Below are 56,010 nucleotides of genomic sequence, written 5' to 3' on the forward strand. Positions count from 1 at the left end.
AGACGCCCTGCGGCCGCGCGGTCATGGACATGCGCTACGCCGCACTCGACGCGCGCCTGTGCGGCGTCGGCCTGCAGCGCGGCGCGCTGTTCTCGATCCTCGACCAGGCACGCGACGCCGACGTGCGCCTGCATGCCGGCATCACCATCGAAGGGCCGGACGACACCGACGATCGCTGGCTGTGCGATGCCGATGGCGGACGGCACGGCCCGTTCGATCTGGTGATCGCCGCCGACGGTGCCGCCTCGCGTCTGCGTGGCCGGCTCGGTGGCGTGCGGCGCGACGCGGTGTATCCCTGGGGCGCGTTGTGGTGTCTGATTGATGCCGACGACTGGCCGCATGTGAACGAGCTCCGCCAACGCTACGTCGCCGCACGCAGGATGATCGGCCTGCTGCCGGTCGGCACACGCCCGGGCGATACGACACAGCGCCTGAGCTTCTTCTGGAGCCTGCCGATCGCTGCCTTCGACGGCTGGCAGTCCGCCGCGCTCGATGACTGGCGCGACACGGTCACCGCGATCTGGCCCGAAGCCGCGCGACTGCTCAGTGCCACGACGACGCACGCACACCTCGCACGCGCGACCTATCGCGACGTCACGCTGACGCAGTGGCATCGCGGTCGCTGGGTGCTGCTCGGCGACGCCGCGCACGCGATGAGTCCGCAGCTGGGGCAGGGCGTCAACATGGCTCTGCTCGACGCCGAAGCCTTGCGTGATGCGTTGCGGGGGCAGGCATTGCCGGACGCACTGGCCACGTATGCGCGCGTCAGGCGCCGCCACGTGGCGATCTACCAGTTCTGGAGCCGCTGGTTGACGCCGGTGTTCCAGTCCGAGCGAGACGTGATCGCGAAGGCGCGCGATGTCGCGTTCCGGCCGATGGGGGATCTGCCGGGTGGGCGGGGGCACATGTTGCGGGTGCTCAGTGGCACGCAGCAGGGGGTGTTCGGGTCGATGGCGCTGGCGACGGAATTCGTGGATGCCTTGGGTGGGGTCGGGGTGCCGGGGGGTTCTTCTTCGCGCTAGTCGGGCTTGCGCCTCTTTTTTTGCTCTTGCGCAGGCCTTGCTTCGGCTTCGGTTTTTGCTTGGCCTTGGCCTTGGCTTCCAGCTCTTGATCTGAAATCGAGCCGTAAAGAGAGCCGAGCACCGGAGCCTGACGTGGCCGAAGAGCAGCCCATGTCTGAGCGCAGCGAGTTTGGGCTGCGTGCCGCGTCAGGCGAGGAGCGGAGGGGACCGATGCGGCTTCATCGCATCGGCTCGCGTCCGGCGAAGGGACCTTTTGGTTCCTTTTGGGTCCATCCAAAAGGGACTCGCACGCGCAGCGGGCGAAAGCCCTGCACTTGCTCGAGCTTCTTTGCGCGTCGCTTTGTGACTTTGATGTTCGAAGCAAAAGAATCAATCGCAGAAGCGGAGATCAAGGACAGGGCTTCCGCGCTGTCGCGCGGCTTACTTTTGTCTTGGCAAAAGTAAGCAAAACCGTCTTCGCCGGACGCGAGCCGCCGCGATACAGCCGCGGCGGTCCCCTGCGCTTCTCGGACGACGGGGCACGCAGCCCAAACTCGCTGCGCTCAGACATGGGCTGCTCTTCGACCCCGCCGCCCTGCGATGCTCGGCTCGCTTTACGGCTCAATTCAGATCAAACGCGTAAGCCAAGACCAGAGCCGAAGCCGAAGCCGAAGCCAACGCTCCAGTGCGGAGATCGAAGCCGAAAAGACAGCGATAAGCGAGTCGAAGCTCGACAATCTCAAACGGCAAGGCACAGCCGGACTGCGCAGCTGCGCGCCGCTCGAATCGGAACGACTTGACGCCACAGTTGTAACGGCGTAATTAATTAGGTAATTAGTTAACTGGATGCCGCCATGGAACGGGTCTTCGAAGCCCTCGCATCGACGCCGCGTCGCCAGATCCTGGCGTACCTCAATGCCGGCGAACTGACGGCGGGTGAGATCGGTGCGCGTTTCGAGTTCAGCAAGCCGGCACTGTCCGGGCACCTGCGGGTGCTGGAAGAGGCCGGTCTGATCGAGCGCGACAAGCGCGGCCAGTTCGTGTTCTTCCGGCTGGTGCCGGACCGGCTTGCGAACACGATTTTTGCGTGGGCGGCGGAGGTGTGTCCGGTGGGGCGTCCGCTCAAGCGGGAGCGTCGCAAGGTGGGTGCGGGTTGAATACGGTGAGCGGCGATGCGATGCGGGCGGGGTCGACTGCGCGCGCGGGCTTCACCGCAATCCGTGCGTCGTCGACGTTTCCGTCGGTGCGTCTGCCGTCGCACTGCGGTGGACTGCCGGTCGAAGTCACGCTGATCGCGCAGTTCGCGCCGGGGCAGGGGGATGTCGCAATCGGCGATGCCTTGCGTCGGCAGCAGGCCCATCCGGCTTTCGTCGATGCGTTGGACGAGCCGTCCACGCGGCTCGGTGCGATGGACCTCGCGCGTGGCGACCCCTCGTCGCTGTACACCTTCGGCGTCGGCGCGAACGGGCACCCGTTCCATCGCCACGCCGGCAACCGCATGTTCACCGCGGTGTCCGGCAGCGCCGGTGCGCATTTGCGGTTCTCGACCGCGTCGCAGGCGCAGCTCGATGCCGATCCGCGCGCGTTTCTCGATGCATTGCATGTGGTCGAAGTGCCACCGGATTGCATGTTCTCGGTACGCTTCGGCGGCGGCACCTGGCACCAGTTCATCGCCGCGCGTCCGGGCGGTCCGCATCCCACCTTGTTCGCGCTGTCCTGCCATCCCGATGAGACCGCCGGCGGTCTCGATGCCACGACACAGGCACGCGTGCTCGGCAATACGGCAGACATTCCCGCGCTGACCGAAGTGCTGCCGCCCGGCGTGCAGGCGCTGCTCGACGCGGCATGGCGCAACCCGGCATCGATCGCGACCACGGCGCTGTCGTTGCATGCACCGCCGGCGTCGATCGCCGCGCGCTTCTGTGCCGGGGTGCGCGGCGCGATGGGGCGTCTGCGGGCGGGCGTCGCGCAGCGCCGCGCCGCTGCGGGCTTCCGCGCGGACAATGGCGGCGGGCGCGATGTCGTCGCGAGTGACGTGGACGCGGATTCGCTGCTGCAATCGCAACTGCCGGGCCGTATCGCACACGAGGACCAGGTCGCGCTGCGGCTCGATGCGGCGCAGATCCACAACGCGATACCCGCACGCGTCATGGATCATCTGCTGGCCGGCTTCGTCGAGAATCCGCCCGATGGCGTGTCGCGATTGATGGCGCTGCGCAATGTGCTGGTGCGGCCCGCGGGCCTGCGCACCTCGCCACTCGGATGTCCTGCATCCTCGCTGCTGTCACCCGATGCGCCGCTGAAGTTCGCCGGCCGTCATCCGGTGGTGTCCGAGCGCCGCAGTGACGACGGGCGCCGCGTCGAAGTCATCCTCGGCGCCGACGACAGACATCTGATGTTCCGCACCTGCGTCGGCGTGCGCATCGAGGCCGATGGCGCGGTCGTCTGCACGATGGCGACGCGCGTGCGCACGCGCAATCCGTTCGGGCGTTTCTACATGGCCGCGATCAGCGGCGTGCATCGCCGCTACATCGCGCCGGCGATGTTGCGGCATGCAGCGGATCACGCGGTGCGATCACTACGCGGCGTGGACGCCGTCGACGCGGCACTGCTTATGCGGAACGGGTAGCGCGAAGCGAGGCCCGTCGAAGGGCGACTCGCGCGCAACCTCAGTCGATGAACTGCAACCGCGCCAGCTCCGCGTAGAGCCCGCCCTGCGCGAGCAGATCCGCATGCGTGCCTTGGGCGACGATGCGACCGCGGTCCATGACCACGATACGGTCGGCCTTGAGGATGGTCGCCAGCCGATGCGCGATGACCAGCGTCGTGCGGCCTTCCATCAGCCGCGCCAGCGCTTCCTGCACCGCGAACTCGCTCTGCGCATCGAGCGCGGACGTCGCTTCGTCGAGCAGCAGCACCGGCGCGTCGCGCAACAGGGCGCGGGCGATCGCGACGCGCTGTTGCTGGCCGCCGGACAGACGCGCGCCGCGCTCGCCGAGCTGGGCGTCATAACCGTCGGGCAGTTCGCGGATGAAGGCATCGGCCTCGGCTGCGCGCGCCGCCGCTTCGATGTCGGCATCGCTGGCATCGAGGCGGCCGTAGCGGATGTTCTCGCGCGCGCTCGTGGCGAAGATCGTCGGCGACTGCGGCACCAGCGCGAGATGGTCGCGCAGCGCGGCAGGATCGAGGCCGCGGATGTCGACACCGTCGATCGAGACCGCACCCTCGGCCGGATCATGGAAGCGCAGCAGCAGCGACAACACGGTGCTCTTGCCGGCGCCTGACGGCCCGACCAGCGCGACGGTTTCGCCGGGCGCGACATGCAGGCTGAAATGCTCCAGCGCTGGCGTGTCCGGGCGCGACGGGTAATTGAAGCGCACGTCGTCGAAGCGCAGCTCGCCGCGGACCGGTGCCGGCAATGTGACCGGTGCATCGGGTGCGCGGATGCCGGGATGCTCGACCAGCAGTTCGCCGATCCGGCCCATGCCGCCGGCAGCGCGTTGCAGCTCGTTCCAGACCTCCGCCAGCGCGCCGACCGAGCCTGCGCCGAACAGCGCGTAGAGCACGAACTGGCCCAGCGTGCCGGCGGTCATGCGACCTTCGATGACGTCGTGCGCGCCCGACCACAACACGACGACGACGGCGCCGAAGATCAGCGTAATCGCGACCGCGGTGATGATCGACTGCAGACCGATGCGCCGGCGCGCGGTGGCGACCGATTGTGCGACCGCATCGCCAAAGCGTCCGCGCTCCCAGGGCTCGCGCGCATGCGCCTGCACTGTGCCGATCGCGGTCAGCGTCTCGTTGGCGAGCGCATTGGCATCGGCCACGCGGTCCTGGCTCTGGCGCGAGATCTTCGCCAGCTTGCGGCCGCCCAGCACCAGCGGCAGCACGAACAGCGGAATGCCGATCAGGGTGAACGCCGCGAGCCGCGGGCTGGTGACGACCAGCATCGCGACACTGCCGATCACCATCACCGTACTGCGCAACGCGACCGACATCGTCGAGCCGACGACCGCGCGCAGCAGTTCGGTGTCCGCGCTCAGGCGCGAGACCAGATCGCCGCTGCGGGTCTGCTCGAAGAAGGTCTGGTCGAGATCGAGCAGATGGCCGTAGAGCCGGTTGCGCAGATCGGCGACGACACGCTCGCCGAGCAGCGAGACGAAGAAGAACCGCGCCGCGGTGAACACCGCCAGCGCGATCGCGACGAGCAGCAGCAGCGCGAACGCGCGGTCGATCTGGTCGCCACCGGTGAAGCCGTGGTCGATCATCTGCTTGACCGCCAGCGGCAGGCTCAGCGTCGCCGCCGACGACAGCGCGAGCGCGACCATCCAGGCCGTGAACAGACCGCGCTGGCGCATCACGAACGGCCACAGGGTCTTGAGCACGCTGATGCGTGCCTTGGGTTCGCCGGCGTCAGGCGTCGTGCGGGGGGATTGGAATGCCATCAGCCATTGTCGTCGATGCGGACCCGATCACGGGTGGCATCGCGCAGACGGCTTTTCAAGTCGTCGACGCGGTCGGCCGGCAGGTCCAGCACCACGGACACGCCGTGGGTGTCGAAGGTTTCTTCGCGTTTGACTGCGAGTGCGCCCGGCAGTGCGGCGTGCACGCTGCCGATCGCATCGAACGGCGCATGCAGCCGCAGCGTCGCCATCTCGACCAGCGCGACCCGCGGCGCGGTGCGCAGACATTCGGCTGCGCAGCCGCCATAGGCGCGGACGAGGCCGCCGGCGCCGAGCTTGATGCCGCCGTACCAGCGCACGACGACGACCGCGATGCGATCGAAGCCCAGGCCATCGATCGCGGCGAGGATCGGTCGACCGGCAGTACCGGCCGGCTCACCATCGTCGCTGGAGCGGTACTGGTCACCGATGCGCCAGGCCCAGCAGTTGTGGGTGGCATCGGCCACGTGCACCTGCTGCATGAAAGCGGCCGCGCCGTCGGCATCGTCGACCGGCGCCGCGTGCGCGATGAAGCGGCTGTGCTTGACCTCGAGCGTGTGATCGACCGGTCCGGCCAGGGTATCGAGCGGCATCAGTCCAGTAACGCGCGCAGGTCCGGCGGCAGTTCGGCCTGCGGATGCCGACGGTGGAACTCGGCCAGGCTGGCCTTGGCCTCGCCGATGCGGCCGGCATCGAGCAGTTCGCGCACGCGCGCCAGCCATGCGGCGCGCACTTCGGGTGCATCGGCCGACGCGGGCGGATCACCGTCGTCGGGACCGTCGTCGATCGAGTCGAGCATCAGCGCCTGCGACTCCGCGCGTGCCTGGCGTGCTGCGGCAGGCGCGGGCGCTGCCGGCGCCGCGCGACGCGCCGCTGACTCAGCGGGCGCCTGCATCGGTGCGGGGGCGGGCGGCGAGGGTGGGGCCGGTGGCGGTGCGCGTACAGGCGCGGGTGCTGGAGGTGCGGGCACCGCTTGGGCGGCGGCGGGGATCGCAGGCGGAGGCGGCGGTGCAGCGGCCGGATGCATCTCCGCGCCGAACGCGGTCGGTCGCTCGACCGGTGCCTGCACGTCTGCAGCTGAAGCCGAAGACGCGTTGTCCGCGGACTCGGCGGCCACCGTCTCCTTGCGTGTCGATGCAGCAGCCGGCGTTGCGTCTGCGGCCGGAGCCGCAGGCGCCGGTGCGTCGGTGACGGCTTGCGCGGGCGGCGGCGCAGGTTCGGCGAGCGGCGGTGCCGGGACCTCGCGGGACCGCATCACTTCAGGCGCTGACGCGATGTCTGCCGCGGGTGCATCCGCGGGCATCTCGGACGCAGCACGCATCCCGGTGTCAGGCACTGGACGCAACTGCCACGCGATGCCGACCGCCAGTGCCAGCGATGCGGCGATGCCGGCGGCGAATGGCCAGCGACGGCGACGCGCGGCCACCCGTCGATGCGCGACGGCGGGCTGCGCTTGCACGGGCGGTGCACCTGCGGCCTCGCGCGCGGCGCCGAGAATCGCCGCGTCCAGCGCAGCCGACGGCGACGCAGCACTGCCGTCGCGTGCCAGGCGGTCGGCCAGCATGCGTTCTTCGGGCGTCAGTGATTCGTGGTCGGGTCGGTTCATGGGTTCAGCAGCGTGCGCAGTTTGTCCATCGCGTAGCGGAGTCGCGACTTCACGGTTTCGCGGCCGACGCCGGTGATCTCGCCGATTTCCTCCAGCGTCAGCTCCTGTTCCAGCCGCAGCAGCACCACTTCGCGCTGCTCCTCGGGCAAGGACTCCAGCGCGAGCTGCAGCTGGCGACGCTGCTCGAACTCGGAGCGCTGCCGCTCGGGCGAATCGGGATCGACGATCCGAGCGGTGCGCAGGTCCGCATCCTCGGGCGGTGGCGGCCGATGTTGCGCGGCGCGCCAGTGATCGGCGAGGCGATTGTGGGCGATGCGGTAGAGCCAGGTCGTGAACATCGCGTCCGGCTTCCAGTCGTCGCGCGCGGCGATCACGCGCTGCCAGATGTCCTGGAACACCTCGTCTGCCAGCGCACCGTTGCGCAGCTGGCGGACGAGAAACCGGTAGAGCTTGTCGCGATGCCGGCGATAGAGCGTCTCGAAGGCCGCCACGTCACCCGCGACCCATGCCTGCATGAGGGCATCGTCGCCGGGTGGCTCCTGCTGGCTGGCGACTTCGGACATGGCGTCCAGCGTACGTGCTGGCGCCACGAGCGTGAAGCCTGCAGAGGCGGTGTCGTGGAACTGGCGGGCACACGCGGGCATGTATCCGGCAAACGGACAGGCGCCCGGAACGGGGTTGCACCCGGAGACCGGCGGGGATTTGGGTATGCTGCCGGCCACCCGAAACCCGCCGTGAGACACCGTGTCCGATTCCCGAGCCCGACCAGGGACGCAGCGCACGCATGCGGGCGCGGATGCGACTGCGGTCGAGATCCTGGCGACAGCGCCGCCCGGGTGTTCGGTGGGCATCGCCTGGCACTGCCCACGCCTGGGCGCAGGCGTGGCCGGGCAGGGCGCACAGGCCGCGATGCTCCAGGACCGTGTGGCAGCGGCGATCGAACGCGATCTCATCCCGGCGGACGTGTACTGCGCCCGGGTCGAAGGACGCCGCGTGGTGGTGGCGACCGACGCCGCACACGACGGGCACGCTGCCTGGGTGCGTCTGGCCGCCGACAGCCAGGCCCGCGCGCTCGCACGCCTGGCGACCGAGGCACGCGTGGACACCCTGCGGCGTTCGGAACGTCTGCAGCAGGCGCTGTACGGCATTGCCGACCTGGCAGGTTCGGCGCTCGAGATGCAGGAGATGCTGGTCCACATCCATGCGCTCGTCGGCGGGCTGATGACGGCCGAGAATTTCTACATCGTGCTGTACGACGATCTCAAGGAAACGCTGCGCTTCCTTTATTTCGTCGACGCGCTCGATCCATGGGTCGCCAATCCCGACCAGGAACTGCACGTCAGCGACATGCCCAACAGCCTCACCATCGCGCTGCTGCGCGAGGGCCAGCCGATGCTGGGGCCGTCGGCACAGTTGCGGCGCGTCCATGGTGTGGACGACCGCGACCTGCTGCACGGGCCCGACAGTGCCGACTGGCTGGGCGTGCCGCTGCGGCGCGACGGTCGCATCTGCGGCGCGATCGTCGTGCAGAGCTACGACCGGCCCGACCGCTACAGCCAGCAGGATCGCGTGCTGCTGGAATTCGTGGCCCAGCACATCCTGACCGCGCTGGACCGCAAGCGCGCGCACGCCGAACTCGAACACCGCGTGGACGCACGCACGCTGGAACTGCAGGCGGCCAATCTCGGGCTCCAGGCCCAGATCGCCGAACGCGAACGCGCCGAACGGCTGCAGCGCGCCCTGTTCCGGATCAGCGAACTGTCGGTGACCGCCGGCAGCCTGGAGCGCTTCTATGCGGACCTGCACGCGATCATCGGCGAGCTGCTGTACGCCCGGAACTTCTACATCGCGATGCTCAGCCAGGACGGCCAGCGTCTCGAGTTTCCGTATTCGGTCGACGAACGGGATGTCGCGCGGCGTCCGCGCGAGCGGGCCAACGGTCTCACCGAATACGTCATCGACAGTGGCGAGCCGCTGCTTGCGCGGCGCGAAAGCATCGTGCTGCTGGAGGCCAGCGGCGAACTGCGCAGTCGCGGCAGCCAGGCGCAGTGCTGGCTCGGGGTGCCGTTGACCCGCGACGGCCAGCCGGTCGGCGTGATCGCGGTACAGAGCTATGACCCGGATGTGGCGTTCGCGCACAGCGACCAGGCGCTGCTGACCTTCGTCGCGCATCACATCGACAGTGCGCTGGAGCGCAAACGCGCGCAGGACGCTTCGAAGGCCGCGCACGTCGAACTGGAGTTCCGGGTCGAAGCGAGGACCCGCGAGCTGGAGGAAGCCAACCGGGAACTGCGCGCACAGATCGGCGAACGCGTCCGCGCGCAGCAGCGGCTGGTCCATCAGGCCCGGCACGATCCACTGACCGGCCTGCCGAACCGGCTGCTGCTGCTCGAACACCTCGATGCCGCCCTGCGCCCCGAGGTCTACCGGCCCTTCGCGCTGCTGTTCATGGACCTGGACCGGTTCAAGCTGGTGAATGACAGCGTCGGCCACGCGGCCGGCGATGCGATGCTGGTCGAAGCCGGTCAGCGGGTGTCTTCGCTGCTCGGCGCGCGGGATCTTGTGGCGCGTCTGGGCGGCGACGAGTTCGCGGTGGTGCTGGACGGCGTGGACGATGCGGCCGTCGCCGACACGATGGCGGCCTCGCTGCTGGCGACGCTGGGGCGACCGATGTGGGTGGCCGGGCGCGAGTTGTATCCCTCGGCGAGCATCGGCATCGCGATGTCGCAGGCAGGCGTCGACAGCGACGGCCTGCTGCGTGATGCGGATGCGGCGATGTACCGCGCCAAGGCCTGCGGGCGCGATCGCAGCGAGCGGTTCGACGAAGCGATGCGCGCCGAGGCGATGCGCCTGCTGGATCTCGAAGCCGACCTGCGGCGGGCGATCCTCCAGGATGCGTTCGAACCCTATTTCCAGCCGATCGTGCGGATGTCCGACGGCGCCGTGGTCGGACATGAGGCATTGCTGCGCTGGCGCCACGAGGTGCACGGCATCCTGTCGCCCGCCGAGTTCATCGGGCTCGGTGAAGACAGCGGCCTGATCGAACAGGTCGACTGGCTGATGTACCGCCGGGTCATCGGCGCGATGGCGGACGACGCGCGGCCGGGATACGTGTCGATCAACGTCTCTCCGCGACATTTCCGCTCCGACGATTTCGTCGAACGGCTGCTGCACTTGCTCGACCGCTCGGGCGTGGATCCCGCGCGCCTGCGCATCGAGATCACCGAGGTCGCGCTGCTCGACGATGCGCCGCGTGCGTTGCGCATGCTCGACACCCTGCGTGCACGCGGGGTGTTCGCGCTGCTCGACGATTTCGGCACCGGTTTCTCGGCCCTGTCGTACCTGCACAGGTTTCCGATCCACGCGCTGAAGATCGACCAGAGCTTCGTCGCCGGCCTGGGCAGCGACATGCACGCCGAGAGCCTTGCTCTGGTGCGCGCGATCCTCGCGCTGGCTGCCACGCTGGGCATCGACACCATTGCCGAAGGCGTGGAAACACAGGCGCAGCGCGAGATGCTCGACACACTGGGGTGCCAGTACGGGCAGGGCTTTCTGTTCGGACGGCCGGCGCCGGGCTGAACGGGCCGGTACGGAGGCGATGCTAGAGTGCCGCGGTTTTCCGCAACGCGAGTCTCCGTCATGCAGCAATCCATCGCCTATCCGATCGGCACACCGGGCCAGCCCTGGGGCGACGCCGAACGTGCCGCCTGGCGGGCCCGCCAGGTACGTCAGCGCAGTCATGCCGACGACGTGGTCGCACGCGTCGATGCGTTGCGCGACCGGTTCGATGTCGAGACCTACGGCATGCTCGATTACAGCCGGCTCGAGGCCGACGGCCGCACGTACCCGCTGCTGGCGATCCGCAGCCGCGACTGGCAGCCGGATCTGCCGGTGGCGGTCGTCACCGGCGGTGTCCACGGCTACGAGACCAGCGGCATCGAAGGGGCGCTCGAGTTCGTCGAGCGGTCCGCGGCGGATTACGCGGGGCGGGTCAATCTGCTGGTCGTGCCCTGTGTCAGTCCGTGGGGCTACGAGCATATCCAGCGCTGGAACATCGACGCGATCGACCCGAACCGCTCGTTCCGCGCCGGCAGCCCGGCGCAGGAGTCAGCAGCGCTGGTCGCGTTGCTCGCGCCGCTGCGGGGCGCGGTGCTGGTGCATGTGGACCTGCACGAGACCACCGACACTGACGAATCCGAGTTTCGTCCCGCACTCGCGGCGCGTGACGGTGTGCCGTTCGAGCCGGGTGGCATCCCCGACGGTTTCTATCTGGTCGACGACAGCGTGCGCCCGCAGCCCGCATTCCAGCAGGCGGTCATCGCCGCGGTGGAACGGGTCACCCACATAGCGCCAGCCGATGCCGACGGCGAGATGATCGGTTCGCCCGTCGTCGCGCACGGCGTGATCGAGTACCCAGTCGAAGAACTTGGCCTGTGCGCCGGCATCACCGGCGCGCAGTACGTGACCACGACCGAGGTCTATCCCGACAGCCCGCGTACGACGCCGACCGAATGCAATGCAGCACAGGTGGCGTCGATCGTCTCCGCGCTGGATTACGCGCTGGCGCATCGCTGACCGCGCTCGTTTCTCGGAGTGAAAGAAAAGGCCACCGCAAGCGGTGGCCTTTTCCATGTTGCGCGAGCAGCCGGACTCAGAAGTCCGCGCGCAGCCCGAGCGAGATGCGGCGGCCCGACAGTTCGTACATCGTCGGGAACGACGGATCCATGGTGTAGCCGGTCGTCGCCTCGTCGGTCATGTTGATGCCCTTGAGGCTCAGCTTGAGGTTGTCGGCCAGGCGCAGGCCGATCGACACGTCGAGCTGGCCGTAGCCGTCGCGGTAGATCGGATACATGTTGTAGCCGATTGACTCCACGTACTCGCTCTTGTGGTTGTAGGACACGCGGGCATCGAAGCGCGCGTTCTCGTAGTACGCGGTGAGGTTCCAGGTCTTCTCGGCCAGGCCGGGCATCGGCGTCTGGATGCCGAGATCCGACTCGCCGGCCAGCGAGCTGTCGAGCATCGTGTAGTTGGCGTTGATGCCGAAACCCTCGAGCGCCGGGTGCAGCATCGTCAGCGGCAGCTGCGCGATGAGCTCGATGCCGTCGACCTCGTAGGCGCCTGCGGCGTTGACCGGCTGGTAGACGTCGAAATCGAAGATGCCGTTGAGCGTGCCGTTGGCGTTGTAGACCGGCACATCCTCGACCACACCCGTCAGCGCATTGATCACCACGCCGTCGATCTTCTTGCGGAAATAGGACGCGGCGAGCAGGCCGCCGTTGTCGAGATACTGCTCCAGGCCCACTTCCCACTGGTCGGCATAGGTCGGCTTCAGTGCCGGGTTGCCGTCGGTGAAGCGGTAGGAACTCCAGCTCGCCGTGCGCTTGTAGGCGATGTCGGTCATCGCCGGGCGGATGAGCGTCTGCGACGCAGCGGCGCGTAGCAGCAGCCCGTCGCGCAGCTCGGCGGTGAGGTTGAGGCTGGGCAGCACGTCGCTGTAGTCGCCGTCCATCGACACGGGCGTGTCGGTATAGCCGGTGCTGCCGTCCGGATTCTGCACCGGGTGATAGCCGAACGAAGTCACCGAGGTGTCGACCCAGCGCACGCCGGCGTTGATGTCGACCGGCACGCGGCCCATATCGAACGCCACGTCCGCCATCGCGTACAGCGCCGTCGCCTGTTCGTCAACGCGGTAGTACTGGGCGTCGTCGAACGGGGTGGAGAAGCGTGCGTAGCGGAAGGTGTCGCGTGCGTAGTCGTTGCCGACCATCTGCCAGTCGAGATCGCGCGCGGTGTAGGCGCCGCCGGGCACGATGCTGCCGATCGGCTGCAACTGGCTGTCGGCCAGCGTGCGCGTGTTGACCCAGCTGTTGTTCCCGGCCGAGGGGCCACCGATCTTGGCTTCGCCGTACTGGCGTTCCTTGGACTTGTCGGTGTGGCGCGCACCGAAGCGGATGCTGCGCAGCGCCGGCAGGAACGCGAGGTCCAGCGTCTTGCCCACGTTGACCTGCGCAGCGTACTTGTCGTCGCTGATGTGCTCGAGCGTCGTCTCGTACGCTTCGAACAGGTAGCGCTCCGGCGAGTCGTACATGTCGAAGCCGTTCGACGACGCGCTTGGAATCGTCTCGCCGCCGCGATCGGTCCAACGCGTGCGCGAAGGCGCATAGGCCACGTGCTTGAGGTTGGCGTAGTCGAGTGTCTTTTTCGCGCCCGAGTAGCCGAGCAGGGCATCGACGGTCCAGGTGTCGCCGCGCCAGTCGAGCGCCGCGCTGTACTGGCGGAAGTCGGTTTCGTTGCGGCGTTCCTTGCTCAGGAACTCGTGCTGCGTGGCGGTGTAGGACACGTCGCGCAGCACCAGGATGCCGTGCTCGGCCAGTGTGGTGTCGTCGTAGGCGTGGATGGTTTCGAGGGTGCTGCGGCTCGATGCGGAGTACGCAGCGGCGTCGTACTCGTCTTCGGTCGAGTCGTAGCCGCCGACCAGCGCGTCGAAGGTGAGGCTGAAGTCATTGCTGGGCTTGAACTGCAGCGACGCGGTCGCGCCCCACTTGTCCTGTTCGTTGAGGAACACGCGGTCGCCGACCTTGTCCTGGAACACGATCAGGTTCGATTCGGCGGTGTTGGCGCGGTTGCCGATCTGGCGACCGGTATCACGCTCGATCACGGCTTCGGCCTGCGACCCGCGCACGCCGGACGCGCCGAGGAAGCGCGACATCGGACGGAAGTTGATGCCCGACGTGCCGTCGGTGCGGTTGGTGCGCTTCGCCTTGGAAAACGACACCAGCGCGCCCCAGTCGCCCCAGGTGTCGGACGCGAGGAAAGACACCTTCGGATCGGTCTCTTCGGAAATCGAGTTATGTGCGCCTTCGACCGAGCCGACCAGCTGGCGCGTGCTGTAGTCGAACGGGCGCGCGGTGGAGATCTTCACCGAGCCGGCGATGCCGCCTTCCTCGTCCGCCGCGGTCGGCGACTTCTGGACCGTGACCTGCTGGATGATCTCCGACGCGAAGATGTCGAATTCGACTTCGCGACCGCCGCTGCCCGAGGCCGTTGCGAGATCGTTGATCGACACGTGCGTGTAGTCCGACGGCAGGCCGCGCACGTTGACGCGCGAGCCCAGGCCCTTGTTGCGTTCGATGGTGACACCGGGCATGCGCTGCAGCGCCTCGGCGAGGTTCTGCTCGGGAAAATCGGCCACGTCGGTGGCGACGATCGAATCGGAGAAGCCCACGTTGTCGCGCTTCAGATCGACGGCCTGCTCGAGGCTGCGACTGTAGCTGCCGGTGACCGAGACGGCGTCCAATGCCTGGATGTCGTCGGCTGCCGGCGCATCCTGCGCGAGGGCGAGCGTCGGCATGGCGACCATGCCGCCGACGAGAAGGAAATGGATGCTGCGACTCAGACAGCGCGGGCGTGGCCCGGACGCGCGGCGCGCCGGGTGGTAGGACTTCATGCCAGGTGTTCCCCTTGGAGACGGATGGACGAGCGCGCCGTGCGCTTGCACGCGACGCGATGGGCCGACGTGCGACCGGGGCCGGAGGCTAACGACGATGTATTGAAGTTTTGTTGCGGTGCAGCGCGGCGTTGCGGCGGCCGCACGCCGGACGTCACGCGCGGCGATTACCATCGAGGCCCGATCCGCCGCAGGAGCACGTCATGGCCACACCGCCGAAGCAGACCGCACGCGATTTCGATCCGGATGTCCTCGCGTTGTTCGACGACTACGTGCACGGCGCGATCGATCGCCGCGGCTTCCTGACGCGCGCGGGCCGCATCGCAGGCGCCGCGGGCGCGGTGGGGTTGCTGGCCGCACTGAGCCCGCAGTTCGCGAGCGCGCAGCAGATCGCGCCGGACGATGCGCGCCTGCAGACGCGCCATGTGGAATTCGATTCGCCCAAGGGCAATGGCCGCGGCCGCGGCTATCTCGCGCGGCCGGCCGACGCGAGCGGTCCGTTGCCGCTGGTGCTGGTGGTGCACGAGAACCGCGGCCTCAACCCGCACATCGAGGATGTCACGCGGCGCATCGCGCTCGAAGGCTACATCGCGTTCGCGCCGGATGCGCTGTTCCCGAAGGGCGGTTACCCGGGCGAGGAAGACGCCGCGCGTGCGCTGTTCGCCACGCTGGACCAGGACAAGGCGCGGCAGGACTTCGTCGCCGCGGCGGACTGGTTGCAGGCCATCGAAGGGGGCAACGGTCATTTCGGCGTCGTCGGCTTCTGCTACGGCGGCGGCATGGCCAACTGGCTGGCGACGCAGCTGCCGACGCTGCGCGCCGCGGTGCCGTTTTATGGGCCGGCCGCGCCACTGGAGGACGTGCCGAAGATCACCGCGGAACTGCTGGTGGTGCTCGCGTCAAACGATGCGCGCGTCAATGCGCAGTGGCCCGACTACGAAGCCGCGTTGAAGGCGGCCGGCAAGACGTTCGCGCTGTATCAGCCGGCGGATACCGAGCACGGCTTCAACAACGACACCACACCGCGTTACGACGAAGCGGCTGCCAAGGAAGCCTGGTCAAAGATGCTGGCGCTCTTCGCACGCACGCTGAAAATCCCGGCCTGACCGTGCTGCGCGGCCTCCACCATGTCGCGGTGATCTGCGGCGACTACGCGGTGTCGAAAGCGTTCTACGTCGAGACGCTGGGCCTGCGCGTGCTGGACGAGCATTACCGCGAAGAACGGCAGTCCTGGAAGCTCGATCTCGCCCTGCCGGACGGCGGGCAGATCGAGCTGTTTTCGTTCCCGGATGCACCGCCGCGACCGTCGCGGCCGGAAGCACGCGGCCTGCGCCATCTCGCGTTCGCCGTCGATGACATCGACACGGCCTGCGCGCGCCTGACCGCGCGTGGCATTGCGCTGGAACCGGTGCGTGTCGATCCCTACACCGGTCAGCGCCTCGTGTTCTTCGCCGATCCCGACGGCCTGCCGCTGGAACTCTACGAGGTCGCCGCAGCGGGCTGAGCCTTCACATGGCCCGTCGCGACGCGGGCGCAGCATCCGGGCGTCGAATCCCAGGGAGCCGGTCATGCACGTCGAACTGCGATGCCGCTGCGGACAGTTGCGCGGCGAAGTGGACAACGCCCACGCCTACGGCCATGCGCGCTGCTACTGCCACAACTGTCGCGCCTATGCACGTTATCTGGGCGCCGACGATGTGCTCGATGCGCAGGGCGGCACTGCGATCGTCGCCGTGCCGCCGGACGCGATCCGCTTCACCGCGGGCGAGGCGCGACTGGCCTGTCTGTCGTTGTCGGACACGGGTGTACTGCGCTGGTACGCCGACTGCTGCCAGGCGCCCATCGCCAACACGGCGCGGGATGCGCGTGTCGCCTACGTCGGGGTGATTGCCGACGCGCTGGAACCCCAGGATCGCGATGCGGCGTTCGGCCCGCCGCGTTTCGTACTCAACCAGACGTCGGCCGAAGGACATGTGCCGGGCACGCCCCTCGCGACCGCGATCGGCGGCGGTCGCATCTTCCTGCGCCTGATCGCGGCGAGACTGCGCGGCCTGCAGAACCGGGCGTTCTTCGACGCTGACGGTGCGCCCTTGCGCACACCGCAGGTCGTCGACGCGCCGCGCGGCGCCTGACTCAGAACGCGGCCGGAAACACCGATTCCGGGCCCACCGGCACGATGCCGGTCGGATTGATCTGGCGATGGCTCTGGTAGTAGTGGCGACGGATGTGGTCGAAGTTCACCGTCGGCGCGACCGCCGGCTCGGCGTAGAGCCGCTGCGTATAGGCCGACAGCACCGGATAGTCCTTGAGCTGCCGCAGATTGCACTTGAAGTGCCCGTGGTAGACCGCGTCGAAGCGGAGCAGGGTGGTGAACAACCGCCAGTCGGCTTCGGTCTGCACGTCGCCGCACAGCCAGGTCCGTCCGGACAGATGCGTTTCCAGCCAGTCGAGCGTCTCGAACACGCCGCGCACGGCCTCGTCGTAGGCCGACTGGCTGGTCGCGAAGCCGGCCTTGTACACACCGTTGTTGAGGCCGTCGTAGATTCGGTCGTTGAGCGCATCGATCTCGCCGAGCAGCGCTGCCGGCGCGTAGTCGCCCGGCGTCGCGCCGACGCCGTCGAATGCGCTGTTGAACATGCGGATGATGTCGGCCGATTCGTTGCTGACGATGGTCTCGCGCTGCGTGTCCCACAGCACCGGCACGGTGACGCGTCCGGTATAGCGCGGATCGGCGCGCACGTAGAGTTGCCAGACAGTTTCGGCGCCATGCAACGGATCCGCAATCACGCCGGGGCCGGTGGCGAAGGTCCAGCCGTCGTCGGCCATCAGCCAGTGGGTGACCGACAACCCTATCATCGCCTGCAGGCCCTTGAGTTCGCGGAACAGCGTCGCGCGATGCGCCCAGGGACAGGCCCGCGCCACGTAGAGGTGATAGCGGCCGGGCTCGGCGGCGAATCCACCTTCGCCGGTCGGACCGGGCGCGCCATCGGGCGTGATCCAGTTGCGGAAGGCCGAGTCGGGCCGTTTCAGCGCGCCGTCCTCGCTGACGAGTTTGTCGTCGTCGGATTCCCAGCGGCCTTCGATCAGCATGCCCATGCGTTCGGTGTCCTGTGCGGTTGCGGCGCGGTGCGCGATGGCTGCAAGCCTCGCCGATGCCGGGTCAAGGGGATGTCCCCGTGCGGCCCGGGACCGGATGGCAGCGTGACCGTGTGGTCACGCCCGCGACGCCATGCTGCGGGGCAAGCAGTCCCGCCGTTCCCCAGTCGAGGTGTCATGCGCAGTCCCCCGCAGAATCCGCACGATCTGAGCCGCCATGATCTGCAGAATGTGCTCAAGACGATCCATGCGGAGGTCCGCGAACGCTTCGATGCGCAGAAGGGCAAGGTCGCCGACTACATCCCCGCGCTCGCGTCCGTGCCGCCCGACACCTTCGGCATGGCGGTGGCCACGCTCGACGGCGATGTCTACACGGTGGGCGAGGCGCACGCGCCGTTTTCGATCCAGAGTATTTCCAAGGTGCACACCCTGACGCTGGCGCTCGACAAGGCCGGCGACGATCTGTGGAAGCGCGTCGGCCGCGAGCCCTCGGGCGATCCGTTCAATTCGCTGATCCAGCTCGAGCACGAGGCCGGTATTCCGCGCAATCCCTTCATCAACGCCGGCGCGATCGTCGTCGCCGACGTGATCCTCTCGCACTACGACGATCCCGAAGCCGCGTTGCTGCAGTTCATGCGCGACCGGTCCGGCAATGCAGAGATTGGCCGCGATGACGAGATCTGGGAGTCGGAGCGCAAGAGCGGCTACCGGAACGTGGCGCTGGCCAACTTCATCCGCAGCTTCGGCAACATCAAGAACGACTTGCAGGCAGTGCTGGATTTCTATTACTTCCAGTGCGCGCTCAAGATGAACTGCATCGACCTCGCGCGCAGCCTGCAGTTTCTCGCCGATCGAGGCAAATGCCCGTCGTCGGGCGAACAGGTGACCAGCATCGAGCGCGCCAAGCGCATCAACGCGGTGATGATGACCTGCGGTACCTACGATGCCGCAGGCGAGTTCGCGTTCCATGTCGGCCTGCCGGCCAAGAGTGGGGTTGGTGGCGGCATCGTCGCGGTGGTGCCGCACGTGCTGAACCTGTGCGTCTGGTCGCCCGCGCTGGACGAGAAGGGCAACTCGCTGCTCGGCGGTTACGCCCTGCACCGCTTCACGCGAATGACCGGCCTGTCGGTGTTCTGAAGCACCTGCGGACAGCAGACACCCACAATGCCGCGTCTGCGACATCGTGGGTGGGCTGCAGCGCGCACTTACGGTGCGGTATCGACCAGCACCAGCTCCGCGTCTTCCAGCGCAGTCACGCGGATCACCGCTTCGTCGCGGATCGCCGCGCCATCGCGTGCTTCGATGCGCGTGCCGTTGATTTCGACCGCGCCCGACGCCGGCACCAGATAGCCGAGACGGCCATCGGCGAACGTGTACTCCGCGGTGTCGCCCGCTTTGAGCGTCGCACCGAGCACGCGGGCCGCGGCGCGGATCGGCAGCGCGTCGTCGTCGCCGTCGAAGCCGCTGGCGAGCGCGATGAAGTCGCCGCTGCGCCCGTCCTTGGGAAACGGCTTGGTACCCCAGGCCGGCGCGCCGCCACGTGCATCGGGGATGATCCAGATCTGGAAAATCCGGGTCTGCTCGCCTTCCATGTTGTATTCGGCGTGCTGGATGCCGGTGCCCGCGCTCATCACCTGGACGTCGCCGGCGGTGGTGCGGCCGGCGTTGCCGAGATTGTCCTTGTGGCTGATCGCGCCTTCGCGGACGTAGGTGATGATCTCCATGTCGGCATGCGAATGCGGCGGAAAGCCGGTGCGCGGCGCAATCAGGTCGTCGTTCCAGACCCGCAACGCGCCCCAGCCCATGCGCGCCGGCTCGTTGTAGCTAGCGAACGAGAAGTGGTGGTGCGCGTCGAGCCAGCCGTGATTGGCGGCGCCGAGGGTGTCGAATGGGCGGCGTTCGATCATGTCGTTCTCCAGTGCGTGTCGGGAATGGCGCTACGTTACGCCTTGCGCCCCATGCGGGGAACGGAAAGAATGGAAAAACATCCATTCCATTTATGACGCCATGAAGCTTCCCGATCTCGAAGCCTGGGCCATCTTCGCGCGCGTTGCGGAGCTCGGCTCCTTCGCCTCGACTGCCGAAGCGCTGGGCATCACCCAGCCGACGGTGTCGAAAGCCATCGCGCGGCTGGAGAAACGCATCGGCACGCCGCTGCTGCATCGCACCTCGCGCCGGATGACCTTGACCGCGGCCGGAGAGGATGCAGTCGAGCGTGCGAGCCGCCTGCTGGCCGAGGGCGAAGCGGTCGAGGCGTCCGTGACCGCGCAGGCGGTGAGTCCGCGTGGCCACGTGCGCATGGCCGCACCGATGTCGTTCGGCGTCGCCCACGTCGCGCCGCTGCTGCCGGCCTTCATGGCGAAGTTTCCGGACGTCACGCTCGAACTCGCGCTCAGCGACGAGACCGTTGACATCGTCGGCGGCGGCTTCGATCTCGCGCTGCGCATCGGCACGCTGGAGGATTCCAGCCTCGTCGCGCGCCGGCTGTGCGGCGTACGTATCCTGCTGGTCGGCGCGCCGGCGTACTTCGAACGCGTCGGTCGACCGAAACATCCGCGCGATCTGGGCACGCATCGTGGCCTCACCTACGCCTATGCGCGCTCGGGCGCCGCGTGGCGCTTCCACCACGCGCGGCACGGCGACTATTCGGTGGGCGTGCCATCGGTGCTGCGCGCGAACAACGCCGAAGCTCTGACGCCGGCGCTGCTTGCTGGCGCCGGACTCGCCTTGCAGCCGGAGTTTCTGGTCTGGCGCGAGTTGCGCCGCGGCGCGCTCGAGGTCGCATTGCCCGGTTGGCAGCCGCCGGAGATCGCGGTGCATGTGGTCATGCCACCGGGGCGCGGTCGACCTGCGCGGGTGCAGGCGCTGGTCGACCATCTGGCCCGCAAGCTCGCGCAGGCGCCGTGGGCCTCGGGCGAATGACGCTGCGGCGTCAGCGGCCTGCGCTGTGGTCGTGCACGTGGTCGCCGCGCAGCGCGAGCGCGCGATAGGCGGTCCGTTCCGCATCACCGAACACGGCGGCCTCGCCACGTGGACGGTCGGGACCTGAGGCGGTGTCGAGCACCAGCGTCGCGCCCAGACCCGCGTAGAGATAGCGATCGCCATAGGCGCGCTGCAGGGCCGCGAATGTCGCTTCGCCGGTGCAGTGGCCCGGCGCGATGAAGTCGATGTCGTACGGCGCCAGCGCCTCGACGACGCCGGCGATCGCCGCGTCATCGGCGTTGACGTAATGGAAGCCGCCGATGACGAGGTGGATGTCCGGATCGAGCTTCGCCGCTTCGGCGACGATCACCGGCAGCCCCGGATGCGAGCAGCCGACCACCAGCAGCAGGCCTTCGGGGGTGCGCACGGCCAGCGACAGCTCGCGCAGTTCGCGCGTGCCCGGTAAATCGGACACCGTCGCGATCACCCAGACGCCCGGCGCGATTTCCGTGGTCTGCGCCACGGGTTGCAGCTTGGCGCCAGACCAGGCGCTGCCGAACTGCAGCGTCTCCGGCGGCGCGCCATCGAAGTAGCGCATGCGCGCGGGCAGGGCGGCGTCCTTGCGGTAGAAGCTCGACGGCAGCGAGGAGCCGTAGATGCCGAAACCTTCCTGCGGCGCGTGGATCACGACGTCGGGATTCGCTTCCAGCACGACCGACAGGCCGGCCATGTGGTCGGCGTGGCGATGCGACATCACCACCATATCGAGATCGGCCAGATCCACGCCCTTCGCCGCGACGTTGCGGCGGAACGTCTCCGCATCGTTGCCGGTGTCGAACAGGATGCGCTGGCCGTCGACTTCGATCAGCGCGGCGAATCCCCAGTCCTTCTCGAGCGCGGGGTCGTCGCCGAAGGCGTCATAGAGCACGGTGATCTTCGGCGCGTCGTCCTTCGCGAAGGCGGGCAGGGCGATGGACAGCAACAGGCTCAACAGCAGCAGAGGGCGCAGTGTCATGGCGGTGGCTCGACGGGACCGGACCTGCAGCCTAGATCGTGCGGAGGCCACGCGACGCGTCGATTCCGGCACACGGTGTTGCCGCATCCGCGATGCTGGCCGAGCGGCGTGCGTTACCCTGCGCCGGTTTCCCACGAGCCCTGCCATGCACCGTGCCGTCCGCCTGCTGCTGCCCTGTCTGATCGCCGCGCTCGCCGGCTGCGCTGCAGGCCGGCCGAACACCACGCTTCCGAAGACCGATGCCATGACCGAAACCGCAGTTCTCACCGAAACCCGTTTCACCGCGCCCGCGCGCTACGCCGACGAAGTCACCGCTGCCGGCGCGCCGGTTGCAGCAACGGCTGCGCCCGATGTGGACGGTGTGCGGATCGGCAGCTTCGCCGGCTATCCGGCGGTGCTGGTCGAAACGGCCGAAGCGAGCGCGGCGATCGCACTGCATGGCGGCCATCTGCTGTCGTACGTGCCGACCGGGGGCGAAGACCTGCTGTGGCTGTCGCCGCGCCTGGCGGATGCGCCGGCGGCGATCCGTGGTGGCGTGCCGGTGGTGTGGCCGTTTTTCGGTCGTCAGGGCCAGAGCAACGACGTGCCGTCGCACGGCTTCGTGCGCACGGTGCGCTGGCAACTCGTTGACGCCTCCCGTGACGCCGATGGCAGCGTGGCGCTGACGCTGGCGCCGCCGCGTTACGCCGATCTCGGTCTGGAGTTGCGCATGCATCTGCGTATCGGCGCCACGCTTGAACAGACGCTAGAGACCATCAACACCGGTGACGCGCCCGTCGCGTTCACCCAGGCGCTGCACAGTTACTTCCACGTGTCGGATGTGGCCGACGTGCGCGTGGAAGGCCTCGATGGCCTGCGCTTCTTCGACAAGAACGATGATTACGCCGCGCACGCGCAGACCGGCGACTGGGTGCTGGACGATGCGCGCGACCCCGGTCGCAGCGATTACATCTACGCAGATGCCGGCGGCCGATATCGCCTCGACGATCCCGGTCTCGACCGGCGCATCGAACTCGTGACCTCGGGCAGCCGGTCCCTTGTGGTGTGGAATCCGGGCGAAGCATCGGCCGAGCGCAGCCGCGAGATGAACGACGGCGCGTGGCGCGGTTTCCTGTGCCTGGAAGCCGCGAATGCGGGTCCGGACATCGTCCGTCTCGCACCGGGACAGACGCACGTCCTGACGCAGCGCGTGCGCGTGCTCGCGCGCGACTGAACCCGTGCAGCGGAGACGTACCCTCCCGACCGCAACGCGGCGATGAGGCACGCGGGACATCCCGCGGCGTGACGCGTTGCATCCGCATCCGCTTTGCCGGATGTGGCCGGACACCGCGCATCACCGCTGCCGTGCGCCCGAATCGCGCGCCCTTGCGCACGATGACCGCTCGCGCGACACGCTGAAAACCGCTGGATTTCCCGCGCGAACCGCGCTGCATGCGGGATCGCCGCAGCCGCGAGTGCCATTGGTTGGGTGCGCGGTGGAGCGATGCATACATCCGGGCCGGTATGCTGGGCGACCGGTTTCGCGTGAAACTGCGACACCGGCCTGACACGACATTCCGGAGATCGACTTTGAAGAAGACCCTGCTGTCCGCGGCCACGGCCGTCGCGCTGACGATGGCGGCCTCGTCCGCCGTTGCCCACGACCATGACCACGCCTGTCTCGATGACCTGTGCCAGCTGCAGACGCTGTTCCAGGCCGAGTCCGGCACCAGCGGCGGCAGCGCCGACGCCCCGATCGCCGCACAGCGCATGGGCAGCTGGGGCATCGACACCGCCGGCATGGACACCAGCGTCCGCCCGGGCGAGGACTTCTTCCGCTATGTCAGCGGCACCTGGGCCGACACCACCGAGATCCCGTCGGACAAGTCGAGCTACGGCGCGTTCCTGATCCTGCGCGACCTGTCGGAGGCGCGCGTGCGCCAGCTGGTCGAAAGCTATGACGCTGCCGACACCGCGCACACGGACCGCGCCAAGGTCGCGACGCTGCACGCGGGCTTCATGGACCAGGCCGCGATCGAAGCGCTCGGCGCGCAGCCGCTGGCACCGAAGCTTGCCGCGATCCGCGCAGCTGGTGACCATGCCGCACTGGCGACGCTGATGGGCGAAAGCCACGGCGGATTCGGCCGCAGCTTCTTCAGCGTCGGCGTCTCCGACGACCAGCGCGATCCCGACCGCTACACGCTGTACATGAGCCAGTCCGGCCTCGGCCTCGGCGATCGCGAGATGTACCTGCGCGAGAACTTCGCGCCGCAGCGCGAGCGTTACCAGGCCTACATCGCGCAGATCCTCGAGCTGTCCGGCTGGGACAACCCGCAGCAGAACGCCGAAGCCATCCTTGCGATGGAAACGAAGATCGCCGATGCGCACTGGACGCGCGCCGAAAGCCGCGACCGTGACAAGACCTACAACCCGGTTGAACTGTCCGCATTCGAGACCACCGCGCCGGGCTTCCCGTGGGCCACGTTCTTCGAGGCCGCCGGCGTGACCCAGGCGCCGCGCGCCGTCGTCCGCCAAGACACCGCGATCCCGAAGATGGCGGCGATCTTCGCCGACACCGATGTCGCCACGCTGCAGGCCTGGCAGGCGTTCCACACCGCCGACAACGCAGCGCCGCTGCTGTCGAAGGCGTTCGAGGACGCGAACTTCGAGTTCCGCAACAAGTTCCTGTCCGGCCAGCCGGAGCAGCGTGAGCGCTGGAAGCGCAGCATTTCGTTCGCCGAGAACGCGATGGGCGAGGCGATCGGCCGCGACTACGTCGAGCTGTATTTCCCGGCCGACGCCAAGACCAAGATGGACGAGCTGGTCGCCAACGTGAAGGTTGCAATGGGCGCGCGTCTGGACCAGCTGGACTGGATGGGCGACGACACCAAGCGCGAAGCCCACGCCAAGCTGGAAAACTTCGGCCTGAAGATCGGTCATCCGGACGAGTGGCGCGACTACAGCGGCCTCGACGTGCAGGCCGGCGATGTGTTCGGCAATGCCGAGCGTTCGATGGCGTTCGAGTGGGACTTCCGCCGCGCGCGCATCGGGCAGCAGGTCGACAAGGCCGAGTGGGGCATGACCCCGCAGACCGTCAACGCCTACTACTCGCCGGTCAAGAACGAGATCGTGTTCCCGGCCGCGATCCTGCAGCCGCCGTTCTTCGATCCCGATGCGGATCCCGCGGTCAACTACGGCGCCATCGGCGGCGTGATCGGCCACGAAATCATCCACGGCTTCGACGACCAGGGCCGCAAGTCCGACGGCAAGGGTCTGCTGCGTGACTGGTGGACGGCCGACGATGCGGCGAAGTTCGAAGCGCAGGCCGCGAAGCTCGGCGCCCAGTACGAGGCCTACGAGTTCCCGCAGCTGCCGGGCATGCACATCAACGGCCGCGTGGCGATGGGCGAGAACATCGGCGACCTCGGTGGCCTGACGATCGCGCTCGAGGCCTACCGTCGTTCGCTCGACGGCAAGCCGGCCCCGGAGATCGACGGTTTCAGCGGCGAGCAGCGCCTGTTCATGGGCTGGGGCCAGGTGTGGCGCACCCTGTGGCGCGACGACGCGCTGCGCCAGCAGCTGGTCAACGGCACGCACTCGCCGGGCCATATCCGCGCGTTCGCACCGCTGCGCAACATCGATGCCTGGTACGACGCGTTCGGCGTGACCGAGCAGGATGCGTTGTGGGTGGCACCGGAAGACCGCGTGCGGATCTGGTGATCCCAGCGCGTCGTTGATCGACGGAAAGGGCCGGGATTTCCCGGCCCTTTTCTGTTGTGGGCGTTGAAGCGCATCGACATGCGCGGATGCGGTTTCAACCGGTCAGCGCGCTCGCGATCCGCACCTCGCCGGTCAGCAGCTTGTGGATCGGGCAGGCATTGGCGATCTGCAGCAGGCGCTCGCGCTGGTCGGCATCGAGCGTACCGCGCAGGGTGATCGTGCGCACGATGTCGGTGCCGGCTGCAGGCTTGCCGTCGGGATCGAGTGCAAGCTCGACCTCGACCCCTTCCAGCGGCCACTGCTTGCGCGCGGCGTACATGCGCAGCGTGATCGCGGTGCAGGCGCCGAGGGACGAGAGCAGCAGATGGTCGGGCGTCGGGCCGGCATCGCCGCCGCCCAGTGACGCGGGCTCGTCGGCCGACCAGTGATGGCCGGCCTGATCATCGAACAGGACGTGGAAGTCGGCACCGTCGGTGCGGGCCTCGAGTCGGGCGCGTGCGGTCATCGTCAGGGTCTCCGGTGCCGGCGGCCACAGTGGCCGCCGTTCCGTCAGCCTGCCATGCGGTCCTTCAGGCCGTCGGCAGCGTGCGGTGCTCAGCCCGGCGTGTAATAGGTCGGCGCACCCGGTCCGACCGGCAGCCCCAGTGCGAACACCCAGACGAAGAACAGCAGCGTCCAGCCGACGAAGAACACGATCGAGTAGGGCAGCATCATCGCGATCAGCGTGCCCACGCCGAGGTCGCGTTTGTAGCGCGCGGCAAAGGCCATGATCAGCCCGAAGTAACTCATCATCGGCGTGATCACATTGGTCACCGAATCGCCGATGCGGTACGCCGCCTGGATCACTTCCGGGCTGTAGCCGATCAGCATCAGCATCGGCACGAAGATCGGCGCGGTCACCGCCCATTGCGCCGACGCCGAGCCCAGCGAAAGATTGATGATCGCGCAGATCACTATGAAGGCCAGGAACACCAGCGGCCCGGTGAGTCCGATCGTCTGCAGCAGGTTCGAGCCCAGCACCGCCATCACCTGGCCCAGCTGGCTCCAGTTGAAGAACGCGACGAACTGCGCGGCGAAAAACACCAGCACGATGTACAGGCCCATCGTCGACATCGATTTCGCCATCGCATCGATGACGTCGCGGTCGGTGCGCATGGTGCCGACGATGCGGCCGTAGATGATGCCGGGAATCGCGAAGAACACCGCGACCAGCACCACGATGCCGGTCAGGAACGGCCGCAGGCTGCCCAGCGTGTCGTCGATGCCGGGCATGCGCAGCGGACCGCCGCTGGGGATGACCAGCGCTGCGATCACCGCAGCGACGAGCAGCGCGCTCAGGCCGGCCCAGCCCAGTGCACGGCGCTCGAGCGCATTCAGCGGCGCCATGCTGACCGGCGCTGCATCGGGATCGAGCTGATCTGGATCGTAGGGCCCGAGCTTGGGCTCGACGATGCGCGCGGTGACCCACCAGCCCAGGCCCGTCACCAGAAAGGTGCTGACGGCCATGAAGTACCAGTTGACCGCCGCGTGTACCTCGTACGTGGGGTCGAGCAGCTGCGCGGCTTCCTGGGTGATGCCGGCCAGCAGCGGGTCGACCGTGCCGATCAGCAGGTTCGCGCTGTAGCCGCCGGACACGCCGGCGAATGCCGCTGCCAGCCCTGCGAGTGGATGCCGGCCCAGCGCGTGGAAGATTGCCGCGGCCAGCGGAATCACCACGACGTAGCCCATTTCGGACGCGGTATTCGACATCACCGCCGCGAACACGATGACCACGGTCACCAGGTTCTTCGGTGCGCCCAGCACGAGCTGCTTGATCGCCGCCGTCAGCAGGCCCGAGCGTTCGGCGATGCCGACGCCGAGCATCGCGACCAGCACCGTGCCCAGCGGCACGAAGCCGGTGAAGTTGGTCACCAGTCCGGTGACGATGCGGCGCAGCCCCTCGGCATCGAGCAGGCTGATGACGTGGATGATGCCGTCAGCGGAGCGGCCGGCCGTGCCTTCGGGCCGTGGATCCGGCACGGAGACACCGTAGTACCCCAGCACACCCGACAGCAGCAGGATCAGCCCCGACAGCAATGCGAACAGCGTCACCGGATGCGGCAGCAGATTGCCGAGCCATTCGACGACGTTGAGCAGACGCGTGACCGCGCTGCGCGGAGGAGGGGATGAGGGACCTGCCGCCTTCGATGGGGTCATCGTGCCTGCCGTTGCGAGTGGCCGGGCAGTCTAGCAATGCCATCCCGACCTCGCCCGACGGTTGCCGCCCGGGGCACGCGAGCGGCAATGACGCCGCGATCGTACTTTCAGCGACCTGGAGCGCTAGTCCGGAACGTGTCCTCGAAGATCTGCCGGCCTTCGGCGGTGATGTCAGCCCACTCCGCGTCGCTGAATGCGTCCGATGAAGAGCGGGACGGGCCGTTCCTGAGCAACGATTGGAACCTGTCCTCGCGTGACGCGCCGCCTTGCGCGACGCGGAGTCTGTCCAGCCTTGCCTGGACAGCGTCGCCCACCCGATCGGAGGCTTTCGGCTGATGCGAAACGAGTTGTTGCACGTATCCGTAGACCTGAGCGGCCCGGCGGTCCTCCGGGTACAGGGGGCCTCGACCATATTGGGCACCCAAGTAAAGATCGAGCGCCCGAGAATCGCCCGCCCGGACGGCCTCTTCGAGGTATTCACGTGCGAGCGCCTGCCGCCGTCGCGCTTCCATCGGGTCGCGGATGATGCCCTCGCGTGTCTCGAACTCGAGCATCGCCAGTGACGGGTAATCCTTGCGGGCATCCAGGTGGCCCGCCGCTGCCGCCTGCTCCAGCCACCCGACTGATCGTGCGATCAGCCCCGGCGCGAGCGCGTTGCAATCCGAATACGCCTCGACCCGTCTGGCGGATCTTTGCTCGAGTTGCTGACGCAACATTTCGTATCCCGGCGAGCCCTCGCGCTGCTGCAGTTCGAGCGTGTCTTCGCGTTGGCGGGACAACATGGCCTCGGGCGTGTCTTCGCGCAGGATCCGGTGACATTCGGCCAGGCTTCGACCAGCGATGTAGGCCGAGGCCGGATCCCCGGCGTCTGCCGACGCTGCGAATCGGGCGGCAACCTCTTGACGGGTCTTGCGCTGGATCGAGGGGATGCCGGCGCCTGGGCTGTTCGCTTCCAGTGATTGCTGCAGTTCAGACAACGTGGTCGAGCCGGCCCCGCGCGTGACTTCGGAGGGTGCAGCCGTAGTGGGGGACACGTCGGTTCCAGCAGGCGTCATCTCCGTAGCAGGCGGCACCCCCGTCTCCCGGTCCGCGCAGGCCGACAGCAGCGCGATCGGCAGGGCCGCCGCCAGCAGGCACCGCATCAGAGATTCAGTTCGCATCTGTTCGCTCCCTTGAAACATCCATGAGCCGGGCAGCGCGTGTCTCCGCCTGCTCCCGTTGCGACGCGGTGACCATCGCCTCCAGTTCCGCCGTCCGGTCACTGGCGAGGCTTTCGGGAATGCGCATGAAATCGTCGCTTGCCGTGTAGGCAAGCCAATAGGCCAAAGCCTGCTCGGGATCACGGGCAAGCCAACCGTCCGCAGCGTAAGCGCGTGACGCGGCGAGCAGCGCTTCGGGTTCGCCCGCGCGAACGGCGGCCAGCAGGTAGGCGCGTGCACGTTCGCGGCGCCTGTCGACTTCTTCGGCGTTGTCGATCAGTTCGATCGGCGATCGGAATTCGAGGAAGGCCACATCCGGATACAGGGCGCCTGCTCGGGGATGGCCAGCCTGGGCTGCCTGCGCGATGTAATGGTAGGCGTCGAGCGTCGGTGGGCTGGCGCGCAGGCTGCCGGTGTCGGCGCACATCCGGCGGGCTTCCTGCTGCGCAAACAGGACCGTGTCGATGCTGCGCTCATCCCCGAGCGGACGGCCGCCGATCCGGATGCTCGTGCCTGCCTGTGTGATCAGTTCCGCCATCATCTGTGCTGCCCGGCCACTGGCGACAGGGTTGTAGTCGAGACAATGCGCAATCGCCTGGCCCAGCCGGAACGCGGCATGTGGGTCGCCATTGGCCGCTGCGGCTTCGAGCTGTACGCGTTGCGCGTCGAACGGCCCATCCGGAATGGCCGGGCGCTTTGCCCCTAGCGGGGATTCGCCTGCGTCGTGGGCGACCTCGCGCGCAGGTGAAGGTGGGACGACGTCCGTATCCGCACCGGTAGGCCTGGCGAAGAACGCGCCAACCAGCAGGCCTGCGGCGACGATGCAGCCGGCTGCGATCCAGCGCCGGCGCATCAGGTCCTCGCCTGCGCGATGAAGTCGTCCACCTCCCGCTCCAGCAGCTCCAGCGGCACCACGCCGGTCAGCAGCACGCGGTTGTGGAAGGCGCGCGGGTCGAAGCGGTCGCCTAGTGCATCGCGCGCCTTGTCACGCAGGCGCACGAGTTCGAGCTGGCCGATCATGTAGGACGTCGCCTGTCCGGGCATGACCACATAGCGGTCGACTTCGGATGCGGGAATGCCGTAGTCGATCGTCTGCTGGCGCGTCCAGCGCATCGCGTGCAGGCCGGTGTCGGCGACCAGACGACGCGCGCGGAACAGTTCGGCGTCGAGCTGGCCGAGGCGGCCTTCGGGATCGCCTTCGTACCAGCCTTCCTCGGCGGCGAGACGTTCGGCGTACAGCGCCCAGCCTTCACTGAAGGCGGAGATGCCACCGAGCGCACGCGTCTGGCGGAACTTCGGCAACGCGGCGTTCTCGACCGACAGCGCGACCTGGAAATGATGGCCCGGCACGGTCTCGTGATAGACCAGCGTGCGCAGGCCGAAACGCGTCAGGCGGTCCTTGCGCAACGGCATCTGGTAGACGCCCGGTCGCGAGCCGTCGAGCGGCGGCGCGGTGTAGCTGGCGGCGGCGCTGTCCCAGCGGTATTCGGGGTAGGGCTGGGCGATCACCGCCGAGCGCGGACGGATGTCGAACAGCGCATCGCTGCGACGCTCGGCGTCGCGCATCATCGTGTCGATGTCGGCCATGATCGCGGCGCGGCCGGCGTCGTCATCCGGGTAGGCGAGATCCGTGCGGAGTTGCTTGAGGCGCGCTTCGACGCTGCCGTCGCTACGGCCGATCGAACGCAAGATGGTGTCCATCTCGGCTTCGATGCGCGCGACTTCCCGCAGGCCGATCGCGTGGATATCCTCGGCGCTCAACGCCGTGGAGGTGAAACGTCGCAGCTGGAACGCGTAGGCCTGCGCGCCGTCGGGGAAGCGCCACAGACCGGCATCGTCGGTCGTGCGCGGCAGCTGGCGTTCGAGTTCGGCGATCGCGCGCGACCATGCGGGATAGACGCCGCTTTCGACCAGTTGCGTCGCCCTGTCGACGAGCGCAGCACGGGCGGACGCAGCGATGGCGTCGACGGTCTGCAGGCGTGTGTCGAAGGTCGCCACCAGCGGATTGCGCGCGGGCGCATCGGCGACGAAGCGACGCATCTGCGCGATGGTCGCCTCGACGATGAAACGTGGCGGCAGCACGTCGCGCGCGGCGAGCTCGGATGCACGCGCGGTGGACTCGTCCATGCGGGCTTCGAATTGCGACAGACGCGCGAGATAGCTGTCGGCATCCGCGGCCGTGCGCAGCGGATGCACGACGGTCATCAGGTTCGGGAGCCCGACGTTGGTGCCGCTGAACTGCTGCAGCGGAAACCCGTAGTCATCAAAGCGGTCGCCTTCGATGAGGCTGCGCAGCTGCCAGTCCATCAGCTCGGCGGACACGCGGTCGGTGTCACCCATCGACGCGCGGTCGAGCGCGGACAGTTCGGTCAGTCCGCGCTGCGCGAGCGCGATGGTCTCTGCGCGGAATGCCTGCGTCTGCGGTGTGAGTTCACGATCCATGCGCGCCTGCTCGGCGTTGCCGAAGTATCGGCTCGCGGTGGAGGACGACGGCTGCCGCCGCATCCATTCGTCGGTGAAGCGCTCGAAGAAGATCGAGGCCTGCGTCGGTGATGCGACGCTGGCGCGCGCGTCAGCCGTTTCGCCGCGTGGCACGGGCGCGCATGCGGTGAGCAGGCAGGCACCGGCGAGCGCAAGCGCGAGAGACGCGGGACGGATCGGCAGGCGCATCGGAACTCCAGACGAAAGAAGGCCCTGCAATTCTACGCAGGGCCTGCCGATGACCGGAATGCGCGGCGGGGATCAGCCGTGGACGCGGAACCGGATCGCGTCGTCGATGAAGGTCTTCTCGCCGAAACCGGCTTCGTGCGAGCCGAACGGCATCTGTGCTCGCAGGCGCCACGTCGACGGGAGATCCCACTCGGCCGCGACCGCGGCGTCGGGCAGCGGGTTGTAGTGCTGCAGGCTCGCGCCGATGTCCGCTTCGGCCAGCGCAGTCCACACAGCGTACTGCGCGATGCCGCTCGCATGCTCGGACCACACCGGGAAGTTGTCGGCATACAGCGGAAACTTCTCCTGCAGCGCCTGCACCGTCGCGGTGTCCTCGTAGAACAGCACCGTGCCGGCGCCAGCTGCGAAGCTGTCGAGCTTGGCCTTGGTGTCGGCGAAGCCATCGGCCGGCACGATCTTGCGCAGCGCGTCCTCGACAAAGCCCCAGAACTTCAGGCTCTGGTCGCCGAACAGGATCACGGCGCGCGAGCTCTGCGAGTTGAACGAGGAGGGCGCCTGGCGCACGGCTTCCTGGATCAATGCGGTGGCGTCGGCCTGCGACAGCGGCAGCGACTTGCCGAGGGCATACTGGCTGCGGCGGCGGGTGGCAGCGGCAATGAAGGTGTTGGACATGGTCGGGACTCGTGATGGATGGATCGATGCCGCGTGCTGCGGCCTGTTCACAAGTCTGGCGATGCATCACCAATAGAACGACCCGGCAGATCGGGAAGGATCGTTGCATCAGGATCAACGATCCTATGGTGCTCGGCTCAGCCCCGCGCGGTATCCGGCGTGTCCCGGTGCATCAGATACAGCCGCAGATCGAACTCCAGCTGGTGGTAGTCCGGCGACATGTGGGTGCACAGGTTGTAGAAGGCGCGGTTGTGGTCGCTCTCCTTCAAATGCGCCAGCTCGTGCACGACGATCATCTCGAGGAATGCGGCAGGCGCATCGCGGAACACGCTGGCGATGCGGATCTCGCGATTGGCCTTCAGCCGCCCGCCCTGCACGCGGGAGATGGTCGTATGCGTGCCCAGCGCGTGCTTGAGCACCTGCAGCTTGCCGTCGTAGATCGCCTTGTGCAGCGGCGTGGACTGGCGCAGATGCCGGTCCTTGAGCGCCTGCACGTAGTCGTAGAGCTGGCGATCGTTGCGGATCGCATGCGGGTCGGGATAGCGCCGGGCGAGATAGTCGCCGAGACGGCCGTCGTCGCGCAGTGCGCGCACGCGCATCTGGACATCGGCCGGATAACCGGCGAGATAGGGCAGTGGATCCATCGCGGCACGATAGCGCCGGAGCGGATATCACGCAGCCGGTATCATCGACGTCCGAACACCGTGGACGATGTGGCATGCGCAATCCGCTGCAGGAACAGCTGTTGAAGGCCGGCCTGGTCAAGAAGGGCAAGGTCGCCGAAATCGCGCGTGAGCAGACAAAGGCGCGGCACGGCAAACAGCCCACGGCCAAGACCGATTCCCAGCGCGAGGCCGAGCGCCTGCGTCAGGAGAAGGCCGAGCGCGATCGCGCGCTCGCGCAGGCCCGCAACGAGGAAGCCCGCGAACGCGAGCGTCGTGGCCAGGCGCGGCAATTGATCGCCGACAACCAGGTGAAGTCGTCCGGAGAGCGCGCGTATCGCTTCGATGTCGACGGCGGCATCCGCAGCGTCGTCGTCGACGACGCGCAGGCGCGCCAGCTGGCCAGCGGTGCGCTGGTGATCGCGCGGCTCGACAGCAGCTTCGTGCTGTTGCCGCGCGCGGTGGTGGCGCGCGTGCGCGAACGCGATCCGCAGGCCATCGTGCTCGATCACGGCAGCGACGCGCCGGCACAGGGCGGCGATGACGATTACGACGATCCGAAGTACGCCGTGCCCGACGACCTGGTCTGGTGACACCCGCCCACACGCGAACGGGCCGGCACATGGCCGACCCGTCCGGGTGATCGAATTGTCGGAACAGGCGTCCCGGAATCAGCGACGCACGCGCTCGCAATGGGTCTCGACCACGCGGTTGCCGTTCGCTTCCTGACGGTTGCCCTGCACGTTGCGACCGATCGCGCCACCTGCGACGGCGCCGCCGACCGTGGCCAGCTTGCGACCGTTGCCGCCACCGATCTGGTTGCCCACCAGGCCGCCGATCACGGCGCCCGCTGCGGTCCCGCCGACGCGGTTCGGATCGGTGCTGTTGCGACGGACTTCGACGTCGTTGCAGACCACGCGGCTGCCGTCGTTGAAGCGGCGTCCTTCGTCCTGCGGGCCATAGGTCTGTGCGTGGACGAGCGTCGTGCCAGCCAGCGACAGCAGGCCAAGAGCGACAAGGGTGCGGATCGGCTTCATGGGTGTTCTCCGAGCGGATGACAGGCTTGCATGCTTGCAAGCGCCCGGGCAATCGCAGGTGAAAACAGCGGGTGCCCACGTTTGCGGTTCAGCGCACGGGGTGCAGCGTGATGCCCGCGTCAGGCGTACAGCATCTTCCGCGTCATGCCGCCATCGACGACGAGATTCTGGCCGGTGATGAACGCGGCAGCGTGGGAGAGCAGATGCACGGCCAGCGCACCGATGTCGTCCGGCATGCCGGCGCGTCCCACAGGGTGCTGGCTGTGATCGCGCTTCGACAGCTTCGGTGTCCGACGCGCGGAAGGCTTGCGCCAGTCATCGGTCACGATCCAGCCCGGACTGATCGCGTTGACCCGCACCTGCGGGCCTTCGCTGATCGCCAGCGCGTGGGTGAATCCGACGATGCCGCCCTTGGCCGAGGCATAGGCTTCGGTGTGCGGCTCGGACTGCAGCACCCGGCTGGACGCGATGTTGACGATCGCGCCGTGAGCCTCGCGCAATGCGGGCAGGGCATGTTTGCTGCACAGGAAGGTGCCGGTCAGATGGCCGTCGATGAAACGGCGCCACTCGACCAGCGACAGCGTCGAGACGTCATCGATGACCGGGTCTGCGGGGCCTGCATTGTTGACGAGGCCATCGATGCGCCCACAGGCCACGTGGGCCTTGTCGACGAATGCGCGGACCGAGGCTTCGCGCGAGACGTTGAGCGGCAGGAAACGGGCGCGCTCACCGACATTCCATTCCGCAATGCAGGCCTTGCCGGCATCGCGATCGAGATCGCCGATCACCACGCGTCCACCCGCGCCCAGCACCGCCTGGGCAATCCCACGGCCGATGCCCTGCGCGCCGCCGGTGACCAGCACCACGCGATCGAGCAGGGGAGTGGCATCCAATGAGCGGATCGGTGGTGTCAGCGACATGTGGGCGGTACCTGGACAGGACAGGCCCACACGTTAGGGACAGGCGGATCGACGCGCCGTCGTCGGGACGACGGCGCGGGGTTCAGCTCGCGCGGCGCTTGCGCGGCGCGGCTTCGACAGGCGGTGCCTCGACCGGCGCATCGATGCGGGTCAGGGTGCGCGTGTTTCCGAGGACTTCGATCTTGCCGCCCGACTTGCGGAACGAGGCCAGATCATCGGCGATGCGGTCGCTGGTCAGCGACGCGCCGCGCTCGTTCGGCTTGCGGCCGCCTGCGAACAGGTGGCGGGTGTCGGACTGCGGGGGACTCGGGGTTTTGGTACGGGACATCCGGTGGACTCCGTCAATACATCGCCAGCGGGATGCCACGATTGCCGCGGTCGATGTAGTCGGCACGGATATCGCGGCAGTAGGGACCATCCATGACGAATCGGCGGCACACGTCGGGACGGCTTTCATAGATCGAACAACACATGCGGGCGCTGTCGATGGCGACGCACCAGCCTTCCTCGTCACGCGCCATGACCGGCAGTCCGGCGGCGGTGACGTCGGTAAAACGTTCCGGGACGACATCACCCGGCTGCAGCACCACCGTCAGGCGGCAACACACGGCATCGCAACGGTCGCAGTCGGCACGTTCGCTCACTGCAGACGTCCCATGCCACGGCGGTAAAACAGCACCCGACCGCGAGGCAATGCATCCGCCTCGTTGTCGATACCCGCGCGCGACTCGTGTAGCGAGAAGCCCTGCGCGTCGAGCAGCCGGCTCAACGCCGCGCTGTTGCCGCGACCGGGATCGCTGATCACGATCTCCGCATTCGGCTGCGCGTAGCGCTCGACCACATCGGCCAGCTGCGCCGCGTGCGCGCGCTCGTACAGCACGTCGGACGCGATGATCATGTCGAACCGCCCGAGCGTGGTGAGTTCGACATCCCAGCGCATCTGCCGGTAATGCACCGCATCCAACGCGTTGAGCGCCGCGTTGTAGGCGAGAAATCCTTCGGCTAGCGGGTGCATGTCCGATGCGACCACGATCGCGCCGCGACGCTGCAGCACCAGACTCGACAGGCCGATGCCGCAGCCGGTCTCGAGAATGCGCTTGCCGGCCACATCCGCGCGCTCCATCGTCTGCGCAAGCAGGCGGCCCGAAGGCCACAGCTGGCCGAACAGCGACCACTGCGCGGACGAAATTCCCAGGTCCGCACCGTGGCCATCGGGATCGGCGTACTGCTGCAGATCGCCGAGCACGCGCAGGCGGTAGGCATGGCCACCGACCTGTGCGGTCACGATACGTGTGGAGTAACCGGGCACGAAGCTTCCTGAGAGCGGAGCCCCGTATGGGGCGGTCACGCGGGAGAGAAAGCGAGGCGGGCGACGGCTCAGGTCGCGCGGAGCGCACGGATCGGGCGCGGCCCGAGGATCGAGCATAGCACCCGGGGGCCCGGGGCCGGCCCGGCGGCCTCCGGACGGTTCAGGCGCGGTGGTTGGTGTAGCTGGCGTTGCCCAGGCCGGTGCCGATGGTCAGCACCCCCCAGCGCTCGACCGCGGTCATGCGTGGGCGCTCGCTGAGGCCCTGTACCACGGCATCGTTGTGCAGAAGGACCTGCGGCGCGCGCTTGCCGATGCGGTCCAGGCGTCCTTGGAGCGCGGCAGCCAGGCTGAAATCCTCGGCCTCCCAGTTGCCCGGCAGGTTCTGCGCGCCATGCAGGATGCGGCCGTCGACGGCGATCTGGCCCGGGCAGGCAATGCCGACGAAGGGCGCCAGCCGCAGACCCAGGGTACGGGCGTGGGCGATCAGGCCATTGAGCATCGCCGCCATCCGCGCCACGGCTTCCTCGCGATCGGGGGATTCGGTGGCATGGCGCCACTGGCTGCGCTCGAGCACGCGGGCGCGGCTGCCGTCATCACGCTGGTCGAGTTGCGGCGCGACGATGCCGCAGCGGATGTTGGTGCCGCCGATATCGACCGCCAGAAACGCGTTGTGGCGGTGCGTCACCGCCGGTGCCAGCGGCACCCAGCCGAGCAGACCGGCGTCGTCGCCATCGTGGCGCAGCAGCGACAGATCCACGCCACTGCGCGCCAGCTTGAGCAGGCGCGCGGCGCGGCGGACCGACAGGCTGCCGACGCGGCTGCCCGGAAAGCCACCACCGATGACGATGCGGCGCACGCCGCGCCACTCGTCCGTGGCCAGGAATCCGCGCACCACGCCGGCCAGCTGATGCGCGTGATCCTCGACCGCGGCATGCACCAGATGCGCCGCATCGGCATCGCCGCCCACCAGAACCAGATCGATCTCGCTCTTGGGAATGGCATGTGTCGCGGTGCGGCCGAAGGGATCGCGCTTTCCGGTGAAGTGGTGCCGGCGTCGCGCATCCAGAAACCGCCGGAACGCCGTCTGGCTTGCGCGGTCGCCGAGGAAGCCGTCACCGTCAAGGTCCCGCAGAGGCAGGTTGCAGCTGTCGATGCGCAGGTCGGGCAGGCGGATCGCGGCGTGGCGGTTGCGGGTATCGCGCGGCATCGGAGCACGGGATTGCGGAGTGGACCGCATCGTCGCGGGCGGGCGGCTAGCGGAACGTGACGGCTCGGGTAGCATGCGTCGCGAATTTCCGACACCTGTTTCCGATGTCCGCATCCATCAACCCTGCGCGGCGCCCGGCACTCCGCCACGCGCACCGCATCGCCGCCGTGAGCCTCGCGTTGTTCGTCATCGCGGCGATCGCGCTGCACCTGCGCCGCCCCGAACTCGATCCGGTGGCCAGCCAGATGAGCCTGTATCTGATCGGCGACTGGGGCGCGCTGCTGCAGGCCGCGTATGTCGCACTCGGTGCCGGCATGGTCGCGCTGGGCTGGGCACTGCGCGAAACGCATGCCCCCAGGATCCGCAGCGCAGCGGCCCTGTTGCTGTTCGCGCTCGCTGCCACGTCGCTGTCGATCACCGCGTACGCGTGGATGGACATTCCGGGTCTGGACCGTTCGCTGGAAGGCCTGATCCATGGAATCTCCGCACAGGGTGCGTTCCTGTTCGCGACGACCGGCATGGTGGTGCAGGCGCTCGGTTTCCTGCGCGATCCCGACTGGCGCCGTACGGCACGCTGGGCGCTGCCCTTGGCGCTGCTGTGTTTTGCGTCGATATGGGTGCTGGCGATCTGGCGGGAGGCGCCGCGCGGACTTGCGCAGAAATCGGTGATCGTCCTGATCCTTGTCTGGATGGTGTGCGTGCTGGGTGCACTCGCGCGGCGCATCCGTTGATCGCCCATGTTTCACGCGTTCAGCACCATGTGCGGCGGAGACTTGCTGTCACTGGCGGCGCGCGGTTGCGCCGCCCCGAAGGAGTCGACGTCATGATCAAGTGGGCCATCATTTTCGCCGTCATCGGTCTCGTGGCCGGTGTGCTGGGTTTCAGCGGTATCGCAGGCGGCTCGTTCGCCATCGCGAAGTTCCTGTTCTGGGCTGCGATCATCATCGCGGTCGTGCTGTTCGTGCTGGGCCTGACGGTCGCGAAGAAAGTCGTCAGTTAGTCCGTACGCCGCTGCAGTACATACGAACCGCCCGCATGCCGGGCGGTTCGCGTTTCCGGCGTCCGGAACACCACACCCGCCTGAAGTGACGTTGACGCAGGCCACGTTAGGCTCGATGCACGACCAACCTGGAGTGCATCGTGGAATCGACCGTCCATCCGTTCTCAGAACTCTTCGCCCAGCTGGGCCTGCCCAACGACGAGGCCTCGATCCGCGGTTTCATCGCCGAACATGGTCCGCTGCCCGATGACGTGCGCCTGGAAGAAGCGCCGTTCTGGACAGACTCGCAGGCGCAGCTGCTGCGTGAGGAACGCATCGAGGACGCCGACTGGATCGTCGTGATCGACCAGCTCAACGTCGCGCTGCACGCGCGTCCGTCCACATGAGGTGGTGGCACGGGCTCGCGGCCACGAGCCTGCTGCTGGCAGGCGCCGTGCAGGCGCAGACGACCGCGGATGCCGGCGCCGCCGGCACGTTCGCATTCGTCGATGTCGACGTGCTGCCGATGGACCGCGACGTACGTCTGTCCTCTCAGACCGTCGTCGTCCGCGATGGCCACATCACCGCCATCGGCCCGCGCGACGACATCGAAGTGCCGGACGATGCGACGCGCATCGACGGCGCAGGGCGCGTGCTGATGCCGGGCCTAGCCGAGTTCCACGGCCACGTGCCGGGCGGCGATGATCCGGTCTACGTGCAGGACACGCTGGATCTGTATCTGGCAAACGGCGTCACGCTGGTGCGCAACATGTCGGGCGACGTCTCGCATCCGGAGCTGCGGGCGCGCATCGAACGCGGGGAGGTCAACGGTCCGACGATGGTCGTCGCCAGCCCGTGGCTGCGCAGCAAGGATGCCGACGAAGCCGAACGCGAAGTGCGCGCGCATCACGCCGCCGGTTTCGATCTGGTCAAGATCGGCAGCATTCCGGCCGATGCGTATCCGCGCATGGCCGGGACCGCACACGCGGTCGGTATTCCGTTTGCCGGCCATATTCCTGAAGGCGTTCCGCTCGACGTAGCGCTCGATGCGAAGCAGGCCTCGATCGATCACTTCGACCGCTATGTCGAGTTCCTCGTGCCGCCGGGCACCGATACCGGCGAGCGCGAAGCGGGCTGGTTCGGCAGTGGCTGGGTGCAGTGGGCCGATCGCGGCCGTATCGAGGAGGCTGTCTCGCGCACGCGTGCGGCGGGCACCTGGAATGTGCCGACGCTGACCCTGGTCGAGCACATGGCGTCGCCCGAAACCCCCGAGGCGATGCTGCAGTGGCCGGAGATGCGCTACATGCCGGCGTCCGAGCGCGAGCGCTGGCGCCGGGCGAAGCACGAATACGCGGCGCGCGACACCTTCCAGCTCGACGCCGCGCAGGCACTCGTCCAACTGCGCCGCGAACTGCTCAAAGCGCTGCACGACGGCGACGCGCCGATCGTGCTCGGCTCCGATGCGCCGCAGTTCTTCAACGTGCCCGGCTTCTCGATCCATCGCGAGATGGCGATGATGCAGGCGTCCGGCCTGACGCCGTACGAAGTCCTGGTCACCGGCACGCGCAATGCGGCGTTGGCGTTGGGCACGCCCGATGCGTTCGGGACCGTCGAGGTCGGCCGCCGCGCGGATCTGGTGTTGCTGGCCGGCGATCCGCGCGAAGACCTGTCGCATGCGCAGGCGCCGCTGGGCGTCATGGCACGCGGCCGCTGGTGGCCGCGCGAAGCGCTCGATGCGCGACTGGCGGAGATCGCCGAGCGTCACGCGGAGTGAATCAGGACCCGCCGCGCGTCATGCGCGCGGCGGGCTCTGCAGCTGCGATCAGAGCAGCAGGAACACCAGACCGATGATCGCGCCGGATGCGAACAGCAGCATCAGGCAGTAGCCCATGATGTCCTTGATCTTGAGCCCGGCGATCGCGAGCAGCGGCAGGGCGAAGAACGGCTGCAGCATGCTGGTCCAGGCATCGCCCCAGGCCACCGCCATCGCCACGCGCGGCAGATCGGCGCCCAGCGCCTGCGCGGCCGGAATCATCACGGGCGCCTGCACCGCCCACTGGCCGCCACCCGACGGGACGAACATGTTGATCAGGCCGGCCGAGAGGAAGGTCCAGAACGGCAGGCTGCCGGCCGTGGCGAAGGACACGAACCACTCCGACATTGTCGTCGCCAGGCCCGAGCCGACGAGGATCGCCATGATGCCGGCGTAGAACGGAAACTGGATCACGATTCCCGCGCCGCCCTTGATCGCTTCCTGCAGCGCGGCCAGCAGCCGGGCCGGCGTGCGATGCAGCACGATGCCGAGCATCAGGAAGCCATAGTTGACGATGTTGAGGTTGAGTCCGCCCCCGGCAATGAAGTGATCGGCAAGAAACACCAGACCCGCGACACCGACAGCGACCGACAGGATCCAGCCGTGCTCGAGACGCTCGGCTGGGCTCGAATCCTGCGCGAGCACCGGTGGTTCGGGATCTTCGGGCGGCGTGAACAACACGGCGTCCTTGTCGGACGGCGTCATCGCGCGATTGATCAGCGGAATCGCGATCACCAGCAGCGCAACGATCAGCAGATTGAACGGCGCGAAGATCGTCTCCGATGTCGGAATCAGACCGATCGCCTCCTGCATGAAGTGGCCTTCGGTCGCGATGGTCAGCGGAATCGATCCCGACAGACCGCCATGCCAGATGATGAAACCCGAGTACGCGCTCGCGACGAGCAGGCGGTAGTCGACTTTGACGAAGCGTGCGACTTCACGCGCGAACAGCGCGCCGATCACCAGACCGAAGCCCCAGTTGATCCAGTTCGCGGCCATCGCGACCAGGGTCACGACGACGATCGCGTTCTTCGGCGTGCGACAGCGCGAGGCCATCCAGGTCAGGCCGCGTTTGACCGGCGGGGTCTTGGCGAGAATGAAGCCGGTCACCAGCACCAGCAGCATCTGCATCGAGAAGCCGAGCAGCTCCCAGAAACCGGTGCCCCAGTAGCGGACGAGTTCGAGCGGCGGAGTCTGTTCGATCGCGAAGGCGGCGATGAAGGCCAGCGCGGTGAAGATCAGGACGAAGACGTAGGCGTCGGGCAGGAACCGTTCGACGAGTCGGACGGACAGGCGCGTGGCGCGCTGGAACATGGTGGATACCGTCGTGGGGAACGACCGCCCAGCTTAGCCGCCCGGGCATGACATGCCTGCTGGACGATGGTCTACCTGCGTAACGACGGCACACCGGGACGTGCAGGCGCTGCGCGCCGGCTGGGCTTCCCGGGAACATGAGCCATGCACTGCATGTGGATCGCGTGCGCGCGCAGAAACGCGCGCACGCGGATCTTCAGACCGGCGCTGCGGCGTCGCCGGTACAGGTGCGGTCGGGATGGTCGGGGCGGCTCAGCAGCGCGTCGCTCGCGCCGCGGGTCCACAGCACGACGCCGGCCTCGTCGACGTACTTGGCACCGGATGCGGCTTCCCCGGTGCGCAGCACATACGTGGTGCCGTCGACGGCAACGCTGACCTGGCCCCGACCATCGAAGGTCGCATCGACCGGCGTGCCCTCGCAGTCGTAATGCATCACCTGTGGCAGCGGCGCTGCATCGGTGCTCGGCGTTTCGGGATCGGGCGGTGTCTCTTCCGTGCTGCCGGTCGGCGGCGTCGCCGCATCGTCGACGGGGGGTGCGTCCGCCGGCGAACACGCCGCCAGCGACAGGCCGATGGCCACAGTGAACACGGGGGTGAACCAGCGCATGGTCGTCTCCTTGCCTTGGGTGGATCGGATCGACGCGTGGGGCGGGAGGGGAGGTCACCGAGCATATCGCCTCCGGTCGACGGAGGCGATGAACGGGTCGACGCGTCAGTAGACGCGCGCGCAGTTGCGCTCGTGCTGGCCCTGAAGTGTGAGACGGGCCTCGTCGGTGCCATGGCTCCAGAAGACGTTGCCATCCGCGTCGGCGAAGCGATCGCCCTGCGCGGTTTCGGCACGTGGCAGATCCAGCGTCACGCCATCGACCACGAACTGCACCCGGGCCTCGTCGCCTTCGCCTTCCTGCGCGAGGGTGATGCGTGTGCCTTCGCAGTCGTAGTTGATCGTGTTCGACGGTGCCGTTTCCGCTTCGCGTGCAGCCAGCGAGCCGGTCGGTGGGGCTTCCTCCGCTGCTGCAGGCGGTGGTGGGGGCGGCGTGGCGTCCGCAGCCGGCGATGCCGGGGTCGATTCGCCCCCGCAGGCGGTCAGGGCGAGCGTGAGCAGGAGAGCGGTGGCGGATGCTGCGCGCATGCGGAATCCTCTTGTTCGATATAGGCGTCGGCGTGCGTCACCGACAGAAGCTGCAGGCTAGGCACGACGGCGTGAACGGAGAGTGGCGCATTGTTCCGGCCGGACCCTGTCGTGCGCCGGGCGGCAGGTGCCACGTCTGCGTTCGAGGCGCGCGATGTCGGGTCGCGTCGCACGTCGATGTGCCGGTCTGCGCGACAGTGCCGCGCAGACCGGACGATCCATATGCCTTGCGTGGCCGGTCTCAGCCTCGAAAGACGCCCTCGTCAGGCCGCAAGGCCGCGCATCGCATACCGGTGCTGGTCGGCACCGCTGCCGGCGGTCTCGACCGCTTCGAGGAAATCGCGGCCCCAGCGTTCGACGTCGTAGTAACGGACGATGTCGAACAGCTGTCGCTGCCGGCCGACGGCTTCGTGCTCGGGCATCGACAGGGCCTGTCGCAACCCGGCGACGAGATCGGTCAGATCGTGCGGATTGGTGAGCACCGCGCCCTTGAGTTCCGCGGCGGCGCCGGCGAACTCCGACAGCACCAGCGTGCCCGACGAGCCTTCGATGCCGTGCGCGGCCACGAATTCCTTGGCAACCAGATTCAGGCCATCACGCAGCGGCGTGATCCACATGACGTCGGCAGCCGCGTAGTGCGCCAGCACTTCCTCGAACGGCAGACCTCGCGCGAAGAAGCGCACTGGCGTCCAGTCGAGCATCGCGTAACGACCATTGATGCGACCGACCGCCTGTTCGATCTGCGTCTGCAGCTCCTGGTAGACGGTCATCTCCTTCGCCGCAGGCACACAGACCATCAGCAGGTTGACCTTGCCGCGCAGGTCCGGCTGTTCGCCGAGCAGGCGTTCGAACGCGAGCAGTTTCTCCAGCGTGCCCTTCGTGTAATCGAGGCGTTCCACCGACAGCACCAGCTTGCGGCCCGAGAACTCACGGCGGATCTGCTCCAGACGCACACGCACGCGTGGGTGCGCCAGGCCGGTCTCGATACGCTTGATGTCGGTACCGACCGGATGTGCGCCCAGGCCGACGACGCGGTCGCCGACGCGGATGCGCGTCGTGGTCTCGTCGAGTCCGACCGCGCATCCGTAGGTCAGGAAGCGCGGCGCGCAGCCTTCACGGGCCAGCGTTTCAGTAGGCATCGCACCGCGGACCACGTCGACGAAATTCTCGACCTGGCGCGGGATGTGGAAGCCGATGTAATCGCATTGCAGCAGACTGCCGAGGATCTCGCGGCGCCACGGCACCACGTTGAACACGTCGGCCGACGGAAAATACGTGTGGTGGAAGAACGCGATGCGCACGTCCGGGCGCAGTTCGCGAAGATACGCCGGCACCATCCACAGGTTGTAGTCGTGCAGCCACACGGTCGCACCGGGCGCGGCTTCGGCGGCGGTGGCCTCGGCGAACTTGCGGTTCACGCGCAGGTAGATGTTCCAGTCGTCCTCGTTGAAGCGTGCGCGCTCCCAGAACGTGTGCAGCATCGGCCAGAAGGCTTCCTTCGAGAACCGCTTGTAGAACGCATCGACCTCGGTCTGGGTCAGCGGCACGCGCGCGACGGTGAGATCGGGATACGCATCGGGATCGACCGGCGTGCGCGTCTCGAACTTGCCGAGCTTGGGATCGTCGACGCTCCACGCGACCCACGAGCCTTTCTGGCCGCTGCCGAAGAAGCCGAGCAGGCTCGGAATGATGCCGTTGGGCGAGGTCGGGCGGCGGCGCTTGCGCTGGCCATCCTCCACGTACTCCTCGTACGGCAGGCGGTGATAGACCATCACCAGATCCGACTGGCCGGTGGTGCGCTCGATCGTCTGGCGCAGATAGGGGTCATCGGATTCGAGCAGATCGAAATGCGTGATCGCCTCGAGAATGCCGCCGCAGCCCGGCGCCTGCGCCTGGAACACATTCGACAGCTGGTCGGTGGCCTTGACGAGTGCGGGCTCGGATTCGCCCACGCACACGCCCTGGAACCCGGAGGTGTACATCGACAGATCGTTGAGCGTGTCGCCGGCGACGAGCACGCGGTCGCGCGGCAGTTCCAGATGGTCGGCGAGGGCGGCCAGCGTGCGGCCCTTGTCGGTGTCGGGCGGCAGGATGTCGAGATAGCGGTCGGCCGAATACAGCACCGAGCAGCCGAGCTTGCGTGCGGTGGCCTCGATGTCGCCGCGGATACCGGCCAGCGCTTCGGGTTCGCAGAAATAGGAACAGCGGCGCTCCTGCGGCACGTCCTGGCGCACGAGGCCGGTGAAACCGGCCATCGCATCGGCCACCGCGCGCTCACCCGGCCAGCGACGGTCGATGCGCGTCTGCAAGGGCTGGATCGGCTGCAGGGTGTGGCCATCGACGACGGTGCCGCCGACATCGCAGATCACGTAGTCGGGACGCGGCAGGCTGGGGTCGGACAGCAGCGGCATGACGGCTTCGAGGCCGCGGCCGGTGACGAAGGTGAGGCGGATCTCGGGATGGCGGTCGACCAGGCGGTAGAGCTGCTGGCGATGCGCGGGCGATCCGGCGAGGAAGGTGCCGTCGAGGTCGGTCGCGAGCATCAGTCGCGGTACGAACGGGGTATTGGCGGGGGTGAGGTCGGTGGTGGTGGTTTCCTGAGTCAACGTGGGTCCTTGTGGTGTGGATCGGAAAGGTCGGGGCCCTCGGGTGCGGGGCCGGTTTCGGGCAGCAATTCGAGCGCGGACGGGGTGGTACGCAGCATCGGATGGAAGACGGACGGATGGTCGCGGTCGCGCTGACGGATCAGGCGACGGCCGGCGGCGATGATCGCCAGCGCGCCGAGCACGATCGCGAACGAGGCGGGCAGGGCGGATGGCCCGAAGCGCACCATCGCTGCACCTGCGAGCGCCGGGCCGATCGCCGAGCCGACACCGTTGAGCAGCAGCAGGCTCGAGCAGCCCGACAGCGTGTCCTCGACCGGCAGATGGTCGAGCAGATGCGCGACGCACAGCGGATAGATCGCGAAGGCCACGCCGCCGAACAGGAAGAACAGGCCGAACAGCGCGAAATGCGACCGGTCGGCGGCGAACATCATTGCCACGCCGATCACCGCCGCGATCGCGCAGATGATCGCCAGCGTCGTGCGCCGATCGCCGCGATCCGACGCGCGGCCGATCGGCCATTGCAGCAGCGCGCCGCCGAGAATCGTCGCGCTCATCAACGCGGCGATGCCTTGCAGATCGAGGCCGAGCCCGGTCGCGTACACCGCGCCCATGCCCCAGAAGCCGCCCATCGCCAGGCCCGCCAGCAACGAACCTGTAGCCGCGGCTGGTGCCGCGCGCCACAGCGCCGCGAGTGCAAGCCGCGGTACCGCAGGCAGCGTCGGCTGCACCATGCGGCTGGCGACGACCGGCAACGCCGCGACGCAGATGAAGATCGCAACGACGCTGAACAGCACGAAGGTCGACGGATCCATGAAGCTGATGAACCACTGGCCGGCGGCCAGCGCCAGTAGATTCACCGCCATGTAGACCGCGAACACCTGGCTGCGCTTGTCCGGCGGCGCCTGCACGTTGAGCCAGCTTTCGATCACCGTGTACAGGCCGACGAGCCCGACGCCGGTCAGCACGCGCAGCGCGCCCCAGGCCCAGGGGTTCACGAACACCGGATGCAGCAGGATCGCCGCGGCGACCAGCGCCGAGTAGAACGCGAAGGCGCGGATGTGGCCGATCCGCTGGATCAGGCCTGGCGCCAGATAGGTGCCGAGAAAGAAGCCGACGAAGTAACCCGACATGATCAGGCCCATCGTCTGGTCGTCGAAGTTCTCGATCCGGCCGCGCACCGCCAGCAGGGTGCCGAGCAGACCGCTGCCCATCAGCAGCAGGGCGACGCCGGCGAACAGCGCGGCGAGATTACGGACGACTGGAATGGCGGACCTCCGGCAATATCAGCGAAGGTCCGGAAGTATAACATATTGAAAATGCTGGATATTTTCACCCGGAATCGACACCGCGCGACGATGCTGCGCTGCAGCGAAAACCGCAACGCAATCATGCGCTTGCGTCGGTTTCCGGACCGAATGACCAAAAATGAACACGAGTCCGGCGATGCTGTCGCGACGCCGTTCCGAGGACACCGTGCAATGCGAATCCACCCGGTCCATCTGCTGCTGCCTGCCGCATTGCTGCTGGCCGCCTGCCAACCCGACGGTGCGCCCGGCAGCGCCACCGCGCCTGCGACGCCAGCACCGGATGCGGCTGCGCCGGCCGCGAGCAGCGACGACGACGTGGTCGTGTCGACGAACGAACCGTTCTGGCAGGCCACTGTCGAGGGCGACACGGTAATCCTGCGCGGCATCGACACGACGGAACGCCGCCTCACTGGCGCACGCGCTTCGATGACCGCCGACGGGCGGCGTATCGACGCATCGGATGCGGAAGGCTCGGTGGTATTGATCGTGCGCCGGATGCGCTGCGAGGACGACATGTCCGGCGCGCGCTTCCCGATGACCGGCCTGCTGACCATCGATGGCCGCGGCCCGTTCCGCGGCTGCGCGCGGCCTGCATCAATGCCGATTCCGACGCCGCCGGGCGAGCTGGTCGACGAAGAGGCGTCGACGACACTTCCCGATCGCTTCCTCGGCCGCTGGGATGCGGATGCCGAAGCCTGCAAGTCAGGCGGTAGCGATATGGCGCTGCGTGTCGAACCGGGCGCGCTGCGCTTCCACGAAAGCATCGCCACGCCGACATCGGTGCTGGCACTCGACGATGACGCGGTGCGTGTGGCTGCGGATTACGAAGGCGAAGGCCAGACCTGGGCGGCCGAGCGGCTCCTGCGTCTGGACGGCCCGGACACCCTGTTCGTCGGCGACGATGCCGGCGAAGGCGTCACTCGCGTGCGCTGCGAGGATTGAGGGCAGGGCGGTGGCGACGCGCCAACGCACGCGCGGCGCCACCGTGATCGATGCGACTCAGGCCGTGCGGAGCTGCTCGATGTCGCGCACATCCCCCACCCAAACGTAATGCGGCGTCGCCCGCTGCGCGAGATCGTCGAGCCGCAAGCGTGCGTTGTGGCCTTCGTCGCCATCGCTGTTGCGGAAGATTTCCAGCGTCGGCCGGGCAGAGACCGTGCCCTCGACGACGCTGCCGTCGTCGAGCGTGACGCGTACCCGGGCCTCGTCATCGAGCAGCACGATGCGCTGTTCGATCGCGTCGACATCCTCGCGGCTGGTGAAGATGCGTGCGGGCGTCTGACTCATGGAAAACTCCTTCGGGGGAATGCACCCATGCTCGCGCGGCCCGCGCAACAGGCCGTGACGAAGTGGTCTTGCGACGCAGACGCCGGCGCGAACGCCGGCGACACTCAGCCTTCGAGCGCGGGGCGCAGCAGCCGGTCGTACTCGGTCCGCACCACGCCGTAGCACTCGCAGGAGCGTGCCACCAGACATTCGCGGTCCAGCACCTGGATCACGCCGCGGCTGTAGCGGATGCAGCCGTCTTCCTGCAGGCGGCGCGCGGCCTCGGTGATGCCTTCGCGACGCACGCCCAGCAGATGCGCGATCTGCTCCTGGGTCATCTTGATCTCTACCGAGCCCACGCGATCGTTGACCAGCAGCAGCCAGCGCGACAACTGCTTGTCGACCGTATGGTGGCGATTGCAGACGCCGGTCATCGCGGTCTGGGTGACCAGCGCCTGGAAGTAGCGCAGCAGGATTTCCTGGAACGCGCCGCCACGCTGGAACTCGCGGATCGCGAACTCGCCACGCAGGGCCAATGCTTCGCCGCCCACCTTGACCACGGCGCGCGTCGGCACGCTGCGTGCGCCGGTCAACAGACCGATGCCGACCACACCTTCGTTGCCGACCATCGCGAACTCGCTGGTATCGCCACTCTCCAGCGCATACATCAGCGACACGATGCCTTCGCGCGGGAAGTAGATCGTCGACTGGGCCACGTTGGCTTCGTGCAGCACCTTGCCGGCCGGCATGTCGACCAGCTGGACTTCGTCGCCGACGCGGTCACAGACGTCGTCGGGCAGGTCCTGCAGCAATCCATTGAGCGGCGCCCAGGGCGCTTTCTTCTTCATGCGCAGCGAAAGGTCCATCTGATGAACGAATATGGATTTTCCCGACTGAATGCGGTGTCGTATGTACGGCAGCGCGCATACAGCTGACTGAACTACGTGCGTTACCGAACAGACCCTGACTGCGCAGCATTCACATGCTGTCGACGCAATGCGGCGCGCGCCGGTGCCGCTTCCGCCCTCAGACAAGGAAACCGACGTGGACGCCGAAGACGTCGAGTTGTGCAGGATCTATGGACAGATGTCCCGGGAATACCTGGGAAGCCGGACGTGGGACGAGTGCGAGGACCAGCTCCGCGAGGGTTGGATCCGGCTGCGGCGCGATCCGGAGATGAGCTGGGACGATGCCGCACCGCTGGTCCGCACATTCTGGGAACTCGCACCGGATACTCCTTATCCGCCTGAGAACGTCGAGGCCTGACGCGCGATCAGTCCTCGCGACCGGCATCGAGCCGGATGCCATCGTCATCGACGGCCAGATGCATTTCAATGGGTCGGCAGCAGACCGGGCAATCCTCGACGTAATCCGCATCGCCGACACTGGCATCGACCAGCGTCTCGAAGCGTTCTCCGCACCACGGGCAGCGCAATTTCGCGACATCCTGCATGGCTCGATGATGCATGCGTCTCCGTTTGCAGGCTGTGAGACGGATATTCACGTCATCGGCGCTGTCGCTGCGAGACGGTAGGGCGCTACGTCACAGCCGGAGTCCGCCATGACCGAATCGCATCCAACCTTCACCCGCTACGAGGCGCCAGCGGGGGGCTGGGGGTCGGTCCGGTCACTGCTTCGCTACGGAACCGGAGATGGTGCGCAGACGATCGAGGGCACACGGCAGCTGCGTCGCCAGAACAAGATCGACGGTTTCGCCTGCGTCAGCTGCTCATGGGCCAAACCGGCCGAGCCGCACACGTTCGAGTTCTGCGAGAACGGCGCCAAGGCAACGATGTGGGAACTGGACACGCGGCGTGCAGATGCGGCGTTCTTCGCGCAGCACACCGTGACCGAGTTGTTGACCTGGGCCGATCACGATCTCGAAGCGGCCGGCAGGCTGGTCGAACCGATGCGCTACGACGCCGCAAGCGACCGCTACGTGCCGGTGTCCTGGCACGATGCGTTCGCCATCGCCGGTGACGTCATGCGCGACATGGCCCCCGAACGCGCGGTGTTCTACGCATCCGGCCGCGCGTCGCTGGAAACGTCCTACATGTACGGCCTGTTGGCGCGCATGTACGGCAACAACAATCTGCCCGACAGCTCCAACATGTGTCACGAGAGCACATCGGTCGGCCTGCCGCGCAGCATCGGCGTCCCGGTCGGCACCGTGCTGCTGGAAGATTTCGAACACACCGACTGCATCATTTCGTTCGGACAGAACGTCGGCGTCAACAGCCCGCGCATGCTGCATCCGCTGCAGGAAGCCGCGCGTCGCGGGGCGGAGATCATCACCTTCAATCCGCTGTACGAACGCGGCTGGGAGCGCTTCACCAATCCGCAGGAACCGCTGGCGATGGCCACCGGCGCGTCGACGCGGATCAGCAACGCCTACTTTCCGGTGCGTGCCGGCGGCGACATCGCGCTGATGCAGGGCCTGGCGCGCGCGTTGCTGGATCTCGACGACGCGGCGCAGGCGCAAAGCCGCGCCCGCGTGCTCGATGTCGGTTTCATCGAGACCCACACCAACGGCTTCGAAGCATTCGAGGCCTGGGTACGCGCGGCGGACTGGACGGATATCGAACGCGAGAGCGGATTGTCACGTGCCGACATCGAAGGCGTGGCCGGCGTCTATGCGCAGGCCGAGTCGGCGATCCTGATCTACGGCATGGGCCTGACCCAGCATCGCCACGGCGTCGACAACGTGCGCATGGTCTGCAATCTCGCGCTGATGCGCGGCAACGTCGGCCGTCCGGGCGCTGGCATCTGCCCGGTACGCGGGCATTCGAACGTGCAGGGACAGCGCACCGTCGGCATTTCCGAGAAGCCCGAGCTCGTGCCACTCGACAAGCTCGCCGCGCAGTACGGCTTCGAGCCGCCGCGCGAAAAGGGGCTCGATACCGTCGGCACGGTGGAAGGCATCCTCGACGGCAGCGTCGAAGCCTTTATCGGACTCGGTGGCAACTTCTCCCGCGCCGCGCCGGATACCGGACGACTGGAACCCGCGTGGCAGGGACTCGCGCTGAGCCTGCAGGTCGCCACGCATCTCAACCGCAACCATCTGCTGTGCGGACGCGAGACGTTGCTGCTGCCGTGCCTGGGCCGCATCGAGGAAGACGTGCAGGACGGCGTGGCGCAACGCGTCAGCATCGAGGACAGCACGACCTGCATCCATGCCTCGTTCGGCAACAGTCCGCCAGCCGGTCCGATGCTGCGCTCCGAACCCGCGATCGTCGCTGCGCTTGCGCAGGCGATCCTGTCGCCGGAACGCGCCGCGTGCGCACCGTGGCAGTCGTGGGTCAGCGACTACGCACGCGTCCGCGATGCGATCGAAGAGACGTATCCCGAGCAGTTCCGCGATTTCAATGCGCGTCTGTACACGCCCGGCGGTTTTCCGCGACCGGTCGCGGCGCGCGAACGTCGCTGGTCGACAGAAAGCGGCAAGGCCGAGTTCCACGTGCCCGACGTGATCTGCGCGACCGGCTTTGCCGACAAGGCGGGGCGCTATCGATTGCTGACCGTGCGCAGCAACGACCAGTTCAACACCACGGTCTACGGTTATCACGACCGCTTCCGCGGCATCGATGGCACGCGCCGCGTTGTGCTGATGAACGCCGACGATATCGCCGAGCTGGGCCTGGACGACGGCGAACAGATCACCCTGGCGGCGGATTTCGACGACGATCCGGAGATCCGAGAAGTCGGCGGCCTGCGCGCGATTCCCTACCGCATTCCGCGCGGCTGCATCGCGGCCTACTACCCGGAATGCAATCCGCTGATCCCGGTTTCGCACCATGCGATCGACAGTCATGTGCCCGCGGGCAAGTCTGTGCCGGTGCGCGTGGTTCGCGGTGGAAATGCGCCGGTTCCGGCGGGGCCGGCGCCGGACTGAGAGACCTGCGCGCCGGTCGTGTAGGCATGAGAGCGACCGTGACACACCGATCCATCCAGTTTACTGGCCTGCGTGACCCGGCAGGCCGATACTGACCGCCCACGTCGCTGTACCCGTCCCCGATGTCCGTCACTTCGCCGGCGCCACTGCGCCCCGGCCGTATCCGTCTTGCGTTGTTCCTCGCCGGCTTCGCCACGTTCTCGCTGCTGTACGGCGTGCAGCCGCTGCTGCCCGAATTCGCGCGCGAGTTCGGTGTGGGGCCGGCGGCGAGTTCGCTGCCGCTGTCGCTTGCGACGCTGGGCCTGGCGCTGTCGATCTTCTGCGCCGGCGCGGTCTCGGAAAATCTCGGACGCCGCGGCTTGATGTTCGTGTCGATGGCCGTCGCCGCCATGCTGACGATGCTCGCCGCGATGCTGTCGCACTGGCCGAGCCTGGTGATCGTACGCGCGCTTGCCGGCGTCGCGCTGGGCGGTGTGCCGGCGGTGGCGATGGTCTATCTCGCCGAGGAATTTCCGGCGCAGCGGCTGGGGTCGGCAGTCGGGCTGTACGTCGCCGGCAATGCGTTTGGCGGGATGATGGGACGGCTGTCGGTGAGCTTCCTGACCGACTGGTTCGACTGGCGCACCGCGCTGGCGCTGCTCGGTGGATTCGATCTGCTGGTCGCGATCGCCTTCGTCTGGCTGCTGCCGAAATCGCGTCACTTCGTGCGCCAGCGCGGGATCAACCTGCGCTTCCATCTGCGCGCCTGGGGCGGACATTTGCGCGATCCGCTGCTGCCCTGGCTGTTCGCGATTCCGTTCCTGGTGATGGGCGTGTTCGTCAGCGTCTACAACTATCTCGGATTCCGGCTCGGCGCTGCGCCGTTCAATCTGGGGCAGGCCGAGATCGGCTGGATCTTCAGCGCGTATGTGTTCGGCATCGTCAGTTCGACGGTGGCCGGCGGCCTGTCGGATCGCTTCGGTCGCGGCCCCGTCGTCGTCGCCGGTGTATTGCTGGCCGCGGCCGGCGTGCTGCTGACGCTCGCGCCGACGCTGTGGATGATCGTGCCGGGACTGGTACTGCTGACGATCGGCTTCTTCATCGCACACGCCGCGGCGAGTGCATGGGTCGGCCGGCTCGGCCGCACGCATCGCAGCCATGCGGCGTCGCTGTATCTGCTGTCGTACTACATGGGCTCGAGCCTGATCGGCGCGACCAGCGGCTGGCTGTGGGCGCACGGCGGCTGGCCGGTGCTGGCCGGCGGCGCGCTCCTGATGCTGGCGCTCGCGTTCGTCGCGGCCCGGCACCTGCAGCGTCACGCACCGGACACGCCGTCGCCCCCGCATCCGTCCACTGCCTCGACCGGAGACTGATCCCCATGCACATCGACGCCCTCGACCATCTGGTGCTGACAGTCGCCGATATCGACGCGACCTGCGCGTTCTACGGCCGCGTGTTCGGCATGCAGGTCGTGACGTTCGGCGAAGGCCGGCGCGCGCTCGCATTCGGCGTGCAGAAGATCAATCTGCACCAGGCCGGTCACGAGTTCGAACCGAAGGCGTTGCGGCCGACCCCCGGATCGGCGGACCTGTGTCTGCTGACGACAACGCCGCTGGACCAGGTGCAGGCAGAACTGCGCACCGCAGGCGTCCACATCGAAGACGGGCCGGTGCCCCCGTACGGGAGCGACTGGCCCGATTCTGTCCGTCTATGTACGCGATCCGGATGGCAACCTCATCGAGATCGCCAACCGGACCTGACGCGGTACGCGCCGCTTACAGCATCGCCAATTCGACGTTGCTGAGCGTCTTGCCGTAATGCTTGCGCAGGCGCAGCTTGCGCTCGAGGTCATCGAGAATGCGGCCCGAGAAATCGAGACCGGTCAGTTCCTCGAGCATGTTGATGCCGCCGGGCGTGTCGACGTTCACTTCCATCAGCTTGTCGCCGACGATGTCGAGGCCGACGAAGTACATGCCGTCGCGGATCAGCTTCGGCGCGACCAGTTCGGCCAGACGCAGCGCATCGGCATCGGGCTTGGCCATTTCGTACTTGCCGCCGGCGCTGATGTTGCTGCGCGCATCGCCGCTGTCGTTGTAGCGGCGGATACAGGCATAGGTGCCATCGACTTCGAGCGGACGGCCGTTGAGCATCAGCAAACGCAGGTCGCCATCCTTCGCTTTGGGCAGATATTCCTGCGCGATCGCATAGCCGTCGCGCAGCACGGCGTCGATCATCTGGTTGAGGTTGCCGGCGCTTTCAGGCGTGACCACGAAGACGCTCTGGCCACCGGAGCCCTGCAGCGGCTTGATGACGCCGTAGCCTTCGCGCGCTTCGATGAAGGCCTTGATCTCGTCGATGTTGCAGCTGATGCAGGTGACAGGCCGGACTTCCTCGGGGAAATGCTGGAAGTAGGTCTTGTTCGAGGCATCGGTCAGGTGCGTGGGATCGTTGACCACCAGCGCGTGCTTCAGCGCGCTGAGCTGCGCGAACAGCAGGCCGCTGCCCGGCGCCCAGGGGCGCTCGACCATTTCGTCGGCGGGATCGCTGCGCAGCATCAGCACGTCGAGATCGTCGACGGAAATGCGCTCGGTCGGACACTCGTCGGACTGCAGATCGGCGAGCAGCGCCGCGTCGTCGGCGTAGTCCTTGCCGCAGGGCATGTGCGCGCAGGCACGCACGGTGCCGTCTGCGTCGTAGGTGAAATCGGCGAGACCGATCAGGGCGATCTCATGGCCGCGCGACAGGGCGCGGCGGGCTAGACGGATCGTCGTGTAGTTGTCCTGCTCGGTGTCGACGTCGTTGACGACAAAGCCGAAACGCAGGGGGTGTCCGTCTGTCATGCAGCATGCTCCGGGGTGCGGTGTGTGTGGAAGAGGCGCTCGACCGGCGTGCGCCGGCAGGCGTCGAGGCGGCTGCGGAAATCCTCGTGAGTGGTGTAGCGGGGCAGCAGGACCGGCGGCACGATCCAGCCGTCGTCGACCAGCGCGTCCAGCAGTTCCAGCTGCGGCAATGCGAACTTGCCGAGGAACAGGGCGTCGAATTCGCCACCGGCTTCCAGATAGGCGAGCAGATCGCGCAGGCCGCGCAGATACACGGCGTCCTTGGTCAGGCCGCCGCCACGCCGCGCACGCACGGCGACATCGAAGGCGTCGTCGGTCGGCATGTCGTGGCTTTCGTGCAGGCAGGCGAAGATCGCCGGCAGCTGTTCGCCGTTCGCGGCCATCGAGGTTGCGACCACGCGCGCGGCGAGGATGCGCAGGCGCTCCCCGGGCAGATATCCGGCAAGGAATTCGCCGAGCACGCCGAGGCCTTCCTGCATCGGGTCGTAGTGCGCCAGACCGACTTCGAGCTGGCGCAGGGCCTGCTGGCGGCCGTTGTGACGGGTGACCACATGCGTGCCGATCTCGTGCTGGATCAGCGGCTGCACGCGTGCGCGCGGCAGGCGGATGTTGCCGTCGATGTAGAACGTGCCGTGCGAGACCATCAGCATCGAACTGATGTCGGTATCGACGACGACATCGATGTGGAAGTCGGGCGCGTGCGCGCGGTACCAGGCGATCTCGGCGTCGACCTGGCTGCGCACTTCATCGATCCCGCAATCGGCGGACAGCGGCTCACCAGTGCCGACACTGGCGAGGATGCGTTCGGCGAGCGCCAGCAGTTCCGGTTCCACCGCGCCGAACAGCGCAACGCTGGCATCGACGAAGCCGGCCTGGTCGCGCTGCTCGACCAGATCGATCATGCGGCCCAGTTCGCCCTGCTTCTCGGCGAGCAGCGCCTGCAGTGCCGGCGATTCGATCTCGCCGACGGGCAGGGCATCGAGCGCCTGGCGTGTCTCGATCAGATCGGTGTCGAGATCGACATAGCGCAGCGTGGGTTCCAGCGTGCGGCCGGAGGTTTCGAAGGCGTTCCACAGGCCGACGCCATCGAGCGGCGACAGGGCCAGCAGCCAGTCGAGCCGTGCATCGAGCGCGGCGAGCGCGTCGTCCACACGCGCGGCCACCGGCGGCAATGGTCGAGCGACCGGCCGCCGGACAACGCCCGCGCTCACTTGAGGAACTCCGGACGCACCGCGTCGACCGCATGCGACAGGCCATCGCGCAGGGCGTACAGCGCGGGGATATCCGCCTGCCCGCTCCATTCGTCCATGAAGATCTTCTTGTACTCGGGCGAGATCGTGCAGACGCGATCGCCCCAGTTCTCATAGACCCATTCGGGGAAATGGCCGCCGGTCGGGAAGCGCACATTGCAGCGCACGTCCGGCAGCGCGCCGCGTACCGGATGCCGGCGCAGCACGTTGGCGAAGCGCTTCGCGGTCTCGCCCCAGCGCTTGGGGTCGAGCGTCGTGATGCCCAGTTCGATATCCGGATTGGCGTCCTGCGACGCAGGCGCGGCGTCGGGTCCATCGCGGCGGTGGTTGTAGCTGTGGATGTCGATCAGCAGCGCGCTGCCCCAGCGGGCCACGGTGCGGTCGATGAGCTCACCGATCATGTCGTAGAAGCGATCGTGCAGCGCCAGCGAGGTTTCGCGTTCGACCGCGTCAAGCGGCGTGGTCCAGACATCGAGACCCCAGCAGGCCTCGGGACCGGTGTAGACGGCCTCGGCCCGCGGGCGATTGA

The 56,010-nt window shown here is 67.7% G+C and carries 54 protein-coding genes and 1 pseudogene (2 of these 55 cut by a window edge); 23 read left to right on the forward strand and 32 right to left on the reverse strand.

Annotation, left to right across the window (positions count from 1 at the left end; genetic code table 11):
- From AC3A4E_RS08915 to AC3A4E_RS08930, 4 genes are all read left to right on the forward strand, one after another.
- A protein-coding gene (locus tag AC3A4E_RS08915) for an FAD-dependent oxidoreductase (protein ID WP_487631130.1) crosses the window boundary here: on the forward strand, positions 1-1,022 show its 3' portion. It extends 229 nt beyond the left edge of the window; only the last 1,022 of its 1,251 coding nucleotides appear in the window; its start codon lies off the left edge, out of view; its stop codon occupies positions 1,020-1,022.
- Between the two features lie 132 nt (positions 1,023-1,154).
- Positions 1,155-1,466: a hypothetical protein gene (locus AC3A4E_RS08920; RefSeq protein ID WP_487631131.1), complete on the forward strand. Its 312-nt coding sequence runs from the start codon at positions 1,155-1,157 to the stop codon at positions 1,464-1,466.
- A gap of 389 nt (positions 1,467-1,855) precedes the next feature.
- A complete protein-coding gene (locus AC3A4E_RS08925; protein WP_487631132.1) occupies positions 1,856-2,158 on the forward strand; it encodes a metalloregulator ArsR/SmtB family transcription factor in 303 nt (100 codons plus the stop codon).
- A 5-nt stretch (positions 2,159-2,163) separates the two neighbouring features.
- The gene (locus AC3A4E_RS08930) at positions 2,164-3,630 is read left to right on the forward strand and encodes a DUF2867 domain-containing protein (protein ID WP_487632044.1); all 1,467 of its coding nucleotides are present in this window, start codon (positions 2,164-2,166) and stop codon (positions 3,628-3,630) included.
- Positions 3,631-3,670: 40 nt separating this feature from the next.
- Here the strand turns inward: AC3A4E_RS08930 and AC3A4E_RS08935 are convergent, their stop codons facing one another.
- From AC3A4E_RS08935 to AC3A4E_RS08950, 4 genes are read right to left on the reverse strand one after another with little or no spacing between them, the layout of a single operon-like run.
- Positions 3,671-5,449, reverse strand: a complete 1,779-nt coding sequence (locus AC3A4E_RS08935; RefSeq protein WP_487631133.1) for an ABC transporter transmembrane domain-containing protein — start codon at positions 5,447-5,449, stop codon at positions 3,671-3,673.
- Positions 5,449-6,039, reverse strand: coding sequence for an IMPACT family protein (locus AC3A4E_RS08940; RefSeq protein ID WP_487631134.1), 591 nt, complete (start codon positions 6,037-6,039; stop codon positions 5,449-5,451). The genes AC3A4E_RS08935 and AC3A4E_RS08940 overlap by 1 nt, the downstream gene beginning before the upstream one ends.
- The gene (locus AC3A4E_RS08945) at positions 6,039-7,052 is read right to left on the reverse strand and encodes a hypothetical protein (protein WP_487631135.1); all 1,014 of its coding nucleotides are present in this window, start codon (positions 7,050-7,052) and stop codon (positions 6,039-6,041) included. The genes AC3A4E_RS08940 and AC3A4E_RS08945 overlap by 1 nt, the downstream gene beginning before the upstream one ends.
- Entirely contained in the window at positions 7,049-7,615 is a 567-nt protein-coding gene (locus AC3A4E_RS08950) for an RNA polymerase sigma factor (protein ID WP_487631136.1), read from the reverse strand. The genes AC3A4E_RS08945 and AC3A4E_RS08950 overlap by 4 nt, the downstream gene beginning before the upstream one ends.
- Before the next feature lie 181 nt (positions 7,616-7,796).
- Here AC3A4E_RS08950 and AC3A4E_RS08955 point away from each other — a divergent pair, with 181 nt between their 5' ends.
- A complete protein-coding gene (locus AC3A4E_RS08955) occupies positions 7,797-10,631 on the forward strand; it encodes an EAL domain-containing protein (protein WP_487631137.1) in 2,835 nt (944 codons plus the stop codon).
- Positions 10,632-10,691: 60 nt separating this feature from the next.
- The gene (locus AC3A4E_RS08960; protein WP_487631138.1) at positions 10,692-11,627 is read left to right on the forward strand and encodes a M14 family metallopeptidase; all 936 of its coding nucleotides are present in this window, start codon (positions 10,692-10,694) and stop codon (positions 11,625-11,627) included.
- Positions 11,628-11,703: 76 nt separating this feature from the next.
- On the opposite strand, the gene AC3A4E_RS08965 is transcribed toward AC3A4E_RS08960, so the two are convergent.
- Positions 11,704-14,499 carry a TonB-dependent receptor gene (locus tag AC3A4E_RS08965; RefSeq protein ID WP_487631139.1) on the reverse strand — a complete coding sequence of 932 codons (2,796 nt, stop codon included), beginning with the start codon at positions 14,497-14,499 and terminating at the stop codon, positions 11,704-11,706.
- 203 nt (positions 14,500-14,702) lie between these two features.
- Between AC3A4E_RS08965 and AC3A4E_RS08970 the strand changes: the two genes are divergently transcribed.
- The 3 genes from AC3A4E_RS08970 (at position 14,703) to AC3A4E_RS08980 (ending at position 16,631) form a co-directional block, all read left to right on the forward strand.
- Positions 14,703-15,605 (forward strand): dienelactone hydrolase family protein, encoded by a 903-nt coding sequence (locus tag AC3A4E_RS08970; RefSeq protein ID WP_487631140.1) that lies wholly within the window; start codon positions 14,703-14,705, stop codon positions 15,603-15,605.
- Between the two features lie 2 nt (positions 15,606-15,607).
- Positions 15,608-16,003 (forward strand): SMU1112c/YaeR family gloxylase I-like metalloprotein, encoded by a 396-nt coding sequence (gene gloA2, locus AC3A4E_RS08975; RefSeq protein WP_487631141.1) that lies wholly within the window; start codon positions 15,608-15,610, stop codon positions 16,001-16,003.
- 64 nt (positions 16,004-16,067) lie between these two features.
- Positions 16,068-16,631, forward strand: a complete 564-nt coding sequence (locus AC3A4E_RS08980) for a DUF6151 family protein (protein ID WP_487631142.1) — start codon at positions 16,068-16,070, stop codon at positions 16,629-16,631.
- A gap of 1 nt (position 16,632) precedes the next feature.
- Here AC3A4E_RS08980 and AC3A4E_RS08985 read toward each other — a convergent pair whose 3' ends face one another.
- Positions 16,633-17,595, reverse strand: a complete 963-nt coding sequence (locus tag AC3A4E_RS08985) for a glutathione S-transferase family protein (RefSeq protein ID WP_487631143.1) — start codon at positions 17,593-17,595, stop codon at positions 16,633-16,635.
- A gap of 177 nt (positions 17,596-17,772) precedes the next feature.
- On the opposite strand from AC3A4E_RS08985, the gene AC3A4E_RS08990 reads away from it, so the two are divergent.
- Positions 17,773-18,732 (forward strand): glutaminase, encoded by a 960-nt coding sequence (locus tag AC3A4E_RS08990; protein ID WP_487631144.1) that lies wholly within the window; start codon positions 17,773-17,775, stop codon positions 18,730-18,732.
- A gap of 68 nt (positions 18,733-18,800) precedes the next feature.
- Here the strand turns inward: AC3A4E_RS08990 and AC3A4E_RS08995 are convergent, their stop codons facing one another.
- On the reverse strand, positions 18,801-19,502 hold the full coding sequence (locus AC3A4E_RS08995) for a pirin family protein (RefSeq protein ID WP_487631145.1): 702 nt from the start codon (positions 19,500-19,502) through the stop codon (positions 18,801-18,803).
- A gap of 100 nt (positions 19,503-19,602) precedes the next feature.
- Between AC3A4E_RS08995 and AC3A4E_RS09000 the strand changes: the two genes are divergently transcribed.
- Entirely contained in the window at positions 19,603-20,517 is a 915-nt protein-coding gene (locus AC3A4E_RS09000) for a LysR family transcriptional regulator (RefSeq protein ID WP_487631146.1), read from the forward strand.
- Positions 20,518-20,527: 10 nt separating this feature from the next.
- Here AC3A4E_RS09000 and AC3A4E_RS09005 read toward each other — a convergent pair whose 3' ends face one another.
- Positions 20,528-21,532, reverse strand: coding sequence for an MBL fold metallo-hydrolase (locus AC3A4E_RS09005; RefSeq protein WP_487631147.1), 1,005 nt, complete (start codon positions 21,530-21,532; stop codon positions 20,528-20,530).
- Positions 21,533-21,677: 145 nt separating this feature from the next.
- Here AC3A4E_RS09005 and AC3A4E_RS09010 point away from each other — a divergent pair, with 145 nt between their 5' ends.
- Both AC3A4E_RS09010 and AC3A4E_RS09015 read left to right on the forward strand, forming a co-directional pair.
- A complete protein-coding gene (locus AC3A4E_RS09010) occupies positions 21,678-22,745 on the forward strand; it encodes a D-hexose-6-phosphate mutarotase (RefSeq protein ID WP_487631148.1) in 1,068 nt (355 codons plus the stop codon).
- 356 nt (positions 22,746-23,101) lie between these two features.
- Complete coding sequence (locus AC3A4E_RS09015; protein WP_487631149.1) at positions 23,102-25,231, forward strand: M13 family metallopeptidase; 2,130 nt, start codon at positions 23,102-23,104, stop codon at positions 25,229-25,231.
- 94 nt (positions 25,232-25,325) lie between these two features.
- On the opposite strand, the gene AC3A4E_RS09020 is transcribed toward AC3A4E_RS09015, so the two are convergent.
- From AC3A4E_RS09020 to AC3A4E_RS09050, 7 genes are all read right to left on the reverse strand, one after another.
- On the reverse strand, positions 25,326-25,736 hold the full coding sequence (locus AC3A4E_RS09020) for an OsmC family protein (protein WP_487631150.1): 411 nt from the start codon (positions 25,734-25,736) through the stop codon (positions 25,326-25,328).
- Between the two features lie 89 nt (positions 25,737-25,825).
- Positions 25,826-27,427, reverse strand: a complete 1,602-nt coding sequence (locus AC3A4E_RS09025; RefSeq protein WP_487631151.1) for an AbgT family transporter — start codon at positions 27,425-27,427, stop codon at positions 25,826-25,828.
- Between the two features lie 107 nt (positions 27,428-27,534).
- Positions 27,535-28,587 carry a hypothetical protein gene (locus AC3A4E_RS09030; RefSeq protein ID WP_487631152.1) on the reverse strand — a complete coding sequence of 351 codons (1,053 nt, stop codon included), beginning with the start codon at positions 28,585-28,587 and terminating at the stop codon, positions 27,535-27,537.
- The gene (locus tag AC3A4E_RS09035; RefSeq protein ID WP_487631153.1) at positions 28,577-29,479 is read right to left on the reverse strand and encodes a hypothetical protein; all 903 of its coding nucleotides are present in this window, start codon (positions 29,477-29,479) and stop codon (positions 28,577-28,579) included. Before AC3A4E_RS09035 ends, AC3A4E_RS09030 begins: the two co-directional genes overlap by 11 nt.
- Positions 29,479-31,296, reverse strand: coding sequence for a DUF885 domain-containing protein (locus AC3A4E_RS09040; RefSeq protein ID WP_487631154.1), 1,818 nt, complete (start codon positions 31,294-31,296; stop codon positions 29,479-29,481). Before AC3A4E_RS09040 ends, AC3A4E_RS09035 begins: the two co-directional genes overlap by 1 nt.
- A 72-nt stretch (positions 31,297-31,368) precedes the next feature.
- Positions 31,369-31,968: a nitroreductase family protein gene (locus AC3A4E_RS09045; protein ID WP_487631155.1), complete on the reverse strand. Its 600-nt coding sequence runs from the start codon at positions 31,966-31,968 to the stop codon at positions 31,369-31,371.
- A 137-nt stretch (positions 31,969-32,105) separates the two neighbouring features.
- On the reverse strand, positions 32,106-32,612 hold the full coding sequence (locus AC3A4E_RS09050) for a M48 metallopeptidase family protein (protein ID WP_487631156.1): 507 nt from the start codon (positions 32,610-32,612) through the stop codon (positions 32,106-32,108).
- Between the two features lie 74 nt (positions 32,613-32,686).
- On the opposite strand from AC3A4E_RS09050, the gene AC3A4E_RS09055 reads away from it, so the two are divergent.
- Positions 32,687-33,223 carry a DUF2058 domain-containing protein gene (locus AC3A4E_RS09055; RefSeq protein ID WP_487631157.1) on the forward strand — a complete coding sequence of 179 codons (537 nt, stop codon included), beginning with the start codon at positions 32,687-32,689 and terminating at the stop codon, positions 33,221-33,223.
- A 78-nt stretch (positions 33,224-33,301) separates the two neighbouring features.
- Here the strand turns inward: AC3A4E_RS09055 and AC3A4E_RS09060 are convergent, their stop codons facing one another.
- The 6 genes from AC3A4E_RS09060 to AC3A4E_RS09085 all read right to left on the reverse strand — a co-directional run bounded on the left by AC3A4E_RS09060 (position 33,302) and on the right by AC3A4E_RS09085 (position 37,103).
- Entirely contained in the window at positions 33,302-33,667 is a 366-nt protein-coding gene (locus AC3A4E_RS09060; protein WP_487631158.1) for a glycine zipper 2TM domain-containing protein, read from the reverse strand.
- A 119-nt stretch (positions 33,668-33,786) separates the two neighbouring features.
- Entirely contained in the window at positions 33,787-34,587 is an 801-nt protein-coding gene (locus AC3A4E_RS09065; RefSeq protein WP_487631159.1) for an SDR family oxidoreductase, read from the reverse strand.
- Positions 34,588-34,669: 82 nt separating this feature from the next.
- On the reverse strand, positions 34,670-34,915 hold the full coding sequence (locus AC3A4E_RS09070; protein WP_487631160.1) for a hypothetical protein: 246 nt from the start codon (positions 34,913-34,915) through the stop codon (positions 34,670-34,672).
- A 13-nt stretch (positions 34,916-34,928) separates the two neighbouring features.
- The gene (locus AC3A4E_RS09075) at positions 34,929-35,231 is read right to left on the reverse strand and encodes a YkgJ family cysteine cluster protein (RefSeq protein WP_487631161.1); all 303 of its coding nucleotides are present in this window, start codon (positions 35,229-35,231) and stop codon (positions 34,929-34,931) included.
- On the reverse strand, positions 35,228-35,896 hold the full coding sequence (locus AC3A4E_RS09080) for a class I SAM-dependent methyltransferase (protein WP_487631162.1): 669 nt from the start codon (positions 35,894-35,896) through the stop codon (positions 35,228-35,230). Before AC3A4E_RS09080 ends, AC3A4E_RS09075 begins: the two co-directional genes overlap by 4 nt.
- A 160-nt stretch (positions 35,897-36,056) precedes the next feature.
- On the reverse strand, positions 36,057-37,103 hold the full coding sequence (locus tag AC3A4E_RS09085) for an ROK family protein (protein ID WP_487631163.1): 1,047 nt from the start codon (positions 37,101-37,103) through the stop codon (positions 36,057-36,059).
- A 104-nt stretch (positions 37,104-37,207) separates the two neighbouring features.
- On the opposite strand from AC3A4E_RS09085, the gene AC3A4E_RS09090 reads away from it, so the two are divergent.
- From AC3A4E_RS09090 to AC3A4E_RS09105, 4 genes are all read left to right on the forward strand, one after another.
- Positions 37,208-37,834 carry a DUF998 domain-containing protein gene (locus tag AC3A4E_RS09090; RefSeq protein WP_487631164.1) on the forward strand — a complete coding sequence of 209 codons (627 nt, stop codon included), beginning with the start codon at positions 37,208-37,210 and terminating at the stop codon, positions 37,832-37,834.
- A gap of 92 nt (positions 37,835-37,926) precedes the next feature.
- Positions 37,927-38,103, forward strand: coding sequence for a DUF1328 domain-containing protein (locus AC3A4E_RS09095; protein ID WP_487631165.1), 177 nt, complete (start codon positions 37,927-37,929; stop codon positions 38,101-38,103).
- A 140-nt stretch (positions 38,104-38,243) separates the two neighbouring features.
- Positions 38,244-38,489: a DUF2789 domain-containing protein gene (locus AC3A4E_RS09100; protein WP_487631166.1), complete on the forward strand. Its 246-nt coding sequence runs from the start codon at positions 38,244-38,246 to the stop codon at positions 38,487-38,489.
- The gene (locus AC3A4E_RS09105; protein ID WP_487631167.1) at positions 38,486-39,856 is read left to right on the forward strand and encodes an amidohydrolase family protein; all 1,371 of its coding nucleotides are present in this window, start codon (positions 38,486-38,488) and stop codon (positions 39,854-39,856) included. The genes AC3A4E_RS09100 and AC3A4E_RS09105 overlap by 4 nt, the downstream gene beginning before the upstream one ends.
- A 48-nt stretch (positions 39,857-39,904) precedes the next feature.
- Here the strand turns inward: AC3A4E_RS09105 and AC3A4E_RS09110 are convergent, their stop codons facing one another.
- The 5 genes from AC3A4E_RS09110 to AC3A4E_RS09130 form a co-directional block, all read right to left on the reverse strand.
- On the reverse strand, positions 39,905-41,209 hold the full coding sequence (locus tag AC3A4E_RS09110) for a short-chain fatty acid transporter (protein ID WP_487631168.1): 1,305 nt from the start codon (positions 41,207-41,209) through the stop codon (positions 39,905-39,907).
- Between the two features lie 196 nt (positions 41,210-41,405).
- Positions 41,406-41,816, reverse strand: a complete 411-nt coding sequence (locus AC3A4E_RS09115) for an MliC family protein (RefSeq protein WP_487631169.1) — start codon at positions 41,814-41,816, stop codon at positions 41,406-41,408.
- Between the two features lie 105 nt (positions 41,817-41,921).
- Positions 41,922-42,341 (reverse strand): MliC family protein, encoded by a 420-nt coding sequence (locus tag AC3A4E_RS09120; protein ID WP_487631170.1) that lies wholly within the window; start codon positions 42,339-42,341, stop codon positions 41,922-41,924.
- Between the two features lie 263 nt (positions 42,342-42,604).
- Entirely contained in the window at positions 42,605-44,947 is a 2,343-nt protein-coding gene (gene ggpS / locus AC3A4E_RS09125) for a glucosylglycerol-phosphate synthase (protein ID WP_487631171.1), read from the reverse strand.
- Positions 44,944-46,125 (reverse strand): MFS transporter, encoded by a 1,182-nt coding sequence (locus AC3A4E_RS09130; protein ID WP_487632045.1) that lies wholly within the window; start codon positions 46,123-46,125, stop codon positions 44,944-44,946. The genes ggpS and AC3A4E_RS09130 overlap by 4 nt, the downstream gene beginning before the upstream one ends.
- On the opposite strand from AC3A4E_RS09130, the gene AC3A4E_RS09135 reads away from it, so the two are divergent.
- Positions 46,006-47,196, forward strand: a complete 1,191-nt coding sequence (locus AC3A4E_RS09135; protein ID WP_487632083.1) for a hypothetical protein — start codon at positions 46,006-46,008, stop codon at positions 47,194-47,196. The genes AC3A4E_RS09130 and AC3A4E_RS09135 overlap by 120 nt on opposite strands.
- A gap of 57 nt (positions 47,197-47,253) precedes the next feature.
- Here the strand turns inward: AC3A4E_RS09135 and AC3A4E_RS09140 are convergent, their stop codons facing one another.
- Both AC3A4E_RS09140 and AC3A4E_RS09145 read right to left on the reverse strand, forming a co-directional pair.
- Positions 47,254-47,541 (reverse strand): DUF3247 family protein, encoded by a 288-nt coding sequence (locus AC3A4E_RS09140; protein WP_487631172.1) that lies wholly within the window; start codon positions 47,539-47,541, stop codon positions 47,254-47,256.
- A gap of 104 nt (positions 47,542-47,645) precedes the next feature.
- Entirely contained in the window at positions 47,646-48,386 is a 741-nt protein-coding gene (locus AC3A4E_RS09145) for a Crp/Fnr family transcriptional regulator (protein ID WP_487631173.1), read from the reverse strand.
- Positions 48,387-48,564: 178 nt separating this feature from the next.
- On the opposite strand from AC3A4E_RS09145, the gene AC3A4E_RS09150 reads away from it, so the two are divergent.
- A complete protein-coding gene (locus tag AC3A4E_RS09150; RefSeq protein WP_487631174.1) occupies positions 48,565-48,786 on the forward strand; it encodes a hypothetical protein in 222 nt (73 codons plus the stop codon).
- A gap of 7 nt (positions 48,787-48,793) precedes the next feature.
- On the opposite strand, the gene AC3A4E_RS09155 is transcribed toward AC3A4E_RS09150, so the two are convergent.
- Entirely contained in the window at positions 48,794-48,988 is a 195-nt protein-coding gene (locus tag AC3A4E_RS09155; protein WP_487631175.1) for a CPXCG motif-containing cysteine-rich protein, read from the reverse strand.
- Between the two features lie 93 nt (positions 48,989-49,081).
- Here AC3A4E_RS09155 and AC3A4E_RS09160 point away from each other — a divergent pair, with 93 nt between their 5' ends.
- The 3 genes and pseudogenes from AC3A4E_RS09160 to AC3A4E_RS09170 all read left to right on the forward strand — a co-directional run bounded on the left by AC3A4E_RS09160 (position 49,082) and on the right by AC3A4E_RS09170 (position 53,151).
- Positions 49,082-51,412 carry an FdhF/YdeP family oxidoreductase gene (locus tag AC3A4E_RS09160; RefSeq protein WP_487631176.1) on the forward strand — a complete coding sequence of 777 codons (2,331 nt, stop codon included), beginning with the start codon at positions 49,082-49,084 and terminating at the stop codon, positions 51,410-51,412.
- A gap of 122 nt (positions 51,413-51,534) precedes the next feature.
- Positions 51,535-52,764: an MFS transporter gene (locus AC3A4E_RS09165; protein ID WP_487631177.1), complete on the forward strand. Its 1,230-nt coding sequence runs from the start codon at positions 51,535-51,537 to the stop codon at positions 52,762-52,764.
- Positions 52,765-52,769: 5 nt separating this feature from the next.
- Positions 52,770-53,151, forward strand: a pseudogene (locus tag AC3A4E_RS09170) (VOC family protein).
- Between the two features lie 15 nt (positions 53,152-53,166).
- Here AC3A4E_RS09170 and AC3A4E_RS09175 read toward each other — a convergent pair.
- The 3 genes in view from AC3A4E_RS09175 to AC3A4E_RS09185 are tightly spaced (at most 44 nt apart) and all read right to left on the reverse strand, a layout consistent with a single transcriptional unit that may run on beyond the window.
- Positions 53,167-54,231 (reverse strand): ATP-grasp domain-containing protein, encoded by a 1,065-nt coding sequence (locus tag AC3A4E_RS09175; protein ID WP_487631178.1) that lies wholly within the window; start codon positions 54,229-54,231, stop codon positions 53,167-53,169.
- Positions 54,228-55,394 (reverse strand): peptidase MATCAP family protein, encoded by a 1,167-nt coding sequence (locus AC3A4E_RS09180; protein WP_487631179.1) that lies wholly within the window; start codon positions 55,392-55,394, stop codon positions 54,228-54,230. Before AC3A4E_RS09180 ends, AC3A4E_RS09175 begins: the two co-directional genes overlap by 4 nt.
- Positions 55,395-55,438: 44 nt before the next feature.
- Positions 55,439-56,010, reverse strand: partial view of an N-formylglutamate amidohydrolase gene (locus AC3A4E_RS09185; protein WP_487631180.1) — the 3' portion only. Its footprint extends 277 nt past the window's final position; the window shows 572 of its 849 coding nt (coding positions 278-849); its start codon lies off the right edge, out of view — the gene reads right to left on this strand; the stop codon is at positions 55,439-55,441.

It is taken from the genome of Luteimonas sp. Soil_N_1, assembly GCF_057656255.1.

Bases quoted from the DNA above. Each gene is read 5' to 3' on its own strand.
- AC3A4E_RS08960 (WP_487631138.1), top strand. From the start codon at position 10,692: ATGCAGCAATCCATCGCCTATCCGATCGGCACACCGGGCCAGCCCTGG.
- AC3A4E_RS08985 (WP_487631143.1), bottom strand. From the start codon at position 17,595: ATGGGCATGCTGATCGAAGGCCGCTGGGAATCCGACGACGACAAACTC.
- AC3A4E_RS09105 (WP_487631167.1), top strand. From the start codon at position 38,486: ATGAGGTGGTGGCACGGGCTCGCGGCCACGAGCCTGCTGCTGGCAGGC.
- AC3A4E_RS09090 (WP_487631164.1), top strand. From the start codon at position 37,208: ATGTCCGCATCCATCAACCCTGCGCGGCGCCCGGCACTCCGCCACGCG.
- AC3A4E_RS09060 (WP_487631158.1), bottom strand. From the start codon at position 33,667: ATGAAGCCGATCCGCACCCTTGTCGCTCTTGGCCTGCTGTCGCTGGCT.
- AC3A4E_RS09145 (WP_487631173.1), bottom strand. From the start codon at position 48,386: ATGGACCTTTCGCTGCGCATGAAGAAGAAAGCGCCCTGGGCGCCGCTC.
- AC3A4E_RS09120 (WP_487631170.1), bottom strand. From the start codon at position 42,341: ATGCGCGCAGCATCCGCCACCGCTCTCCTGCTCACGCTCGCCCTGACC.
- AC3A4E_RS09040 (WP_487631154.1), bottom strand. From the start codon at position 31,296: ATGCGCCTGCCGATCCGTCCCGCGTCTCTCGCGCTTGCGCTCGCCGGT.
- AC3A4E_RS09070 (WP_487631160.1), bottom strand. From the start codon at position 34,915: ATGTCCCGTACCAAAACCCCGAGTCCCCCGCAGTCCGACACCCGCCAC.
- AC3A4E_RS08995 (WP_487631145.1), bottom strand. From the start codon at position 19,502: ATGATCGAACGCCGCCCATTCGACACCCTCGGCGCCGCCAATCACGGC.
- AC3A4E_RS09175 (WP_487631178.1), bottom strand. From the start codon at position 54,231: ATGACAGACGGACACCCCCTGCGTTTCGGCTTTGTCGTCAACGACGTC.
- AC3A4E_RS08970 (WP_487631140.1), top strand. From the start codon at position 14,703: ATGGCCACACCGCCGAAGCAGACCGCACGCGATTTCGATCCGGATGTC.
- AC3A4E_RS09055 (WP_487631157.1), top strand. From the start codon at position 32,687: ATGCGCAATCCGCTGCAGGAACAGCTGTTGAAGGCCGGCCTGGTCAAG.
- AC3A4E_RS08980 (WP_487631142.1), top strand. From the start codon at position 16,068: ATGCACGTCGAACTGCGATGCCGCTGCGGACAGTTGCGCGGCGAAGTG.
- AC3A4E_RS09005 (WP_487631147.1), bottom strand. From the start codon at position 21,532: ATGACACTGCGCCCTCTGCTGCTGTTGAGCCTGTTGCTGTCCATCGCC.
- AC3A4E_RS09050 (WP_487631156.1), bottom strand. From the start codon at position 32,612: ATGGATCCACTGCCCTATCTCGCCGGTTATCCGGCCGATGTCCAGATG.
- AC3A4E_RS08940 (WP_487631134.1), bottom strand. From the start codon at position 6,039: ATGCCGCTCGATACCCTGGCCGGACCGGTCGATCACACGCTCGAGGTC.
- AC3A4E_RS09140 (WP_487631172.1), bottom strand. From the start codon at position 47,541: ATGAGTCAGACGCCCGCACGCATCTTCACCAGCCGCGAGGATGTCGAC.
- AC3A4E_RS09035 (WP_487631153.1), bottom strand. From the start codon at position 29,479: ATGCGCCGGCGCTGGATCGCAGCCGGCTGCATCGTCGCCGCAGGCCTG.
- AC3A4E_RS09000 (WP_487631146.1), top strand. From the start codon at position 19,603: ATGAAGCTTCCCGATCTCGAAGCCTGGGCCATCTTCGCGCGCGTTGCG.
- AC3A4E_RS09110 (WP_487631168.1), bottom strand. From the start codon at position 41,209: ATGTTCCAGCGCGCCACGCGCCTGTCCGTCCGACTCGTCGAACGGTTC.
- AC3A4E_RS09095 (WP_487631165.1), top strand. From the start codon at position 37,927: ATGATCAAGTGGGCCATCATTTTCGCCGTCATCGGTCTCGTGGCCGGT.
- AC3A4E_RS09030 (WP_487631152.1), bottom strand. From the start codon at position 28,587: ATGCGAACTGAATCTCTGATGCGGTGCCTGCTGGCGGCGGCCCTGCCG.
- AC3A4E_RS08945 (WP_487631135.1), bottom strand. From the start codon at position 7,052: ATGAACCGACCCGACCACGAATCACTGACGCCCGAAGAACGCATGCTG.
- AC3A4E_RS09065 (WP_487631159.1), bottom strand. From the start codon at position 34,587: ATGTCGCTGACACCACCGATCCGCTCATTGGATGCCACTCCCCTGCTC.
- AC3A4E_RS08925 (WP_487631132.1), top strand. From the start codon at position 1,856: ATGGAACGGGTCTTCGAAGCCCTCGCATCGACGCCGCGTCGCCAGATC.
- AC3A4E_RS09085 (WP_487631163.1), bottom strand. From the start codon at position 37,103: ATGCCGCGCGATACCCGCAACCGCCACGCCGCGATCCGCCTGCCCGAC.
- AC3A4E_RS08965 (WP_487631139.1), bottom strand. From the start codon at position 14,499: ATGAAGTCCTACCACCCGGCGCGCCGCGCGTCCGGGCCACGCCCGCGC.
- AC3A4E_RS08950 (WP_487631136.1), bottom strand. From the start codon at position 7,615: ATGTCCGAAGTCGCCAGCCAGCAGGAGCCACCCGGCGACGATGCCCTC.
- AC3A4E_RS08935 (WP_487631133.1), bottom strand. From the start codon at position 5,449: ATGGCATTCCAATCCCCCCGCACGACGCCTGACGCCGGCGAACCCAAG.
- AC3A4E_RS09155 (WP_487631175.1), bottom strand. From the start codon at position 48,988: ATGCATCATCGAGCCATGCAGGATGTCGCGAAATTGCGCTGCCCGTGG.
- AC3A4E_RS09115 (WP_487631169.1), bottom strand. From the start codon at position 41,816: ATGCGCTGGTTCACCCCCGTGTTCACTGTGGCCATCGGCCTGTCGCTG.
- AC3A4E_RS09045 (WP_487631155.1), bottom strand. From the start codon at position 31,968: ATGTCCAACACCTTCATTGCCGCTGCCACCCGCCGCCGCAGCCAGTAT.
- AC3A4E_RS09020 (WP_487631150.1), bottom strand. From the start codon at position 25,736: ATGACCGCACGCGCCCGACTCGAGGCCCGCACCGACGGTGCCGACTTC.
- AC3A4E_RS09165 (WP_487631177.1), top strand. From the start codon at position 51,535: ATGTCCGTCACTTCGCCGGCGCCACTGCGCCCCGGCCGTATCCGTCTT.
- AC3A4E_RS08990 (WP_487631144.1), top strand. From the start codon at position 17,773: ATGCGCAGTCCCCCGCAGAATCCGCACGATCTGAGCCGCCATGATCTG.
- AC3A4E_RS09010 (WP_487631148.1), top strand. From the start codon at position 21,678: ATGCACCGTGCCGTCCGCCTGCTGCTGCCCTGTCTGATCGCCGCGCTC.
- AC3A4E_RS09025 (WP_487631151.1), bottom strand. From the start codon at position 27,427: ATGACCCCATCGAAGGCGGCAGGTCCCTCATCCCCTCCTCCGCGCAGC.
- AC3A4E_RS09160 (WP_487631176.1), top strand. From the start codon at position 49,082: ATGACCGAATCGCATCCAACCTTCACCCGCTACGAGGCGCCAGCGGGG.